49 protein-coding genes, 1 tRNA gene and 4 pseudogenes (1 of these 54 only partly in view) are annotated in these 56,460 nt (G+C 69.0%); 28 read left to right on the top strand and 26 right to left on the bottom strand.

The annotated features are described in order from the left end of the window. Positions 1-1,742, bottom strand: partial view of a golvesin C-terminal-like domain-containing protein gene (locus ACZ7M2_RS49290; protein WP_471600857.1) — the 5' portion only. The gene continues 1,129 nt to the left of window position 1, outside the view; 1,742 of the gene's 2,871 nt are visible here — the first part of the coding sequence; it begins with the start codon at positions 1,740-1,742; its stop codon lies off the left edge, out of view. Positions 1,743-2,571: 829 nt separating this feature from the next. Here ACZ7M2_RS49290 and ACZ7M2_RS49285 point away from each other — a divergent pair. The 3 genes from ACZ7M2_RS49285 (at position 2,572) to ACZ7M2_RS49275 (ending at position 3,898) form a co-directional block, all read left to right on the top strand. Next, positions 2,572-2,949 (top strand): hypothetical protein, encoded by a 378-nt coding sequence (locus ACZ7M2_RS49285; RefSeq protein WP_471600856.1) that lies wholly within the window; start codon positions 2,572-2,574, stop codon positions 2,947-2,949. Beyond that, positions 2,939-3,349, top strand: a complete 411-nt coding sequence (locus ACZ7M2_RS49280; RefSeq protein ID WP_471600855.1) for a hypothetical protein — start codon at positions 2,939-2,941, stop codon at positions 3,347-3,349. Before ACZ7M2_RS49285 ends, ACZ7M2_RS49280 begins: the two co-directional genes overlap by 11 nt. Before the next feature lie 276 nt (positions 3,350-3,625). Continuing rightward, positions 3,626-3,898: a NucA/NucB deoxyribonuclease domain-containing protein gene (locus tag ACZ7M2_RS49275; RefSeq protein WP_471600874.1), complete on the top strand. Its 273-nt coding sequence runs from the start codon at positions 3,626-3,628 to the stop codon at positions 3,896-3,898. A gap of 45 nt (positions 3,899-3,943) precedes the next feature. Here ACZ7M2_RS49275 and ACZ7M2_RS49270 read toward each other — a convergent pair whose 3' ends face one another. Continuing rightward, positions 3,944-4,096 (bottom strand): hypothetical protein, encoded by a 153-nt coding sequence (locus tag ACZ7M2_RS49270; protein WP_471600854.1) that lies wholly within the window; start codon positions 4,094-4,096, stop codon positions 3,944-3,946. A 178-nt stretch (positions 4,097-4,274) separates the two neighbouring features. Continuing rightward, positions 4,275-5,297, bottom strand: coding sequence for an LLM class flavin-dependent oxidoreductase (locus ACZ7M2_RS49265; protein WP_471600853.1), 1,023 nt, complete (start codon positions 5,295-5,297; stop codon positions 4,275-4,277). A gap of 447 nt (positions 5,298-5,744) precedes the next feature. Here ACZ7M2_RS49265 and ACZ7M2_RS49260 point away from each other — a divergent pair, with 447 nt between their 5' ends. Genes ACZ7M2_RS49260 through ACZ7M2_RS49250 form a run of 3 tightly spaced genes read left to right on the top strand, consistent with a single transcriptional unit; the run spans position 5,745 to position 7,292 of the window. Next, positions 5,745-6,107: an ArsR/SmtB family transcription factor gene (locus tag ACZ7M2_RS49260; protein WP_471600852.1), complete on the top strand. Its 363-nt coding sequence runs from the start codon at positions 5,745-5,747 to the stop codon at positions 6,105-6,107. After that, complete coding sequence (locus ACZ7M2_RS49255) at positions 6,091-6,627, top strand: SRPBCC family protein (protein ID WP_471600851.1); 537 nt, start codon at positions 6,091-6,093, stop codon at positions 6,625-6,627. Before ACZ7M2_RS49260 ends, ACZ7M2_RS49255 begins: the two co-directional genes overlap by 17 nt. Next, positions 6,627-7,292: a dihydrofolate reductase family protein gene (locus tag ACZ7M2_RS49250; protein WP_471600850.1), complete on the top strand. Its 666-nt coding sequence runs from the start codon at positions 6,627-6,629 to the stop codon at positions 7,290-7,292. Before ACZ7M2_RS49255 ends, ACZ7M2_RS49250 begins: the two co-directional genes overlap by 1 nt. 294 nt (positions 7,293-7,586) lie before the next feature. Here ACZ7M2_RS49250 and ACZ7M2_RS49245 read toward each other — a convergent pair whose 3' ends face one another. Together ACZ7M2_RS49245 and ACZ7M2_RS49240 are read right to left on the bottom strand one after the other, a co-directional pair. Then, complete coding sequence (locus tag ACZ7M2_RS49245; RefSeq protein ID WP_471600849.1) at positions 7,587-9,356, bottom strand: S8 family serine peptidase; 1,770 nt, start codon at positions 9,354-9,356, stop codon at positions 7,587-7,589. A 111-nt stretch (positions 9,357-9,467) separates the two neighbouring features. Continuing rightward, entirely contained in the window at positions 9,468-9,944 is a 477-nt protein-coding gene (locus ACZ7M2_RS49240) for a hypothetical protein (RefSeq protein WP_471600848.1), read from the bottom strand. Between the two features lie 407 nt (positions 9,945-10,351). Here ACZ7M2_RS49240 and ACZ7M2_RS49235 point away from each other — a divergent pair. Further along, positions 10,352-10,426: transfer RNA gene (locus ACZ7M2_RS49235), tRNA-Gln, on the top strand. Between the two features lie 36 nt (positions 10,427-10,462). Here the strand turns inward: ACZ7M2_RS49235 and ACZ7M2_RS49230 are convergent. The 9 genes from ACZ7M2_RS49230 to ACZ7M2_RS49190 all read right to left on the bottom strand — a co-directional run bounded on the left by ACZ7M2_RS49230 (position 10,463) and on the right by ACZ7M2_RS49190 (position 20,964). Next, positions 10,463-10,612 (bottom strand): hypothetical protein, encoded by a 150-nt coding sequence (locus ACZ7M2_RS49230; protein WP_471600847.1) that lies wholly within the window; start codon positions 10,610-10,612, stop codon positions 10,463-10,465. Positions 10,613-10,729: 117 nt separating this feature from the next. Further along, positions 10,730-10,867, bottom strand: coding sequence for a proline racemase family protein (locus ACZ7M2_RS49225; RefSeq protein WP_471600846.1), 138 nt, complete (start codon positions 10,865-10,867; stop codon positions 10,730-10,732). 39 nt (positions 10,868-10,906) lie between these two features. Next, positions 10,907-12,244, bottom strand: a complete 1,338-nt coding sequence (locus tag ACZ7M2_RS49220; protein ID WP_471600845.1) for a flavin monoamine oxidase family protein — start codon at positions 12,242-12,244, stop codon at positions 10,907-10,909. A gap of 14 nt (positions 12,245-12,258) precedes the next feature. Continuing rightward, on the bottom strand, positions 12,259-13,119 hold the full coding sequence (locus tag ACZ7M2_RS49215) for an Ldh family oxidoreductase (RefSeq protein WP_471600844.1): 861 nt from the start codon (positions 13,117-13,119) through the stop codon (positions 12,259-12,261). Between the two features lie 140 nt (positions 13,120-13,259). Then, a complete protein-coding gene (locus tag ACZ7M2_RS49210) occupies positions 13,260-15,293 on the bottom strand; it encodes an oxidoreductase (protein ID WP_471600843.1) in 2,034 nt (677 codons plus the stop codon). Positions 15,294-15,327: 34 nt separating this feature from the next. Then, positions 15,328-16,845 carry an aldehyde dehydrogenase family protein gene (locus ACZ7M2_RS49205; RefSeq protein WP_471600842.1) on the bottom strand — a complete coding sequence of 506 codons (1,518 nt, stop codon included), beginning with the start codon at positions 16,843-16,845 and terminating at the stop codon, positions 15,328-15,330. A gap of 254 nt (positions 16,846-17,099) precedes the next feature. Then, a complete protein-coding gene (dapA, locus tag ACZ7M2_RS49200) occupies positions 17,100-17,999 on the bottom strand; it encodes a 4-hydroxy-tetrahydrodipicolinate synthase (protein ID WP_471600841.1) in 900 nt (299 codons plus the stop codon). Between the two features lie 49 nt (positions 18,000-18,048). Next, entirely contained in the window at positions 18,049-19,431 is a 1,383-nt protein-coding gene (locus ACZ7M2_RS49195; protein ID WP_471600840.1) for an NAD(P)/FAD-dependent oxidoreductase, read from the bottom strand. Positions 19,432-19,587: 156 nt separating this feature from the next. Further along, the gene (locus ACZ7M2_RS49190; protein WP_471600839.1) at positions 19,588-20,964 is read right to left on the bottom strand and encodes an MFS transporter; all 1,377 of its coding nucleotides are present in this window, start codon (positions 20,962-20,964) and stop codon (positions 19,588-19,590) included. A 278-nt stretch (positions 20,965-21,242) separates the two neighbouring features. Here ACZ7M2_RS49190 and ACZ7M2_RS49185 point away from each other — a divergent pair, with 278 nt between their 5' ends. Beyond that, the gene (locus tag ACZ7M2_RS49185; protein WP_471600838.1) at positions 21,243-23,096 is read left to right on the top strand and encodes a helix-turn-helix domain-containing protein; all 1,854 of its coding nucleotides are present in this window, start codon (positions 21,243-21,245) and stop codon (positions 23,094-23,096) included. Between the two features lie 36 nt (positions 23,097-23,132). Here the strand turns inward: ACZ7M2_RS49185 and ACZ7M2_RS49180 are convergent, their stop codons facing one another. Further along, entirely contained in the window at positions 23,133-23,804 is a 672-nt protein-coding gene (locus tag ACZ7M2_RS49180; protein WP_470060132.1) for a GntR family transcriptional regulator, read from the bottom strand. Positions 23,805-23,911: 107 nt separating this feature from the next. Here ACZ7M2_RS49180 and glyA point away from each other — a divergent pair, with 107 nt between their 5' ends. The 7 genes from glyA to purU all read left to right on the top strand — a co-directional run bounded on the left by glyA (position 23,912) and on the right by purU (position 32,401). Continuing rightward, entirely contained in the window at positions 23,912-25,246 is a 1,335-nt protein-coding gene (gene glyA / locus ACZ7M2_RS49175) for a serine hydroxymethyltransferase (protein ID WP_471600837.1), read from the top strand. Further along, positions 25,243-26,463 carry a sarcosine oxidase subunit beta family protein gene (locus tag ACZ7M2_RS49170; protein WP_471600836.1) on the top strand — a complete coding sequence of 407 codons (1,221 nt, stop codon included), beginning with the start codon at positions 25,243-25,245 and terminating at the stop codon, positions 26,461-26,463. Before glyA ends, ACZ7M2_RS49170 begins: the two co-directional genes overlap by 4 nt. A gap of 10 nt (positions 26,464-26,473) precedes the next feature. Beyond that, positions 26,474-26,773: a sarcosine oxidase subunit delta gene (locus ACZ7M2_RS49165; protein ID WP_352052631.1), complete on the top strand. Its 300-nt coding sequence runs from the start codon at positions 26,474-26,476 to the stop codon at positions 26,771-26,773. After that, positions 26,770-29,637, top strand: a complete 2,868-nt coding sequence (locus tag ACZ7M2_RS49160; protein WP_471600835.1) for a sarcosine oxidase subunit alpha family protein — start codon at positions 26,770-26,772, stop codon at positions 29,635-29,637. The genes ACZ7M2_RS49165 and ACZ7M2_RS49160 overlap by 4 nt, the downstream gene beginning before the upstream one ends. Positions 29,638-29,719: 82 nt before the next feature. After that, complete coding sequence (locus ACZ7M2_RS49155; protein WP_471600873.1) at positions 29,720-30,271, top strand: sarcosine oxidase subunit gamma; 552 nt, start codon at positions 29,720-29,722, stop codon at positions 30,269-30,271. Next, positions 30,271-31,482, top strand: coding sequence for an L-serine ammonia-lyase, iron-sulfur-dependent, subunit alpha (locus ACZ7M2_RS49150; RefSeq protein ID WP_471600834.1), 1,212 nt, complete (start codon positions 30,271-30,273; stop codon positions 31,480-31,482). Before ACZ7M2_RS49155 ends, ACZ7M2_RS49150 begins: the two co-directional genes overlap by 1 nt. Before the next feature lie 4 nt (positions 31,483-31,486). After that, positions 31,487-32,401 carry a formyltetrahydrofolate deformylase gene (purU, locus tag ACZ7M2_RS49145; RefSeq protein WP_471600833.1) on the top strand — a complete coding sequence of 305 codons (915 nt, stop codon included), beginning with the start codon at positions 31,487-31,489 and terminating at the stop codon, positions 32,399-32,401. A gap of 181 nt (positions 32,402-32,582) precedes the next feature. Here the strand turns inward: purU and ACZ7M2_RS49140 are convergent, their stop codons facing one another. The 4 genes from ACZ7M2_RS49140 to ACZ7M2_RS49125 all read right to left on the bottom strand — a co-directional run bounded on the left by ACZ7M2_RS49140 (position 32,583) and on the right by ACZ7M2_RS49125 (position 35,557). Continuing rightward, positions 32,583-33,518, bottom strand: coding sequence for a GNAT family N-acetyltransferase (locus ACZ7M2_RS49140; RefSeq protein ID WP_471600832.1), 936 nt, complete (start codon positions 33,516-33,518; stop codon positions 32,583-32,585). A 115-nt stretch (positions 33,519-33,633) separates the two neighbouring features. After that, the gene (locus ACZ7M2_RS49135; RefSeq protein ID WP_471600831.1) at positions 33,634-33,981 is read right to left on the bottom strand and encodes a YciI family protein; all 348 of its coding nucleotides are present in this window, start codon (positions 33,979-33,981) and stop codon (positions 33,634-33,636) included. After that, complete coding sequence (locus tag ACZ7M2_RS49130) at positions 33,978-34,904, bottom strand: Vgb family protein (RefSeq protein ID WP_471600830.1); 927 nt, start codon at positions 34,902-34,904, stop codon at positions 33,978-33,980. The genes ACZ7M2_RS49135 and ACZ7M2_RS49130 overlap by 4 nt, the downstream gene beginning before the upstream one ends. Then, positions 34,901-35,557 (bottom strand): CatB-related O-acetyltransferase, encoded by a 657-nt coding sequence (locus tag ACZ7M2_RS49125; RefSeq protein WP_471600829.1) that lies wholly within the window; start codon positions 35,555-35,557, stop codon positions 34,901-34,903. The genes ACZ7M2_RS49130 and ACZ7M2_RS49125 overlap by 4 nt, the downstream gene beginning before the upstream one ends. Positions 35,558-35,753: 196 nt before the next feature. On the opposite strand from ACZ7M2_RS49125, the gene ACZ7M2_RS49120 reads away from it, so the two are divergent. Next, positions 35,754-36,647, top strand: a complete 894-nt coding sequence (locus ACZ7M2_RS49120; protein WP_471600828.1) for a LysR family transcriptional regulator — start codon at positions 35,754-35,756, stop codon at positions 36,645-36,647. On the opposite strand, the gene ACZ7M2_RS49115 is transcribed toward ACZ7M2_RS49120, so the two are convergent. After that, positions 36,644-37,684, bottom strand: coding sequence for an alkylmercury lyase family protein (locus ACZ7M2_RS49115; protein ID WP_471600827.1), 1,041 nt, complete (start codon positions 37,682-37,684; stop codon positions 36,644-36,646). The genes ACZ7M2_RS49120 and ACZ7M2_RS49115 overlap by 4 nt on opposite strands. A 75-nt stretch (positions 37,685-37,759) precedes the next feature. Between ACZ7M2_RS49115 and ACZ7M2_RS49110 the strand changes: the two genes are divergently transcribed. The 3 genes from ACZ7M2_RS49110 (at position 37,760) to ACZ7M2_RS49100 (ending at position 39,409) form a co-directional block, all read left to right on the top strand. Then, a complete protein-coding gene (locus tag ACZ7M2_RS49110; RefSeq protein ID WP_403698564.1) occupies positions 37,760-38,158 on the top strand; it encodes a MerR family DNA-binding protein in 399 nt (132 codons plus the stop codon). Positions 38,159-38,256: 98 nt separating this feature from the next. Then, positions 38,257-39,120, top strand: a complete 864-nt coding sequence (locus tag ACZ7M2_RS49105; protein WP_471600826.1) for an LLM class flavin-dependent oxidoreductase — start codon at positions 38,257-38,259, stop codon at positions 39,118-39,120. A 118-nt stretch (positions 39,121-39,238) separates the two neighbouring features. Then, positions 39,239-39,409 (top strand): hypothetical protein, encoded by a 171-nt coding sequence (locus ACZ7M2_RS49100; protein ID WP_471600825.1) that lies wholly within the window; start codon positions 39,239-39,241, stop codon positions 39,407-39,409. 407 nt (positions 39,410-39,816) lie between these two features. Here ACZ7M2_RS49100 and ACZ7M2_RS49095 read toward each other — a convergent pair whose 3' ends face one another. The 3 genes from ACZ7M2_RS49095 to ACZ7M2_RS49085 are packed head-to-tail and all read right to left on the bottom strand — an operon-like array spanning position 39,817 to position 43,082. Continuing rightward, complete coding sequence (locus ACZ7M2_RS49095; protein WP_471600824.1) at positions 39,817-41,517, bottom strand: FAD-binding oxidoreductase; 1,701 nt, start codon at positions 41,515-41,517, stop codon at positions 39,817-39,819. Continuing rightward, a complete protein-coding gene (locus tag ACZ7M2_RS49090; RefSeq protein ID WP_352052639.1) occupies positions 41,514-42,236 on the bottom strand; it encodes a lysophospholipid acyltransferase family protein in 723 nt (240 codons plus the stop codon). The genes ACZ7M2_RS49095 and ACZ7M2_RS49090 overlap by 4 nt, the downstream gene beginning before the upstream one ends. A gap of 39 nt (positions 42,237-42,275) precedes the next feature. After that, entirely contained in the window at positions 42,276-43,082 is an 807-nt protein-coding gene (locus tag ACZ7M2_RS49085) for an SDR family NAD(P)-dependent oxidoreductase (protein WP_471600823.1), read from the bottom strand. Positions 43,083-43,622: 540 nt separating this feature from the next. Between ACZ7M2_RS49085 and ACZ7M2_RS49080 the strand changes: the two genes are divergently transcribed. The 4 genes and pseudogenes from ACZ7M2_RS49080 to ACZ7M2_RS49065 form a co-directional block, all read left to right on the top strand. Next, positions 43,623-44,450 carry a hypothetical protein gene (locus ACZ7M2_RS49080; protein ID WP_471600822.1) on the top strand — a complete coding sequence of 276 codons (828 nt, stop codon included), beginning with the start codon at positions 43,623-43,625 and terminating at the stop codon, positions 44,448-44,450. After that, complete coding sequence (locus ACZ7M2_RS49075; protein ID WP_471600821.1) at positions 44,447-46,762, top strand: HAD-IB family phosphatase; 2,316 nt, start codon at positions 44,447-44,449, stop codon at positions 46,760-46,762. Before ACZ7M2_RS49080 ends, ACZ7M2_RS49075 begins: the two co-directional genes overlap by 4 nt. Further along, positions 46,762-47,556, top strand: a complete 795-nt coding sequence (locus ACZ7M2_RS49070) for a ferritin-like domain-containing protein (RefSeq protein ID WP_471600820.1) — start codon at positions 46,762-46,764, stop codon at positions 47,554-47,556. The genes ACZ7M2_RS49075 and ACZ7M2_RS49070 overlap by 1 nt, the downstream gene beginning before the upstream one ends. Before the next feature lie 158 nt (positions 47,557-47,714). After that, a pseudogene (locus tag ACZ7M2_RS49065) lies at positions 47,715-47,960 on the top strand (transposase); the annotation flags it as partial. A gap of 1 nt (position 47,961) precedes the next feature. Here ACZ7M2_RS49065 and ACZ7M2_RS49060 read toward each other — a convergent pair. Next, a pseudogene (locus tag ACZ7M2_RS49060) lies at positions 47,962-48,768 on the bottom strand (IS5 family transposase); the annotation flags it as partial. Between the two features lie 271 nt (positions 48,769-49,039). Between ACZ7M2_RS49060 and ACZ7M2_RS49055 the strand changes: the two are divergent. The 5 genes and pseudogenes from ACZ7M2_RS49055 (at position 49,040) to ACZ7M2_RS49035 (ending at position 54,831) form a co-directional block, all read left to right on the top strand. Further along, positions 49,040-49,543: an SsgA family sporulation/cell division regulator gene (locus tag ACZ7M2_RS49055; protein ID WP_471600819.1), complete on the top strand. Its 504-nt coding sequence runs from the start codon at positions 49,040-49,042 to the stop codon at positions 49,541-49,543. Between the two features lie 644 nt (positions 49,544-50,187). Continuing rightward, positions 50,188-50,828, top strand: a pseudogene (locus ACZ7M2_RS49050) (transposase family protein); the annotation flags it as partial. Positions 50,829-51,259: 431 nt separating this feature from the next. Then, positions 51,260-53,992, top strand: coding sequence for an ATP-binding protein (locus tag ACZ7M2_RS49045; protein WP_471600818.1), 2,733 nt, complete (start codon positions 51,260-51,262; stop codon positions 53,990-53,992). Between the two features lie 115 nt (positions 53,993-54,107). Continuing rightward, a complete protein-coding gene (locus ACZ7M2_RS49040; protein ID WP_471600817.1) occupies positions 54,108-54,347 on the top strand; it encodes a transposase in 240 nt (79 codons plus the stop codon). A gap of 220 nt (positions 54,348-54,567) precedes the next feature. Then, positions 54,568-54,831, top strand: a complete 264-nt coding sequence (locus ACZ7M2_RS49035; protein WP_471600816.1) for a hypothetical protein — start codon at positions 54,568-54,570, stop codon at positions 54,829-54,831. A 399-nt stretch (positions 54,832-55,230) separates the two neighbouring features. On the opposite strand, the gene ACZ7M2_RS49030 is transcribed toward ACZ7M2_RS49035, so the two are convergent. Together ACZ7M2_RS49030 and ACZ7M2_RS49025 are read right to left on the bottom strand one after the other, a co-directional pair. Continuing rightward, a complete protein-coding gene (locus tag ACZ7M2_RS49030; RefSeq protein ID WP_471600815.1) occupies positions 55,231-55,974 on the bottom strand; it encodes an SDR family oxidoreductase in 744 nt (247 codons plus the stop codon). 291 nt (positions 55,975-56,265) lie between these two features. After that, positions 56,266-56,460 (bottom strand): annotated as a pseudogene (locus tag ACZ7M2_RS49025) (succinate dehydrogenase); the annotation flags it as partial.

The raw sequence follows: 56,460 nt of genomic DNA, 5'->3' as shown, positions 1-56,460 counted from the left end.
TTCACGTCGGTCCAGGTGCCGGAGAGGGTGTCGAAGCCCGGTATGAAGTCGTTGTCCGCCACGGTCTTCGGCACATCCGCGGGCTGTCCGCCCGAAGTGAGGGTCAACTGGTCAGGGGCGATGGCTTTGCCGCCGGCACGCCCGACGGCGGCCAGGGTGAACCGGACGGTGTGCTGCCCGGCGGCCAGTGTCATCGATCCCAGCTGGTAGACCTGATAGCCGTCGATGTCATAGCTGTCGGAGCCGGATGTCAGCGTCGGGTCGAACAGCCCCTGGCTCAGTGCCGTGCCGTCGATGCTCGCGCGTATCTGCCCCTGGCCGAAGCTGCGATGGAAGCGCGCGGAGACTTCGTAGTCGCCCGCCTGCGTGACATCGAACGGGACGTCGATGTAGTCGCCCACATCGGAAGCCCCGTAGCGCAGGGCCTTGCCGCCTCCGGCGTTGGCATCCGTCAGGATCGGCACAGCGGCACCGGTGTCGGTACGGGCGTCCGAGGTGGCCATTTCGTATGTGTGCTGGGTGAACCCGGGGCCGGAGGCAAGACTGTCCCTGCCCTTGGTCAGCCACGCGAGGTCGAACCGGGCGACGCTGATGCGCTCGGGGTAGTTGGCCACGGTGCCGTCACGGCCGTAGACCAGCAGGATCGTCCCGTCGGACAGCCGTGCGAGGTCGGAGTAGTAGGACGGGCCCGGGTTGACCACTCGGCTGTACCGGAAACTCGCTCCCTCGTCGTAGGAGATCGAGACGGTCATGTTCTCCCGGGCGGACGAGTCCGGTCGGCTGAACAGCAGCCGGTCGACCGAGCCGCTGCTGTACTGGAGCATGCCCGCGTCGACCGAGCTGAACGTTCCGGTCGAGCCGTCGATCGCCGGTGCGGACCAGGTCTCCCCGCCGTCTGTGCTGGTCGAGGTGATGCGGTAGCGGGTACCGCCCGAGCCCCAGCGGCCGTTGATGACGACCGATCCGTCGGAGCGTTCGTAGATGCGGCTCTCGTTGATCGGATAGTTGGCATCCATGAACGGGGAGCCTCGATGCCACGAACCGCCGTGGTCGTCGCTGTACAACATGTCGATGCCGTAGTTGGCGTCCGTGGCGTCACTGGCGGCGCGGTGCATGACGGGCATCAGCAGCCGACCGCTGGTCAGCTGTATTCCATGGCCCGGAATCGGGGCGTCGCGCGTCCAGCCGTGGGGATTCGAGGCGAACAACGGGGTCAGATCCTCGGTGGCCGACCAGGTGGCGCCGGCGTCGTCGCTCCGCTTGACGTAGATGTTCGAGCCGTCCCCCTTCCAGAACAGGGACACCCGGCCGGTCTGCTGATCCACCACCGGCGTCGGGTCGCCCCAGCTCTGGGTCGCGTCCTGCGGGACCACGATGGTGCTGGCGGACCAGGTGAGCCCCGCGTCCACGCTGCGGCGAAGGAGCAGGTCCTTCGGTCCCCCGTCCTGCACGCTGAACCGGCCCTCGGTGAACGTGAGCACCACGTCGGCGGGCAGCGCCTCGCCTCCGGCGGGCGGCACGATGCCCGCGGGGACCACCCCGAGGCCCTGCACGTGGAAGCTTGCGTACGCGTCGTTGTCGGTCGAATCCCACAACTCGGATTCGGAGAACGAACCGGAATCGGTGGCACTCGCTGCCTGGGCTCGGCCCGTCGCTGTCGCCAGGCCCATCAGCGTCAGCAAGGCGAACAGGGCTGTCCCCAACGCCTGGAGCGGCGTTCTTCGGAACGTCCGACGTGGCATCACATCTCCACCTCTATGAGAAATTCTCGTGATCGCCGGCCAACACTATGGGCTGCGCATCTGTGCTGTCAGTGCAGTGTCAGAGCCTCGTCCGGCTGGCGACCGGACAAGTGTCTGTCCCGAGGTGAACGACAGGATGACGGGACGACTCCGACGACACAGCCCCGGGATGACAACACGAAACCGCACTTCAACGCGCTTCAGGACGACATGGCTCACGGGAACCTACGGTCCTTGCGGGTTCTCGTTGCCCGTGTCCCTGTCTCACGAGCGAAGTCCCCTGTGACGCGGAAGCGAGACGACCGCAGCCGCCCAGACCGCTGCCGGTGAACCGTGCGCGCGGCCGGCCCCGGTCGTGCTGCCCGCCCGCCCCGTGCCCGGTGTCCGCCGCACCTGCGTCGGGGCCGGAGGGCGAGGATGTCGGCCAGGAGCAGGTCCCACTGGACCTTGTCCACAAGTCGGTAGACGTGGACAAGTAGCGTTCTCGCGCGGCGCGCTGCGCGCGACCGAGCCCGGGCGGTGGCCCGTGGCCTGGCCCAACACGAGGCCCGGCGTGCGAACGCGCAGGCCCGGCAGCTGCTTTGCTGTTTGCTGGTGTGCGCCGTCTTCGGTGTCGGCTTCATCCTGCTTGTCACTCATCATGCGGTCCCTTGGGGCGCCTGCGACGCAACGTCATGGTGATCTCGGCCGGTGCGGGGGTGCGATCGCGCCAGTACCGGTGTGTCGCCGCCTCGAGTGATCATTTGTTCGGTGAGGATGGCGGTGCTGTTGACGGTGGAGCGTTGGCTGGGGTGGCCGCGCCGGGGGCCGCGACCCGCCGGAGGGCGGGGTGCGGGCGCAGACGTTCATGCTGCCGCTCGGGGAGCCGGTCCCGGGTCTGAAGGAGCTCGGCGAGGGCGAGGTGCGCGGTCGCCTGGCAGCCGAGTCCAGTCAGTTGGTGGCTGAGGGGACGGCGCTGGAGACGGTTGGGCCCGCGGCCGGTAACGGCCGGCGAGCGGTGACGTCCGCTGCGGTGCCTGCGCCCGTTGTCGCGCGAGGGGTGAAGGCGGCAGCATCTGCGACGGTGTCGTATGCGGACCCGGCTCGCATGATGTCGCTGGCCGAGTGCAAGACGCACATGACCGGGGACGAAGTGATCTCTATCGAGTCGCGGTTCGCGGTGTGCACCGGCATTCAGGTCACGACGATCTGGATGGATGCGCGGTAACGGCAACCCGATCGGCACCAGTTCGTTCGCCCTCTACATCCGGGACACGGTGAAGGAGAACGACCGCATGGTCCGCTTCAACTACGACGCAACCGATTTCAAGAAGATCAACACCACGGCCGCCAGCGGTCAGAAGACCAAGATCGAGGGGACCGTTCCGCAGGACTGGCCTTCGCGTGCCAACCCTGAGCTGGGCGGTGACCGGCCGGTGACGAAGACCTTCGACCAGCTGCGGCAGATGCCCTCGGCGCACTTCACGCACACCGTGTGCTACGCGCCTGGCCAGGGCAGCGGTGCGGGTCCGCAGACGTGGTCCTCGCCGTCCACCAGCCCGTCGTCATCGCTACCCTGCAGCCCGGCTGGGTCGGCGACAGTCCCGGGGTGGGCAAGCCCGCGATGATCGCGCCTCGCTGGGACGCGGGGACGCATCTGGGTAACCCCACCGGGGGCGGCAACCCGGCGAACAAGGGCGCCAAATCCTTCGGTTACCTGGCCACTCTCTCGTCTACAGCACGAAGGCGACCGCGCCGGAGCGCGGAGTGGCCGCGCACATCAAAAGGGCCTCCACCACACCGGGCGCGACGAAGCCGACCAACGCCAACAAGAGGATCATCGGGCAGACACCGTCCGACCCGCTGCACCGCCTGCTCTCGGACGCCCAGCGCCGTAAGGGCAACTGTGCGCGGGCGGTGAGCAACTGCCGCCGCTACTTCGGCCCCGGCTGCAGCAGCAACACCACCAAGGCGGCGACGAGTTCCCCTTCGCCACGACCTATGAGGGCTGCGCACAGCGCGAGTACGACGTGCACGCCAAGAAGAACAGCTTCTCCGTCCTGCCCGTGAACAAGAAGCAGAACGGGGACGCCGGAACCCTGCTCGGCCAGTTCTACAAAAAGAACCGCATCATCGACGGCATGGACGACGGCTTCCTCGTCACGATCACTTCATAGCCGCCCGGCCGACCGGGACTTCGATGCAGCGACATGGCCGCCCTCTCACGCGGCGGCGCGCCAGAACCGGACGAGGTACCGCTCGACGCCCTCCGGCACGCCCTGCTGCGCCAGGTGTGCCACCTCACGGCAGCCCTCGCAGTACACCCGCACCTGCCACGTGCCGTCCGTGTCGGACAGGTGCGCATAGGTGTCCATCGGCCCGGCCGCCACACCCCACAGCGCCAGTTCACCTGACGGAGTGCCTGATCTTCCTTGTCCAGAGCCCTTTCGCACAGGGTGAATTGCAGGCGGCCTCGGACGACCAGCCCGCCCCCATCGGGGTGGCCCGACCACCACGGTGCCGAGCCGGCGGCCACGCAGGGCGGCAGAACACTCAGCGCCAGCCGAGCTCCGGTGCTACGTGGGTGAGGATGCTCTCCAGTACATGGGTGTTGTAGTCGACACCGAGCTGGTTCGGGATGGTCAGCAACAGGGTGTCCGCGGCTTGGATGGCCTCGTCTTCCTGGAGTTGCTTCACCAGTACGTCCGGCTCGGCGGCGTACGAGCGTCCGAAGATCGCCCTGGTCGTGTCGTCGATCATGCCGAGCTGGTCCCGCGAGTTTCGGTCCTGGCCGAAGTAGGCCCGGTCCAGGTCGTTGGTCAGGGCGAAGACGCTGCGGCTGACCGACACACGTGGTTCTCGCGTGTGGCCTGCCTCCTTGTACGCCTCGCGGTACGCCTCGATCTGCTTGCGCTGCTGGACGTGCAACGGCTCGCCCGTCTCGTCGTCCTTCAGCGTGGAACTTTGCAGGTTCGTCCCCAGCTTCGCGGCCCAGACGGCGGTCGCGTTCGAACCGGAGCCCCACCAGATCCGCTCGCGCAGCCCCTCGGAGTACGGCTCGATGCGCAACAGCCCCGGCGGGTTGGGGAACATCGGCCGCGGGCTCGGCTTCGCGAAGCCCTCGCCCTCGATCACCTTGAGGAAGGCCTCGGTGTGTCGGCGGGCCATGTCCGTGCCGCTCTCACCCTCCGCGGGGGCGTACCCGAAGTAGCGCCAGCCGTCGATCACCTGTTCCGGTGATCCGCGGCTGATGCCGAGTTGCAGCCGGCCGCCGGAGATGAGGTCGGCAGCGCCGGCATCCTCGGCCATGTACAGCGGGTTCTCATAGCGCATGTCGATCACGCCGGTGCCGATCTCGATCTTCGAGGTCCGTGCACCGATGGCTGAGAGCAGCGGGAACGGGCTGGCCGCCTGCCGCGCAAAGTGGTGCACCCGGAAGTACGCACCGTCCACGCCGAGCTCCTCCGCAGCGACCGCCAGGTCAATGGACTGGTGGAGGAAGTCGGCCGCGGACCGGGTCTTGGAGTGCGCACTCGGTGACCAGTGGCCGAACGAGAGGAAACCTATCTTCTTCACTTGAGGTCAAAGCATCCGGCGGCCGCGTTTGATTCCCGTACGGTTCGCCGGAGGTTCTCAGGACGTGGGCTCAACAGCCCGGCTTCCGGCTGCTCACATGGCCGGAACTCGGTCGGTCGGCTCAGGCGAGGAGCGTCCGCCCTCCCGTCGGCCGGCGTAACCCGCACGGGAGATGACACCCAGCACGGCGGGTTCACCGTGCCTATCGGTGTCGACGTTGCCGGCGAACCGAACCGAACCGAACCGAACCGAGGCGGTGGCGGCCGCGTCGACGTCCCTTGAACTGCTCCGTTGTGTCTGTGTGCCGTCCGTTCCGGCTGCTCACGCAGTATGGGCGACGGACCTTCTCGCGGTCTTCCCCGTGGGTCTTCCGCGTGCCGCAAAGTTCGAGCCAGTCGTTGGTCCCACAGCCGTTGACGCATGCCGTTATAGGCATATGATGGCGCCATGGCACGAGCGGCGACGACCTCGGACGCGTTCAACGCGATTGCCGAGCCGCAGCGGCGGGCGATCCTGGCGCTGCTGCGGGGCGGCGAGCGGCCCGTGACCGAACTGGCGCGGGACCTGGGGATGAGCCAGCCGCAGGCGTCCAAGCACCTGCGGGTGCTCCGCGAGGTCGGGCTGGTGCAGGTCCGCGGGGCGGGCAAGCAGCGGCTGTACGGCCTGGACGCCAGCGGGCTGCGGCCGGTCCACGAGTGGGTGGGCGGCTTCGAACAGTTCTGGAACGAGACCTTCGACCGGCTGGACGAGTACGTGCGAGATCTGAAACAGGCAAGTCAGGAGGAACCACCGGATGACGACGACCAGTAGCGGCGGCGGGCCCGACCACACGACCGCGGCCCGCGAGATCGTGGTCTCCCGGGTCATCGGCGCCCCACGGGAGCTGGTGTTCGAGGCGTTCACGCAGGTCCGGCACCTGTCGCGGTGGTGGGGACCGGAAGGGTTCACGACCACGACGCGGTCCTTCGAGTTCCGCGTCGGCGGGGCCTGGGACTTCGTGATGCACGGGCCGGACGGGACCGACTACCAGGAGTGGATCACCTGGACCGAGATCGTCCCGCTGGAGCGGATCGCGCTGGTGCACGGCGAGTCCCGCGACGACCCCAACTCCTTCGAGTCGGTCATGACCTTCGAGCCCACCGGCGAGGGGACCCAGATCGTGATGCGCGCGGTGTTCCAAACCAAGGAACTCCGTGACGAGGCGGTGGAGAAGTACCACGCGATCGAGGGCGGCGAGCAGACCCTGCGCAGCCTGGCGGCCTACGTCGCCGAACTCACCTGGAACGAGACCGCCCAGAACGAAACCACACCGAAGGAAGCGGAGGGCTGATGGCCGGGAAGGTGTTCTTCAGCGTGACGATGTCGCTCGACGGCTTCATGGCGCCGGAGGCCGTGCCCGTCGAGGACGTCTTCTCGCCCGAAGGTCAGAACGACCCGAGGGTCCAGCGCTGGATGACGAAGTGGTCGGAGCTGCAGGCGTGGCTGTTCCCGCAGCGGTGGTTCCGCGAGAACCTCAAGCTCGGCGAGGGCGGCGAGGAAGGACTCGACAACGACATCGCTCGGGCGACGTACGAGCGCACCGGCGTGAGCGTCATGGGTAAGCGGATGTTCGACGCCGGCGAGCTGGCATGGCCGGAGGAGGCGCCGTTCCACACCCCGGTGTTCGTCGTCACCCACACCCGGCGCGAGCCGTGGGAGCGGCCGGGCGGCACGACCTTCCACTTCGTCAACGACGGCATCTCCAGCGCCCTCGACCAGGCCCGCGAGGCCGCCGGCGACCGCGACGTCCGCATCGCCGGCGGCGCCGAGACGATCCAGGAGTACCTGGACAGCGGCCTGATCGACGAGTTCTCGATCACCCTCGCGCCCGTGCTGTTCGGCACCGGCATCCGCCTGTTCGACCGCGTGGACCCGGCCCGCCTCGCCCTCGACCAGGTCCGCACGGACGCGTCATCCCGGGTGACTCACCTGACCTACACCGTCGGGAAGCGGTAGCCCGCGTTCCCGCAGGGTTGAGGTGCCGGCGTGCCGCTCGATGTCTCGCGGGTGCGGCCACGCTGCTCGGCGGTGAGGATCGCGCGGGCGCCTCCTCGGTCTGCAGCAGCCCGCGACACCCCAGGCCTCGCAGATGCCGATCTGCGCGTAGACCCGGGCCTGGGCGGCGTCGTGGCCTGGCGCCCGGACCTGGGCCCAACCATCCTCCCCTGGCCCGGGCGGCTCCACCTCCGACTGGGCCTCGGTCCACGACCCCGACCCCGACGACCACAAGATCAGGCCGCGGGTAGAGACCTACCCGGCCATGGAGGCGGCGTAGGGCAACAGGGCCGGAGCCAGTTGCATGCCGGGGGCCAGGCCGAGGGCGACGAGGGCGTCGGGCAGGCCGCGCCCGGTGCGGGCGGCCTCCGCTGTTCCCGGGGTGGCCAGTTGGCGGCAGCTGGCGGCAATGATGTCGAAGAGGTGCTGTACCCGGCCGGGACCGCGGGGCAGCAGCTGGCCGTGGAAGTCCTCGTGGTGGGCGAGAACGAGGGCGGCCAGGCCCGCGACGTGGGCCGAGGCCGTGCCGGTGCCGTCGAGGGCCGTGTAGCCGCCTTCCGGGGCGCACGACAGGACGGCCACACCGGGGGCGGCTGCGTCGATGCCAGGGCCGTAGCTGCTGAACGGGGCGGCGAACAGTCCTTCCGGTGTCAACTGCGGCCCTGTGTGGGTGGCTTGGGAGGTGTCGGGCGGATAGGTGCCGAAGGCTCCCAGGGCGCCTACGGCGAAGACGGTGGGCAGCGAGGCGGGGAAGGCGATCGGCCCGCCGGTGTCGCCTGCCGGGGCGATGCAGGCGATGCCTGCCGCGCTGGCGTCGGCAAGTTTGCGCGAGACCAGCGCCGACGGGTAGGGGGTGGCCACGGCGATGTGGGCGAGGTCGGCCTCGCGCTCGATGCAGTGGTCGAGGGCTGCGATCAGGTCGCTGAAGTGGCCGTCGGGCAGCACCTGGCAGACGTCGAGCTCGGCGTCGACGGCGATGCCGATGATGCCCGTGCCGGTGTCCGTGCCGGCGATGATGCCGGCCGCGTGGGTACCGCTGCCGACCAGGTCGTGCGTCCAGCCCTCCTCCGTGCCGTGCACGAGATCGGCGCCCGAGCGCACTCGTTGCTTCAGGTCGGGGTGCTCGGTGCTGACGCCCGAACCGATGACAGCGATCTTGATGCCGAAGGCGCGGAATGTGGGGGGCAGCCGGTCCAGCCGCATGGCCTGCTGGCCCCAGCCGTACTGCTGGCGTTCGTCCAGTTCCGGGTACACCTTGGACAGCGGGGTGAGGGTGACGACGTTCTCCCGGGCCGCCGACAGGTCGGGACGGTGGATCCAGCGGTCCGTGTAGTTGGCCCTGGGGCGGACGTACAGGCACTGGACGGACTGTTCGGTCTCGGTGGCCAGGGTGACGGTGACCGTCCCGTCGGCGGCGGTGATGCCCTGGCTCGGCCAGGTCGTCCCGATCAGGAACACCCCTGCGCCGGCCAGCGGTTCGCCGTCCGGGCCGCAGACGCGCAGCGAGATCTCCACGGGCTTCTCCAGCGGCAGGACCAGCCCCGGGTCGTACAGCGGTAGCACCCCTGGGGCCTGCGCGGCGGCAGGCCCGGCGCCGGACAGCGGCAGGTCCGGCTCGATGTGCACGTGCAGTGTCCGCATCGCCGGCAGCTGGGTCTCGGCTGCCTCGACGACCGCGATCTCCGGGCAGGAGGGAAAGACCCCGGCCGACTGCAGCTTCTCCGACGGCTGGAGTCTGCGGATCACCGTGATGTCGGGCATGTCCTCCAGCCGGTCGCACACCGCGTCCATGCCGAGTTCGAGCACTCCTGGTGGGAGCAGTTGCTGGGGCAGCGGTGTCACCATGTACCGCTGCCGGCGCGGCTGGACCGCGACCGGTGACGGTGCGCTCTTCTTGCGTGGCGCCGCTTCTTTGTCCTCGGGGCCCAGCTTGCCGCCGGAACCCGCGCCCTCGGATTCGCTCTGGCGGTTGTTTCGGGGCTTGTTTCCGGGCCTGTCCTTGACCATCACGTCCACCTTCACCATGCCTACGTCGGTCTTTGTGCTTCTGATCCCGATCACGGGCGGTTCGCGTCCATGGTGATGCGGTGTGCCCGGGAACGACTCCCGGGCACACCGCATCGCGCGCTGCCAGGATCAGCCGATACCGAAGGGCTGAGTCATCTGGCCGTAACCGAAGCCGGGCTGCTGGAACTGCGGGAACTGCTGGCCGAACTGCTGCTGTCCGTACCCGCCGCCCCACTGCTGCTGGCCGTGCTGGCCGTGCTGGCCGTGCTGACCCTGCTGGCTCTGCTGCAGCAGCGTCAGGATCGCGGTCGGCAGCGCCTGCTGCACGGACTGCTCCACCGCGCCGCGCACACCCTGGAGCAGCGTCGTGTGCAGCGCGACAGCCAGGTACGGGTGCGCGTGCTGCTGGGGAATGCCCTGCTGCTCCAGCTGCTGCTGGACCTGCTGGATCTGCTGCAGCGTCTGCTGCATGCGCTGCGCGATCTGCTGACTCGCCTGCTGGCAGGCCTGCTGGATGGACTGCTGGACCACCTGCGCGAGCTGCTGCGGTCCGGCGGTGTGCTGGCCGAACTGCTGCATGGGCGGGGCACCGGTCATCACCGACATGAATGCTCCATTCAACGCCACGGGAAACGCTACATAAGAGGTTATGTAGGTTTTCGGAATGATTCCGACGCGCTGAAGCTAAGATGGCGTCGCCCTGATCGCAATCGGGCGAGCCGCTCGGAGGGAAGAATCCCCCCGATCGGATCCGTCGAGTGGCGAGCCGTCCGCGGCGCGGCAGAATGGGCTGCTCCTGGGCTGCAACAAGGTCGGCTGGAGCCGTGCGGTCGCTCTGGGGTCATCGACAAGCCCCACCCGCAACAAACCCCAAAATCCTGATCGACACTCCCCGGCACATCACCGAGCATCACGGAGAGAATGCATAGATTAGGCACACGGCCGTACCGCGTTGTGATCACGCGAGTAGGACGCGCCCTGGCTGGCCGAGCTCCCGCGGCCTTCGGGGCATATGGGATATGGGGTAATTGGCAGCCCGACGGTTTCTGGTTCCGTTAGTTCAGGTTCGAGTCCTGGTATCCCAGCCACGGCGGACGCCGCCATCACGGGAGGCACCGACGAAGTCAGAAGGTGCCCGGACGCGGCGGGTTGGCGCTCGGCTCCGTACTGCGGACCGCCGACCGGGTATGGCCGTTCAGGACGGCGACGGCGTACGACGCGCTGGGCCGGCAGACCACGCAGGTCGAACCGGTCTCCGCGACGGCCTCGATCACGACGACGTTCGGCTACGACGTGGCGGGCAACCGGTCGCAGCAGAGGTACGTCGCGGTTGACGAAGTCGACGCCGGTGATCCACTCGCCGTCGGCGTGCACGCGCAGGGTGCCTTGTGTCAGAACAACACCCCGAAGTGGGCGCCCTCGGCGTCGGGCGGGGCGATGAAGTCGCCGTACATGTCGGCGTGTCCGCGGGGTTCGAGGCACAGCAGCTCTCGGAGGTTGTCCACTGCGGGGTTGCCGATGGCGAACATGCGGCGCTCGGTGACGGTGGCTCCCTCGTAGGGGGTGGTTCACATCATGTCGGCTCCGGAGCCGGTGCGCTGCAGGCGCTCGGCGACGCGGTACGCCTCGGCGTAGCAGCCGTGTGTGCCGGCGGTGGCCGAGGTGTAGTCGCCGGCGAAGTCGATCCCGTGCACCGGCCGGCGCAGTGCGTCGAGGACGGACAGCCGGGTCGGGGAGAGCAGGGAGAAGCAGTGCGGCCAGGTCTGACCGTGCACGCCGACGATGTGCCCACGCAGTTCGGGGGCGACGGTGAGGAAATCCTCGACCCAGGTGTTCAGGGCCGACTCGTCGGTGCCGAAGCCCTCCAGGTGGCCTGCGCCGTTCCCGTAGCAGACGTACTGGATCAGGGCGGCGCCCGTGTGTGGATCGTGTCGGGGCCGTCCGGGGGTGGGATTGATGATGGCGTCGAACCGGGTGCCGACGGTGGTGACGAACGCCCAGTCGGCCAGGTGTGGGGATTCCCGGACATCGGCGACGACGGCGAGCGTACGGCTGCCCGGCGTCAGGGCCTTGTCCAGGGCGTCCCGCTTCCAGCCGGGCAGGTCCGGCACGACATCCGGCACCTGGGGCGCCGGCACCGCGACGACCACGTGGCGAGCAGCCACACTCGTGGAGCGGTCCCTGTCGCGGATGCGGACTCGGTAGGTCCCGTCGTCGAGCGGTGCGACCGATTCGACGGTTGTCCCGAGGTGGACGGTGCCTTTCGGCAGTCGTTCGGCCATGCGCAGCGGCAACTGCTGCATGCCGTCCACCGGGAACAGCCGGTTGCGTTTCTCGTGGGCGAGGTAGGAGGCGAAGTAGCGCAGGCCGTACTGGGCGGTGGTCTGCGAGGCCTTGCCGACTGCGCCGCCCTGGACCGCGGTCCGGATGATCCGTGCGACGTCCGGATGCAGACCGGCGAGCCGGTCCTCGACCGAGAGGTCGCCGAGTTCGCCGGAGCGGGACCCGAGCGTCCCCCTGCTGGTGTAGCGCCGGTACTCGTCCATCGCTTCCTCGACGAAGGCGCTGAGTTGTTTCTTTGCTTCGTCGTCCAGCGGAAGGCGGGCGATGAGTTCGGTGTTGTCGGCATCGATCACGGTCCGGCCGTTCACGTGGATGCCGTACGTGTCGGGCTCGAAGGGTTCGGTCCGGATGCCGAGTTCCGCTGCCAGCTTCTCGGCAGGGGTGTCACGGTAGATGAACATGGCGCCGGTGTTGACGGTGAGGCCGCCCACCTCGACGCTGCGGGTGTGTCCACCGACCTCGTCCGCGGCGTCGAAGACACCGACGTCGAGGCCGGATTCCCGGAGCCGATAGGCGGTGGCGATGCCGGCGGCTCCGGCACCGACGATGAGTACGTCGTACATGGTGTGGGCGCCTCTCACTGGGCTTCGGCCGCGGCACGGAGCCGGCCGGCCAGCTCGGGGTCGATGGCGATCCCGTCGCCCGGGGCGGGCCGTTCGAGTGCGGGCAGGTCCACCCCGTAGTCCGCACGCAGCCTGTGCAGATGTGAGGTGATGCGGTCGAGTGAGCCGGGGAAGGCCCGGGGGCTCAGGCACAGCACGAAGAGCCCGATGCCCGGTGGTCGCGAGCCACGATCGAACGGCGGGGCGTTCACTGAGAAGGACCCACCGGCCAGCGTCGCGAGCAGCTCCACCAGCAGGGCGATGTTCCCGCCTCGGTACCCGCCGAAGGGGAGCAGCGCCCCCTTCAGAGCGGCTGATGCGTCGGTGGTCTCGGCTCCGTCGGGCCCTACGGCCCAGCCGGCGGGGATCGATGCGCCGGTGGTGGCGGCCTGCCGCACGTTGACGTAGGCGGTCTGCGACGAGGCCTGGTCGATGACCATCGGGAGATCGTCGGGTCGCGGGAAGGCGTAGGCCATCGGGTTCGTTCCGAGCACCGCTGTGCTGGAGCCACCGAGAGACATGAGAGCCGGGGTGTTCGCGCAGGTCACGGCGATCAGTTCCCGCTCGGCGGCCCGGCGGGCGTAGTAGCCGAGTTCGCCGCACGTGTAGGACCCTCGGATCCAAAGGGCGGCGAGGCCGGCTTGCTCGGTGGCGGCGAACAGTGCCGGGGCGGCCTCCTCGAATGCGACTTGGGCGAGCCCGTCGCACGCGTCGGCGACCACGCAGGACGGCGTCGCGTGGAGGACCTCCGGGGCTGCTCCGGCCGTTGCGGTAGGCGTCGAGGTAATCGAAGAGATGCGCGATGCCGACAGCTCGGATTCCCGCTCGCTCGGCATCCACGATGGCACGGGCCAGGATCTGGGCGGCCCGGAGCTCTTCCCCTGCCCTCTGCAACGCCCGGGTGCACAGCCTGCTGAGCTCGTCCTGGGGGATGGTGATGGTCATGTGGCCTCCGGTGCGTTCTCCACAGCCAGTTTCAGATCGCGCGGCAGATGCGGGCCGCATCAAGCATCGCGGCATGGACATTCCTGCTTGCCACGGCGTCCCCTATGCGGAACAGCTGGAACGTGCCTTCTTCGTTGCGCACCATCGACTGGGGCTTACGGGCCAGCAGTTCGGCCAGGTCGACGGCCCCCAGGTTGGTCGAGGAGTCGAGCAACTCGTCGTAGAGCTCCTGTACGGGATCGGTGCCCATCTCGGCCACGACGGCATGGAAAGTGCGGTGCTCACGGAACTCGCAGCCGTCCACGCCGAGTTCCGCCGCCAGACCCGCCGGAGTCCTGGTGACTCCGTGCAGCCGTCGAAGAACCGTGACCGCGACGCCGTTCTCCGCAAAGGAGTTGAAGTACCCGGACGCTGTGAGCGAGCCGACGTCGGGTGAGAGCGTGCGCTCCGGCGTGACGATCTCGACGGTGGCGCCGCCCCGGACGAGGGCTTCCACCGCGTCGAGTGCCTGGTTGCCGCCGTGGTCGTCGTAGACCATCACATGCCCGTGCAGCCGTCGTGCCCCGGCCAGTACGTCCCAGGTGTCATGGACCAGGCCGGCTCCGGGGACGCGGGGCGCCGCGGGTGTGCCGCCGGTCGCGACGATCACGACATCCCATGGCTGCTCACGCAATGTCCGGGCGTCGACGTAGGTGTTCAACGAGACCGGAACGCCCAGGCGGGTGAGCTCGTCGGTCCGCCAGTCGATGATCCCGCGCAGGTCGCGACGGCGCGGGGCCTTCGAGGCCAGCAGCAGTTGTCCGCCCACCTTGTCGGCGGCCTCGAAGAGGTGCACGTCGTGACCGCGCTCGGCGAGCACGCGGGAGGCTTCGAGACCGGCGGGCCCGGCTCCCACCACCGCCACGCGTCGCGGCGTGCCGACGCGGTCGATGCGCTGGGGAACGTCGAGCTCTCGGCCGGTGGACGGATTGTGCATGCAGAACGCCGCGCCGGAGGCGTAGATGCCGTCGATGCACATGTTGGCTCCGACGCACGGGCGGATCCGGTCCGTGTGCCCGTCGCGGACCTTGTTGGGCAGTTCGGGGTCGGCCATCAGCGCTCGGGTCATGCCGACCAGGTCGAGCAGGCCTTCGGCGACGGCGTACCGCGCGGTGGCGACGTCGCTGATGCGGGCGGCGTGCATGACCGGGACGGAGAGCTTCTGCTTGATGCGCCCCGCGAACTCAAGGTGCGGAGAGGCGGGCGTGGACATCGGCGGGATGGTGCGGGCCAGGGCGGCGTCGGTGCCGATCGAGCCCTTGATCAGGCTGATGAAGTCGATACCGGCCTCGGTGATGTCCTGGGCGATGCGCAGTGCCTCGTCCGTCTCGAGGCCGCCCGCACGCTCTTCGTCGAAGGTCATGCGCGCGCCGATGACGAACTCCGGGCCGACCGCCTCGCGGATGGCGCGGATGACCTGGAGCGGGTAGCGCATGCGGTTTTCGTAGGAGCCGCCGTACTCGTCGTCGCGGTGGTTCCAGAACGGGGTCCAGAACGAGTCCAGGAAGTGGCCCCAGGCCATGAGTTCGATGCCGTCGAGACCCGCGGCCTGACAACGCTGTGCGACGTCGACGAAGTCCTGCCGCACCCGGTCGAGGTCCCACTGCTCAGCGGCCTTGGTGAAGGCGCGGTGTGCGGGCTCGCGGACACTGCTCGCCGAGATCGCCGGGAGCCAGTTGTCGGTGTAGCTGCTGGTGCGGTGACCGAGATGCGTGAGCTGAGTCATCACGGCTGCGCCCTGCTCGTGCACCTCGTCGGCGAGCCGGCGCAGCCACGGCTCCGCCTCGTCCTTCCACAGCTGCAGGTTGCCGAAGGCCGGTGCGCTGTCACGGCTGACGAGAGCGCTGCCGCCGATCATGGTCAACCCGACGCCGCCACGGGCCTTTTCGACATGGTAGGCGCGGTAGCGATCCTTGGGCAGGCCGTCCTCGCTGTAGGCAGGTTCGTGAGACGTGCTGACGATGCGGTTGCGCAGAGTCAGGTTCTTCAGGACGAACGGACTCATCAGGGGGTCGTCGACGGTCACCCCGCACCTCCAAGGATTCGGACGGAAGGACGGGTCAGCGCCCGTGGTGGTGCATGACGTGCTTGGTGCGCGAGTAGTCGTCCAGCGCGTAGATCGACAGATCCCGTCCGTAGCCGGATCCCTTGAACCCGCCCCAGGGGACTTCGCCGGCCAGCACGAGATGGGAGTTGACCCAGACGGTGCCGAAGTCGAGGCGGGCGGCGATGTCGTGGCTGCGGCGGGCGTTCTCGGTCCACACGGACGCCGACAGGCCCAGGGGGACGTCGTTGGCTCGCCTCACCGCCTCCTCCTCGTCGGCGAAGGTCTCGACCGTGACCACGGGGCCGAAGATCTCCTCGCGGGCGACTTCGGCTCCTTCGGGTACGTCGACCAATACGGTCGGGGCCACGAAGTAGCCGGGTCCGTCGAGGGCCCCGCCGCCCGTCGCCACACGCACGCCTTCCTTCGTCGCACGCTCCAAGTACCCGATGACGCGGTCGAAGTGAGCCTTCGAGACCATGGGCCCCACTTCGACTTCCTCGCCGGACGTCGGCTCACCGACGACCAGGGCCCGGACCTCGCCGACGAGTTGCTCGACGAACTGCTCGGCCACCGATTCGTGGACGAGGACGCGGCAGGCGGCCCCGCATTCCTGGCCCGAGTTCCAGAAGCTCGCGACGCGCAGCGACGAGGCGGTGGCCGCGAGGTCGGCGTCCTCGAAGATCACCACTGGGGCCTTGCCGCCGAGTTCGAGGTGGACGCGCTTGAGGGTGTCGGCGGCGGCCCTCGCGACGGCTCGGCCGCTGGCGACCGAACCGGTCAGGGCGATCATGTTCACGTCCGGGTGCTCGGCGAGCCGGGCGCCGGCGTCCGCGCCGTAGCCGTTGACCACGTTCAGCACGCCGGGCGGCAGGAGGTCGGCGACGAGTTCGGCGAACTTCAGGGTGGTCAGCGGGGTCTGCTCGGACGGCTTGATGACCAGGGTGTTGCCTGCGGCGAGGATCGGTGCGATCTTCCAGGCCGCCATGAGCAGCGGGTAGTTCCACGGCGTGATCACGCCGATCACGCCGAGCGGTTCGCGCAGGATGACCGACAGGTGGTTCTCGGCGTAGTCGCCGGCGGCCATGGAGGTGGTCGCGCGCAGCGCACCGGCCATGAATCGGAAGGTGTCGACGGTCATGCCGACGTCGTCCCGGGACACAGCGAGCGGCTTCCCGGTGTTGGCGGACTCCAGCCTGCTCAGGAGGTTGGTGTGCTCGGCCGAGGCCAGCCGGTCGGCGATGGCGTGCAGCACCTCCGAGCGGTCCTTGGGGACCAGCCGTGCCCACTGATCCTTGGCCGCTACGGCGGCGGCGACCGCTCGGTCGATGTCCTCGGCGGTTCCCTCGGGAATCCGGGCGATGACGCTCTCGGTGCTCGGATCGACCACATCGATGACGCGCTCGGTCGATGCCTCGACGAAGGTCCCGTCGACGAAGTGCCGGGCCTGAGGAAGGTCGGCCTCGGTGATCAGGGGCGGCGCGTCGGCCGCGCGGCGGACGGTGGAGGCCGTGAGGTCGGCGGTGCTGGTCATGATCAGTGACTCCTTGAGGGTGGTCGGATGAGATGGCCGGCCAGGGAGCAGCGGAGTTCGAGCGGTTCCGGCGGGGTCGGCGCATTGGTCCGCGCCTCGGCCACGGCGATCGGCCCGCAGCGGTGCCGCTGGGCCGATCGCACTCCCGCGTTCAGAACCGATCGCACTTCCGCGTTCGGATCCGATCGCACTTCCGCGTTCGGAACAGACGCCGTGATAGCCGCAGAACCTCACGGCTGCCGCCGCCCCCTTCGTCAGCGTGCGGCCGACAGTTGGGGAAGGGCCTGGACCAGGGAGGAGATCCGGGCGGTCGTGTCGGCGTCGAGGCCGAGCAGCGGCTCACGGGGGCCGCCGACGGGGAATCCGGCCGCGTCCAGGGCGGCCTTGATGGCCGGGATGAACGGAGCGGACATGATCGCGTCCATCAGCGGGTAGATCCGTGCCCATTCGACCCGCGCGCGTTCGAGGTCGCCGGCGCGCAACGCGCGGTGGATCGAGACGAGTTCGGCCGGCATCACGTTCGCGGTCCCCGCCATGACACCGGCGGCGCCTTCGGTGATCGCCTGCAGCAGAAGGCTGTCCCAGCCGATGAAGGTGGAGATGACGTCACCGTGGCGGTGGATCAGCTGCCCGGCCTGGGCCATGTCGGCGCTGGTGTCCTTGATGTACTGGATGTTGTCGACCTCGCGGGCGAGCCGGCCGACGATGTCGGGCGAGAGGTTGACGCCGGTGGCTCCAGGCAGGTTGTAGAGCATGATCGGAATGTCCACGGCGTCGGCGACGGTGCGCAGGTAGTGCAGCGTCTCGTCGAGTGTGAGCGGCTCGTAGTACGGGGTGACCACCATCAGAACCGAGGCTCCGGCGGCCTGCGCGTGGCGGGACAGTTCGACCGCTTCCTTGGTGCTCAGCGCACCGGTCTGAGCGACGACCGGCACACGTCCGGCCGCCTGGTCGATGACGGTCTCGACCAGGCGGCGTCGTTCCGCCGCGCTCATCGCCGCGAACTCGCCGGTGGATCCACAGGCGACGACGCCGTCGACCCCGCCGTCGATGCTGCGGTCGACCAGGCGGCGCAGTGCCTTCTCGTCGATCTCCCCGTCCGATGCGAACGGTGTGGCCAGTGCGGTCAGGACACCGCTCAACTGTGACGACATTCTTGATTCTCCTCAGGTGAAGCTGCGAAGTACGAGTAGGGAGGCGGACTTACGGGGCTACCGGGGTCAAGTCGCGCCGTGCGGTCTGCCGTTCGGTGGCCAGCAGGCTCTGGGCTTCCTGCGCTGCGGACAGGCCGGTCTGGATCGCGGTCTCGGTGTAGAGGGTGCCGAGGTAGTCACCGGCCAGGAGGACACGGCCGGTGCGGCGGGTCAGCGTCTGCTGGAGCTTCCCGCGGCCGGGGAAGCAGTACGGTGCGCCGGTGGGCCAGCGTTGGACCTCGGCCTCGACGACGTTGCCGGCGAAGCCGGGCAGCACCTGGTCCAGGTCGTCGAGGTAGATCTGCCGGATCTTGTCGTCGTCGTGCTGCAGCAGTTCGCGCGCCAGGCTGCCCGGCGAGAAGGTCATGACGCTGCTGCCGGGCCGGCGCTCCTGCTCGTACCCGTGCACGACGTTCGACATGTTCAGCGCGACGGCGAAGGACCGCTTCGGCGTCGCGATGCCGTAGGCGTCGTCCCACACCTGGCGCTCGGTCTCGTTGCTGAGGAACGCCGCGCTTACGTAGGGGCCGTAGACGATCTTCGACAGGGCCTCGCGGACGTAGGGGTCGAGATCGACCGCGATGCGGTGGCTGACGGTCGCGGGGGTGGCCAGGACCACGCAGCGCGCCTCGACCTCCTGCTCGATGCCGTCCTGCCGGTAACGGACGACGACGGAGCCGTTCTTCTGGACGATCTCGTCGACGGTCGCGTTCAGCCGCACCCGGGCCGACAGGGCCGCGGCGATGCCTTCGGTGAGCGTGGACGGGCCGCCGAGGATGCTCTGCGAGAGACCGCCGCCGATGTTCCAGACCAGGCTGAAGTAGCCGACGCCGGCGCCGGCCGCGAGCTGGTCGATGTCGGCGGCGGAGCGGGTCACGGTGGGCTTGAACAGGGCTTCGGCGTCCTCGGGCAGGTCACCGATGAAGTCCTTGAAGGAACGGTCGTTCATGAAGTCGTAGATCCGCTGCTGGTGTTGGGCAGTGGTCTCGCCCTTGCGCCGTTGCACGATCCGGGCGTAGCGAGCGACCTGCACGGCGACCTTGGCGCCGGTCTTGATCATGCCGACCCGCGCCGACATAGGCATCGGGATGCGGAACGGGTAGCTCTCCACGCGGCCCTTGAGCAGCAGCTTGCCGTTCATCGACAGTCCGGCCAGTGAGCCCGGGACCGGTACCGCGTCGACGCCGGTGCTGTTCAGCAGCCACGACGTCGCGGAGTTTCCGCCGGCGTAGACGTGCCCGCCCCAGTTGAGCCAGTACGGACCGCGGCGCTCCGACCGGATGCGGCCGCCGATCCGTCCCTCCGACTCGAGCAGGAGCGTGTCCCAGTGCCGAAGTCGCCAGCCCGCAGCCAGTCCTGCGATGCCGCCTCCCACGATCACTACGTCTTTCATCAGTACCCTCCTGCAAGTTCTACGGGTGAAGATTTCGGCTGCTGGAAAAGGTCGCCGCGCGTTGCTCCGTGGACATGCCGGCCGATACGGCAGCCAGGACCGCGCTGCCGGCGCCGCCCCCGGGCCCCCACGGGTGGTGGGGGCCCGGCCGCACGGTCAGACGCCCGCGGGGCGGCCCGTTGCTTCGATCCGGGCGGTCCGCGGTGTCAGAGCGGCGGACTCGTGCAGAGCCATGCCGCGTGTCTCCGGTGCCCAGAAGACGGAGACGACGGCGCCGACGCCGTTGATGACGGCGGCCGCGATCATGGTGCCGCCGACGCCCCAATCGGTCAGGGCCATGGGGACGAGGTAGGTGCCGACGGCGGCGCCGATACGGCTGGCCGAGGAGGCCAGGCCGACGGCGGAGCCGCGTACCTCCGTCGGGAACAACTCGTTCGGGTAGATCCACTGCAGGATCTGGGTGCCGCCGATGATGACCGCGTACAGGGCGAACAGGGTCATGATCACGCCCGAGGGGGCGTCGGGGAAGATGCCCAGCAACAGCAGGGCCAGACCCGACCACACGAAGCTGTGGATGACCAGCGGACGCCGGCCCATACGGTTCACGCCGAACAGGGCGATCACACAGCCGATGAGGAACATGACGGTGATCATGGCCTCGCCGATGTTGGCGAGCCCGCCCTTCAGTTGGAGCGCGTCCAGGATCTTCGGGCCGAAGGCGTAGATGGCGAAGAGCGGGACGATGGAACAGGTCCAGAAGACGGTGATGTAGAGCATCCGTCCGCCGTAGCCGGACCGCAGGATCGCCTTGATGTCGACGTTCTCACGCTCCTCCGCCTCGTCCGGCAGGTCGGCGATCGTCACGTCGGGGCCGTAGACCCGCTCCAGGACGGCGTTGGCCTCGTCGGTGCGGCCCTTGTTGGCCAGCCAGCGCGGGGACTCGGGCGTGCCGTGGCGCAGCAGCACGATGACCGTGGCGGGCAGCGCGGCGCTGGCGAGCATCCACCGCCAGCCGTCGGCGCCGGTCTGCAGCAGTATCTCGCCGACGATGTACGCCACGGCGGCGCCGACGAACCACATGACGACCAGGCCGCCGAGGAGCGGACCTCGGTAGCGGCGCGGTGTGAACTCGGCCAGCAGCGAGGTGGCGATGGGGTAGTCCGCACCGACCGCCATGCCGATGAGCAGCCGCAGGATGAACAGCCACACCGGGTCGGCGGCCCAGAACTGCGCGACCGAGCAGACGATGATGGCGATCAGGTCGATGGTGTAGAGCAGCTGCCGTCCGAACTTGTCGGTCAGCCAGCCGCCCACGAACGCGCCGAGGAAGATGCCGATGAGCGCGGACGCGCCGATGAGGCCCTCGGCGGAGTCGGACAGGTGCAGTTGCGGCGAGATCTGCACCATGGCGACGCCGATGATGCTCAGGACATAGCCGTCGAGGAACGGGCCACCGGAGGAGTACAGGGCCAGTTTCTTGTGGAAGCGCGACAGTGGCGCGTCATCCAGTTTATTTCCTGCGGGATCGGTCATCTCAGCCTCCGGGAGCGGTGACCGGACCTGCCCGTACAAGGGTAGGTCCGGGCCAGATCGGGGTTGATGTGCGGTTCGATATCGCGAGTACTGCCCGGCGAACGGGGTCGGCGGGGGCCGGCTGATCGAGGCGAACTCGCGGTTTCTCGGGGACGCCGGTGGCGTGGCCACCAGATGGCAACGAAGTATGTGAAGGCCGGGAGCGGCCAACAATGCCCGCGCCGCGCTCAGGAGACCGGGGGTATCTCTGAGTCATAAGTTCGACTACGGTTGTCGGCATGGCCGGCCGTCCCCGCAATTCCGTGGTCCTCACCGAGGACGAACGGGCCACCCTGCTGATGTGGACCCGCAGCCGCACCTGCTCCCAGGCCCGGGCCCAGCGTGCGCAGATCGTGCTGGCCTGCGAGGACGAGCCCACCAACACAGCTGTGGCCGGGCGCCTCGGTATCTCCCGCGACATGGTCGGCAAGTGGCGGGCCCGCTTCCTCGCCGACCGGCTGGACGGCCTGGACGAACAGTCCCGTCCCGGGAGGCCTCCCACGGCCGACGACGACACGGTGGCGCATGTCCTGGTCCGCACGCTCACCCCACCGCCGCCCGGTGCCAGGCAGGCCTGGTCGACCCGTTCGATGGCGGCCGAGACCGGCCTGAGCCAGAGCACGGTGAACCGCATCTGGCGCACCTACGGCATCCGGCCGGGGATGCGCGCGACGGCCGGGCCGCGCCGGGCGTGGTCCCTGCCCGACCACGCCGAGGAGGTGGTCGGCCTTTTCCTGGCCCCACCGATGTGCGTGCTTGCGGTGACGGTGCGGGCAGGAGGGCCGAGGCGCGTCCGCGACTCCGCGGCGACCGACATCAGTCGGCTGTTCGGCCAGGACCGGGAGGCACCCCACGTCCTCGCCGTGGCCGGCGCCTTCGCGGCGCTTCGGGGCAACCACCGCACGGAGGCCGCGCCTTGGGCGGACCACCCGGCCCTGCGCGCGTTTCTGCAGCAGGTCAGCTCGGCGGCGGGCACCGGAGCGACCGTGCACCTGCTCGAGCACGGCGTACCGGCGGACGGCTGCACCGCCCTCGAGCGGCACGAACCGGTCCTGCCCGCCCGCGTGCGCCGGCATCGCGCCCCGAACTCTGAGGCTTGGACCGACGAGGCCCGGCGTCTCCTCGCCGCCGATGCGCCAGTTCCCCGTGACGCGGGACCCGACCCGCACCGGCTTCGGGACGCGCTGCTGACCTGGTCGACCACATGGACGCCGTCCGCGACGGCCTTCACACGGGTCGCCGCGCCGCGTCCGTCGTACGACCGCCCGGCCATCTGCGGCCCTGAAAATGACTCGAAGGTCCTGGACGGGAGCGCAGTCGGCGATACGGCCATGCCGACGGCGACCCAGATCACCTCTCCCGACGCTGCGCCCGGCGCTCCCCTCACCACCGATCCGGTCGTGGGTCTGCTGCGCGAAGCCGTCCTCGCCGGTGGCCACCGGCCCGGCGACCGCGTGCGGGAGGCACCGCTCGCGGTCCGTCTGGGCCTCTCCCGGCGGGTCGTTCGCGCGGGGCTGCGCGCGCTGGCTGAGGAGGGCATGCTCGAGCTGCTCCCCGGGGGGGCGACCGCGGTCCCCGCCGTCACGGCGAAGGACGTGCTCGATCTCTACGCTCTGCGCGCCAGCCTCGGTGCCCTGCTCATGCGCCGTATCGCGATGCTCGGCCCCCACCGCCTCGGCCCGGCCTCAGCGGCCCTGGCGGAGGTCCGGGCCGCCGCCCGGGACAACGATCATCTCCGCATACGGGAAGACGACTTGAGGTACCAGGACGCTCTCGCCCGTATCGCGGACCTTCCGCAGGCCGCCCAGACCTTCGAGCGCCTGACGGCCCGCCTGCGCATGTTCGTCGCGGTCCTGGACATGGACTACAGCCAGGCCTGTGACACCATCAGGGACGAGGACGCCGCGGTCCACGACGCGCTGTGCAACGCGGACGGGAACGAGGCGGCGCGGCTTTGGCGGGTCAAGATCGAACGCTGTGTCCGCTACATGATCGCCCAGCTCCCCGAGGACGACGTCGCCCCGTACCTGTGGACCACCTTGGCGGGCAGGCCCCGCATGCGCCCCGGGGAACCACGGGGCGTCGCGCACTGACCTCTCGACGAGCCGGAGACCGGCTCCGCCGGCGTCTCAGATGGCCTCGCGAATGGCCCGTTCGAAGCCTTCGACGTGGCTGCGGGCGAGCTGTGCCGCCCGGTCGGGGTCACCGCCGACGATCGCCTCGATCAGCGGTCCGTGCTCTCCGACGTGGCCGGCCATGTCGGACAGCCGGTCGACGAACAGGCACCAGATGCGGGTGGCCAGGTTGTCGTGGCGGACGAGGGTGTCCTCCAGGTATGGGTTGTGCGTGGCGGCGTAGATGGCGCGGTGGACCTGAAGGTCCAGGCGCATGAGCCCGGCGGCGTCCTGCCCGGAGGAACCGGCACCCTCCAGTTCCCGCCCCAGAGCCGTCAGGCTCGCGCGGTCCGTGGCCGTGGCGCGCCGCGCGGCCTGCGCTGCGGCCAGGGGCTCCAGCTCCTGGCGGACCTCGGAGATGTGGGCGAGGTCGGTGATGTTGACGTCGGTGGCGAAGGTGCCGCGGCGGGGGTAGGTCGTGATCAGGCGCTCGTACTGGAGGCGCTTGAGCGCCTCGCGCACCGGCGTCCGTCCGACGCCGAGGGACTGCCCCAGCTGCTCTTCGTTGATCGGCGCGCCGGGGCGGATCTCGAGCATGACGAGCCGGTCGCGGATGGCGCGGTAAGCACGCTCGGCGAGGGACAGTTCCTCGACCTCGCCCATGGGGTCGGTCGCCACCTGTTGCATGAAAAGCCCCCTTGACCTGTCCGGCGAGCTTCTATACCGTACCGCACAGGCTGATATATCAGTTGCTCATTAGTCGCTCATTAGCTGGCTCTCAGGATGGTGCACAGATGGCAACGAACCCGTCGATCACCACGGTCGCCTCTCCTCTCTCCCTCCCGCTCAGCAGGCTCGACCCGGACGTCGCCGCCGCCGTCGACGCCGAGCTGCACCGCCAGCAGTCCACCCTCGAGATGATCGCCTCGGAGAACTTCGCCCCGGCCGCCGTCATGGAGGCCCAGGGCTCGGTCCTGACCAACAAGTACGCCGAGGGCTACCCGGGCCGCCGCTACTACGGCGGCTGCGAACACGTCGACGTCATCGAGCAGTTGGCCATCACCCGGGTGAAGGAACTGTTCGGTGCCGAGGCCGCGAACGTGCAGCCGCACTCGGGCGCGCAGGCCAACGCCGCCGCGATGTTCGCGCTGCTGGAGCCCGGCGACACGATCCTCGGCCTCGACCTGGCGCACGGTGGGCACCTGACCCACGGCATGCGCCTCAACTACTCCGGCAAGCTGTACAACGTCGTGCCGTACCACGTGCGCGAGTCGGACATGCGTATCGACGTGGACGAGGTCGAGCAGCTCGCTCTCGCCCACCGGCCCAAGATGATCGTCGCCGGCTGGTCGGCCTACCCCCGCCGGCTGGACTTCGCCGCCTTCCGCCGCATCGCCGACGAGGTGGGCGCGTATCTGATGGTGGACATGGCGCACTTCGCCGGTCTGGTGGCCGCAGGCCTGCACCCGAGCCCGGTGCCGTACGCCGATGTCGTGACCACCACTACGCACAAGACCCTCGGCGGCCCGCGCGGCGGTGTGATCCTCAGCCGTGCCGACCTGGCCAAGAAGATCAACTCCGCGGTCTTCCCGGGCCAGCAGGGCGGCCCGCTGGAGCACGTGATCGCTGCGAAGGCCGTCTCCTTCAAGGTCGCCGCCTCCGACGACTTCAAGGAGCGCCAGCAGCGCACCCTGGACGGCGCCCGCATCCTCGCCGGACGGCTGCTGGCCGACGACGTGGCCGAGGCCGGGATCACCGTGCTGACCGGCGGCACCGAAGTCCACCTGGTCCTCGTCGACCTGCGGGGCTCCGCGCTCGACGGGCGGCAGGCCGAGGACCGGCTGCACCGCATCGGAATCACCGTCAACCGCAACGCGGTGCCGTTCGACCCCCGCCCGCCGATGGTCTCCTCGGGGCTGCGGATCGGCACCCCCGCCCTGGCCACCCGCGGCTTCGGCGAGACGGAGTTCCGGGAGGTCGCCGACATCATTGCCCAGGCCCTGAAGGACGAGCGGCTCGGCGACGAGCGGGCGGGCCTGCTGCGTGACCGGGTCGAGAAGCTCGCCGACGCGTTCCCCCTCTATCCCCACTTGCCCCACCTGCCCCACGCGAACGGAGACGCGGCATGACCACCGAGCCGCTGCCGGAGCATCCGGACTTCCTCTGGCGCAACCCCGAGCCGCGCTCCTCGTACGACGTCGTCATCGTCGGCGCGGGAGGCCACGGCCTGGCCACCGCCTACTACCTCGCCAAGAACCACGGCATCACCAACGTCGCCGTCCTGGAGAAGGGCTGGCTGGCGGGTGGCAACATGGCCCGCAACACCACGATCATCCGCTCCAACTACCTCTGGGACGAGAGCGCGGCGATCTACGAATACGCACTCAAGCTGTGGGAGCGGCTCCCCGAGGAACTGGACTACGATTTCCTGTTCAGCCAGCGCGGCGTCCTCAACCTCGCACACACCCTCCAGGACGTCCGCGAGGGCGTGCGCCGCGTCAACGCCAACCGCCTCAACGGAGTCGACGCCGAGTGGCTGGAGCCGGACGAGGTCGCCGAGGTCTGCCCCATCCTCAACGTCTCGCCCCGCACCCGCTATCCGGTCCTCGGCGGCACCTTCCAACCGCGGGCCGGCATCGCCAAGCACGACCACGTCGCCTGGGCGCTGGCCCGCCGGGCCGACGAGATGGGCGTGGACCTGATCCAGGGCTGCGAGGTCACCGGCTTCCTCAAGGACGGCGACCGGGTCGTGGGCGTCGAGACCAGCCGCGGCCGCATCCACGCCGGCCGGGTCGGCCTCGCGTCCGCCGGGCACAGCAGTGTGCTGGCCGAGCGGGCGGGCGTACGGCTGCCGGTACAGTCACACCCACTCCAGGCGCTGGTCTCCGAGCTGCACGAGCCGGTGCATCCGACGGTCGTCATGTCGAATCACGTGCACGTGTACGTCTCCCAGGCCCACAAGGGCGAGCTGGTGATGGGGGCGGGCGTCGACGCGTACAACGGTTATGGGCAGCGTGGCTCCTTCCACGTGATCGAGCAGCAGATGGCCGCCGCCGTCGAGCTGTTCCCGATCTTCGCCCGCGCGCATGTGCTGCGGACCTGGGGCGGCATCGTCGACGTCAGCCCGGACGCCTCCCCGATCGTCGGCAGCACGCCCGTGGAGAACCTCTACGTCAACTGCGGCTGGGGCACCGGCGGATTCAAGGCCACCCCGGCCGCCGGCTGGACCTTCGCGCACACCATCGCCACGGGCGAACCACATCCGCTGAACGCCCCCTTCGCCCTCGAACGCTTCGCGACGGGCGCCTTGATCGACGAACACGGCGCGGCAGCCGTGGCCCACTGAGGAGGACACCGTGCTGCTGATCACCTGCCCTTGGTGCGGTCCGCGGAATGAGACCGAGTACCACTACGGGGGACAGGCTCACGTCCCCTATCCCGAGAACCCCGCCGACCTCACCGACGAGCAGTGGGCCGAGTACGTCTTCTACCGCGACAACCCCAAGGGCCCCTTCGCCGAGCGGTGGATGCACAGCACCGGCTGCCGCCGCTGGTTCAACGTCCTGCGCGACACCGTCACCTACGAGGTGCTCGCCGCCTATCGGCTCGACGAGCCCCGCCCCGAACTGCCCCAGGCCGGAGGTAACAACCGATGACCGACCAGCGATTCCGGCTGCGGCAGGGGGGCCGTATCGACCGTGACCGCGTGCTGCGGTTCACCGTCGACGGCCGGGAGTTGACCGGGCACCCCGGAGACACCGTCGCCTCCGCGATGCTGGCGAACGGGTGCGTCGAGGTCGCCCCATCGCTCTACCGCAACCGTCCGCGCGGCATCGTCGCTGCGGGCGTCGAGGAGCCCAACGCCCTGGTGCGGCTTGACGGTTCGTGCGCGGAGGGCATGCTCCCGGCGACGACCGTGGAGCTGTACGACGGTCTGTCCGCCACGACCCTGTCCGGGATGGGCCGGCTCGACCCGACCCCCGACCCCGCCGTCTACGACAAGAAGTACGTCCACACCGACGTCCTGGTCGTCGGCGCCGGACCGGCCGGCCTCGCGGCCGCCGCCGCTGCCGCCGGCTCCGGCGCCCGCGTGATTCTCCTCGACGACCAGCCCGAGCCAGGCGGTTCGCTGCTCTCCGGTGCGCGGAGCGACCTCCAGTGGGTCGCAGAGGTCCACGCGACACTCGACGCCGTGCCCGAGGTCGTGGTCCTCCAGCGCACCACGGCGTTCGGCTCGTACGACGACAACTACGTGCTGGCCCTCCAGCGGCGCACCGACCATCTCGGAGCCGACGCCCCCGACCCGTCCGAAGGCATCTCGCGCCAGCGGCTGTGGCACATACGGGCCCGCCAGGTGGTCCTGGCGACCGGCGCTCACGAACGTCCGCTGGTCTTCGCCGGCAACGACCGCCCCGGGGTGATGCTCGCGGCGGCGATGCGCTCGTACCTCAACCGGTACGCCGTGGCTCCGGGCTCGCGGGCCGTGGTGAGCACGACCAACGACAGCGCCTATGACACGGTCGCCGACCTCCACTCCGCCGGCATCGACATCGCCGCCGTCGTGGACGCACGCGCCGAGCTGTCCCACCGGGCCGCCGAGGTCGCCGCGGCGACCGGGGTGCGGGTGCTGACGGGCAGCGCGGTGATCGACACCGCGGGCGACCGCCGGCTCACCGGCGTCACCGTCCAGGCCCTCGACGAGAGCGGCCAACTCGCCGGCATCTCCGAGTCGTTCGACTGCGACCTGCTCGCCGTGTCGGGCGGTTGGAGCCCGGTGGTGCACCTGCACAGCCAGCGCCAGGGTCGGCTGCGCTGGGACGAGGACCTGGTGGCCTTCGTTCCCGACGGCGCCGTACGGGACCAGCAGGTCGTGGGTGCGGCCCGGGGGACGTACGACCTCGACGGCTGCCGGGAGCGGGGGGCGCGGGCCGGAGCGCGGGCCGCGACGGAAGCCGGGTTCCCGGTTTCCGTACCGTCGTCCAGCGATGACCAGGGCTCCGGCCCGGTGCGCGCGCTGTGGCTGGTACCCGCCCCCGACGGCGAACCCGGCACCTGGGACACCCACTTCGTCGACCTCCAGCGCGATGTCACCGTCGCCGACGTCTGGCGCTCCACCGGCGCCGGCATGCGCGGTGTCGAGCACGTCAAGCGCTACACCTCGCTCGGCACCGCCAACGACCAGGGCAAGACGTCCGGTGTCAACGCGATCGGCGTGATCGCCGAGGCGCTCGGCGCGGGTGCGTCACCGGGGGAGATCGGTACGACGGCCTACCGGGCGCCGTACACGCCGGTGGCGTTCGCCGCCCTGGCCGGGCGTGAGCGCGGCGAGTTGTTCGATCCGGAGCGTACGACGTCCATCCACGGCTGGCATGTCGCTCAGGGGGCTGTGTTCGAGGATGTCGGGCAGTGGAAGCGCCCCTGGTACTTCCCCCTGCCCGGTGAGGACATGGACACGGCCGTGGCCCGTGAGTGCCGCGCGGCCCGTGAGGGCGTGGGAGTCATGGACGCCTCCACCCTCGGCAAGATCGAGATCTGGGGTGCGGACGCGGGGGAGTTCCTCAACCGCGTCTACACCAACGCCTTCAAGAAGCTCAAGCCCGGCCTCGCCCGCTACGGCGTGATGTGCAAGCCCGACGGCATGATCTTCGACGACGGCGTGACCCTACGCCTCGACGACAACCGCTACTTCATGACCACCACGACCGGCGGCGCCGCCGGGGTCTTGGACTGGCTGGAGGAGTGGCTCCAGACCGAGTGGCCCGAACTCGACGTCCACTGCACCTCGGTGACCGAACAATGGGCGACGATCGCCGTCGTAGGCCCGAAGTCGCGCGAGGTCGTCGGGGGGCTCGCGCCCGACATCGACCTGTCCGCCGAGGCGTTCCCCTTCATGGCCTTCCGCGAGACCACCCTGGCCTCCGGCATCCCCGCCCGCATCTGCCGGATCTCCTTCTCCGGCGAACTCGCCTACGAGATCAACGTCTCCGCCTGGTACGGCCGCGCCGTCTGGGAGCAGGTGTACGAGGCCGGGCAGCCGTACGGCATCACGCCGTACGGCACCGAGACCATGCACGTCCTGCGGGCCGAGAAGGGCTACATCATCGTCGGCCAGGACACCGACGGCACCGTCACCCCGCAGGACGCGGGCATGCCCTGGGTGGTCTCGAAGCAGAAGGACTTCGTCGGAAAGCGGTCCTACTCCCGCGCCGACACCGCCCGCACCGACCGCAAGCAGCTGGTCGGCCTGCTGCCGACCGACCGCACGACCCGGCTGCCCGAGGGAACCCAGCTCGTCGCGCCGGACGTCGCCTTGGAGACGGTGCCCGTGCCGATGCTCGGCCACGTCACCTCCAGCTACCACAGCCCGGCCCTCGGCCGCCCCTTCGCCCTCGCCCTCGTCTCCGGCGGGCGGGCAAGGATCGGCGAAACCCTGCTCGCCCCGGTGGGCGAGGACCTGGTGCCCGTCGAGGTGACCGACTTCGTCCTCTACGACCCCGAAGGGACCAAGCGAGATGGCTGACGAGACGACTGAGCCGACGTTCGGCGCGGGCGCGGCCCCGGTGGCCCAGCGCACCAGCCCCCTGGCACATCTGGCGGAGCGGATGCGCGCCGCCACCGTCACCGGCCCCCGGGGCGTGACGCTCGCCGAGCGGCCGTTCATCAGCATGGTGAACGTGCGTGTCGACCCCGCGTCCGAAGCGGCCGACCGCATCGAGAAGACCTTGGGGGCGCCGCTTCCGCTCCAGTGTGGCCACACCACCGCGTCCGGCCCCCACACAGTCCTCTGGCTCGGCCCCGACGAGTGGCTCGTGCTGTCCCGGTCCGACGGGACCGCCGTGACCGCAGAGCTGCGGGAGGCACTCGGCGGCGACCCGGGCTCGGTCGTGGACGTCTCGGCGAACCGCACCACCCTGGAGCTGAGCGGCCCCAATGCCCGGCAGGTACTGGAGAAGGGCTGCCCTCTGGACCTGCACCCCCGGTCCTTCGCACCCGGCCAGGCGGTGTCGACCACGGTGGGCCCCGTCGCGGTACTGCTCCGGCAGGTCGACGACGCACCCACGTACCAGCTCTTGCCGCGCTCCTCGTTCGCCGACTACCTGGCCCGCTGGCTCATCGACGCGATGAGTGAGTACATCGGCCCGGAGACGCCCTGATGGCGCTGAGCGCGTTCGACCTGTACTCGGTCGGCATCGGCCCCTCCTCATCCCACACGGTGGGGCCGATGCGCGCGGCGCGGCGCTTCGTCCAGCGCCTGGACGACGAGGGTTTGCTGACCTTCGTCAGCCGAGTGCGGGCCGAACTGTTCGGGTCGCTCGGTGCGACGGGCCACGGGCACGGCTCGGACAAGGCGGTGGTGCTCGGTCTGGAGGACGAGGATCCGGCAACCGTGGACACCGAGCGGGCCGACGGCCGGGTGGCGGAGGTGCGCGCCGGCGGCACCCTGCTGCTGGCGGGCAAGCACCGCATCGGTTTCGACAGCGATGCCGACCTCGTGCTGCACCGGCGCAAGTCCCTGCCCGCGCACCCCAACGGCATGGTGTTCCATGCCTTCGCGGACGACGGCCGGCTGCTGGACGAGCGGACGTACCACTCCGTGGGCGGAGGCTTCGTCGTCGACGAGGCCGCCACCGGCGCCGCACGCGTCGTCGCGGACACGACACGGGTGCGCTTCCCCTTCGACTCGGCGGTCGAACTGCTCGCGCACTGCGCCCGGGAAGACCTCGCCGTCAGCGACATCATGCTCGCCAACGAGCAGGCCTGGCGTCCCGAGGCAGAGGTGCGGTCGGGACTGCTGCACCTGTGGTCGGTCATGCGAGCATCCGTGGAGCGCGGATGCCGCCGCGAAGGGGTGCTGCCCGGCGGCCTGCGCGTGCCACCCCGCGCACCGGGCCTGTTCCGGGGGCTGAACACGAGGACCGACGGCGGGGATCCCCTCCAGGTCATGGACTGGGTGAATCTGTTCGCCCTGGCCGTCAACGAGGAGAACGCCTCCATCTCCGGCGCGGAGGTCGGTTGTCAGGGCGAGGTCGGCTCGGCCTGTGCCATGGCGGCCGGAGCACTGTGCGAGGTCCTCGGTGGCACTCCCGCACAGGTCGAGAACGCTGCCGAGGTCGACATCGAGCACAACCTGGGGCTGACCTGCGTTCCGGTGGGCGGCCTGGTCCAGATCCCCTGCATCGAGCGCAACGCTGTCGCCAGTGTCAAGGCGATCAACGCGGCACGGCTCGCCCTGGCCGGTGACGGCACGCACAAGGTCAGCCTGGACCAGGCCGTCAAGACCATGCGCGACACCGGCCGGGACATGAAGGTCACGTACAAGGAGACCGCCCGCGGCGGTCTCGCCGTCAACGTAATCGAGTGCTGAGACCATGACTGACTTCCCGGCTTCCGCCACGTCCCGCGCCCACGCGCCGATCGACCCCGCCGCGGCGCCCGTCGAGCACGTGCTCACGGTCGACTGCCCCGAGGCTCCCGGCATCGTCCATGCCGTCTCACGGTTCCTCCTTGAGCATGGCAGCGACATCATCGACAACCAGCAGTTCGGTGACCGCCGCGACGGCCACTTCTTCATGCGGGTGCACTTCGCCACCTCGGGCGGCGAGAACACCACCGACGTCCTGCGCCGCGGGTTCGCCGCGGTGGCCGCACCGTTCGCCATGCGGTGGCACCTCGAACCGGTCGGCACCCGGCGCCGCGTGCTGGTCATGGTGTCCCGCTACGGCCACTGCCTCAACGACCTGCTCTTCCGTACCCGCAGTGGGGACCTGCCCATCGAGGTGGTCGCCGTGGTCTCCAACCACCGCGACCACGAGGCACTCGTCGCGTGGCACGAGATCCCGTTCTTCCATGTGCCGGTCACCGCCGCGACCAAGCCCGAGGCCGAAGCCCGGCTCCTGGAGTTGGTCGACGAGTTCGCCGTCGAACTCGTCGTGCTGGCCCGCTACATGCAGGTGCTCTCTGACGACCTGTGCACCGGACTCGCCGGCCGGACCATCAACATTCACCATTCGTTTCTGCCGAGCTTCAAGGGCGCCAAGCCCTACCACCAGGCACACGACCGGGGCGTCAAGCTCGTCGGCGCGACGGCCCACTACGTCACCGCCGACCTCGACGAAGGCCCGATCATCGCCCAGGAGGTCATCGGCGTCGACCACAGCCACACCCCCGACGACCTGGCCGCCATCGGCCGCGACGCGGAATCGGCGACGCTGGCCCGAGCGGTCCGGTGGCACTGCGAAGGCCGAGTGTTCGTCCAGGGCAGGCGCACGGTGATCCTCCGCTGACGATCGGCTACCTCGATTCGGCCGGTCAGGTCGCAAAGGACTGCGACCTGACCGAGACCGCGGTGCCCGACCAAAGGGGCAGGACCGGCGGGGTTGGCTCTCCTTTTCGCTGCCCCGCACGGTCGCCTTGTCCTTGATGTCAGGGGGCTGATCCGCCTCGCGTGCCTGACGTGCGGCGGGGTCAGTCCCAGACCAGGTTGAGGGAGCGTTCGAAGTTGACGTATCCGGCGCGGGCGAAGGCCTTCGCCATGGGGACGTTGCCGAGGTCCGTCGATGCCCTTATCCGGTCGACACCCTCGGCGGCCAGGATGCGCGTACCCTCGGCGAGGATCTCGTCGATGTAGCCATTGCCGCGGTGTGCGGGCAGGACACCGATGTACGCGATGATCGGGTGGTAGCTGTTGCGGGCGGGGACCACGAAGCCCACCGGAGCGCCCCCGCCGGGGAGTTCGGCGATGCGCCACCACTCGTGTGGGCTCTTGAACCCGGCGAACTCTCCGTCGTAGTGCCGTTCCGCCGCTTCGCGCGGGCTCAGTCCGGATGACAGGTCCGCCTGGCCGTGGGCGTCGAGGGTGCCCTCCATGACCGGGGTCATCAGGGCGAGGAGGTCCTCACGGTCGGCCACCGGGCGGAACACGAGACGCCCCCTGGGCTCCGGGAGCAGGGACGACGGGGTCCACTGCAGCCGCAGCCGCTCGACCAGCAGCCGTGCGCCGGTGCTCTCCAGCACGCGCGTACGGGAGTCGACCACCTCGCGCGCCGCGGGGTCCTCGTGCCAGTCGGGTGGGACGAAGCGGCAGTACTCCGGCAGCTTCGCGCCCGCCGGGAAGACGGTCGCCGTCGCCGTCTCGAACAGCCGCAGGCCGATCTCGTCGCGGTCGGCCCGGGGCAGCGTGTCGTCGATGTCGAAGAAGTCGAACTGCAACGGGACGTCACCGCCCGGGGTCGTCCACCAGGCGAGCCGTGCGAGGAGACGGTCGCCGTCCAGGGCCACCCATGACCACTCGGGGCGGCGGCAGCCGCCGGTGAAATCCTCGGTCAGTTCGTGGTCGAGGAGGTAGGAGAGCCGGCAGAAGAGATCGATCTCCTCGGGGCCGGTCAGAGGTCGGTAGCTCACCGATGTCAGTTTCAAGTCAACTCCTGTGCAGGGATACAGCGCTCCGGGCCCGGGATGTCGTGCTGGTCAGGCACGCCGGGTGTCCGGGCAGAAGGCGTCGCGGGCCGCATGACGCTCAGGCCGATTCGAGTATCGGGCGGATTTCGAGCGCCTCCGGGGTGGGGAAGCCGCGCGCCAGCTCGATGGCCTCGGCGTGGTCGGCAACTTCCAGTACGAACCAGCCGCCGAGGGTCTCCTCGCCGCTGTGCACGGGCCCCTCGGTCACCACAGCGGACCCGTCCACCGTCTTGCGCACAGTGACGGGGCCCCGGTGCTCGGTGTCGAGGGCGTCTCCGCCCACCAGTTTGCCCGCTGCCGCGAGTTCGCCGATCCAGGTCTGGTAAGCCTTCCGATAGCCGTCGCGGTCGGCCTGGATCCGGGCGCGTGACGCATGCGTCTCGAAGATCACGAGGGCGTATTTCATGAGGCGTTCCTCTGTTCGGTGTTCTGGGTGGTTCTGGTGGTGTCCGGTTCGATGCGGGCCAGTGCACCCGTCTCCAAGGCCGTCCACAGGGCGCCGTCCGGGCCCACTGTGATCCCGTGCGGCTCGGAGGCCGGGGTGGGCAGGTCATGGACGGCGACCGTGCCGTCCGAGGTGACCGAGCCGACGCGGTTGCCGCCCCACTCGGTGAACCACGCCGTGCCGTCGGCGTCGGTGGTGACGGCGTGCGGCCGGGCGGAACGGTCGGGCAGCGGGTACTCGGTGATCCGGCCGCCGGGTGCCATCCGGCCGATCTGACCGGCCGCGATCTCGGTGAACCAAATACTTCCGTCCGGGCCCACGGTGATCCCCACCGGCGCGGCCGCCTCGGTGGGCAGCTCGTACACCGTGATGCGGCCGTTCATGCCGATCCGGCCGATGGCGTTGGCCTGGTTCATCGTGAACCACATCGCGTCCCCGGCCGCGGCGATCGCGGAGGGTAACGCTCCGGTGCGTGGCAGCGGATATTCCGTGGCCGTTCCGTCGGTGGTGAGGCGGCCGATGCGGTCGGCGGCGGTCTCGGTGAACCACAGCGCGCCGTCCGGCCCTGCGGCGATGCCGAAAGGCCCGCACTGCGCGGTGGGCAGCGTGAACCCGGTCACCCGGCCGGCCGGCGTGATCCGCCCGATCCGGTGCGCCCGGTACTCCGTGAACCACAGTGCGCCGTCCGGCCCGTTGCAGATGACCGTCGGGCCGCTGTCCGGGGCGAGTTGATGACTCGTCGGCTCCTGTCCCGGGTTCAGCCGGCCGATCCTGCCGCTGTGCACCATGGTGAACCACAGCGCGCCGTCCGGGCCGGTGGTGATCGCGTACGGGCCGCTGTCGCGACCGGACACCGCGTACTCCTCGACGGCCGGGGGCGTCACTGCTGCTGCCCCAGACCTTCGGCGGCGGCGATGCGCTCGATGTCCTGCGGGGATCCGGCCATGATGGTCCTGGCGTGCGCGGTCACCAGTTCAACGGGCCAATCCCACCAGGCGCTGCGCGCGAGCCGTTCGATGTCGCTGTCGTCGAAGCGCTGTCTGATCGTCCGGGCCGGGTTTCCGCCCACGATGGTGTACGCCGGCACGTCGGCGGTGACCACCGCTCCGGCCGCGATCACTGCGCCGTCGCCGATCCGAATCCCCGGCATCACGGTGACTCCGTATCCGAACCACACGTCGTTGCCGACCACCGTGTCCCCGCGGCTGGGCATGCCGGTGACGAGGTCGAGGGTCTGCTCGGCCCACTCCCCGCCGAACATGGCGAAGGGGAAGGTGGACACCCCCATCGACGGGTGGTCCGCGCCCGCCATCAGGAACCGGGTGCCCGTCGCGATGGCGCAGTACTTGCCGATGATCAGCCGTTCCTGACCGTAGGCGTACAGCACATTTCGCTGCGCGAAGTCGGTCGCCCCGTCGGGGTCGTCGTAGTAGGTGAAGTCACCCACCACGACGTTTGTCCCGGCAACCAGTGGCTTGAGGAAGACGACTCGCTCGTGGGCGGGCAAGGGGTGGATGGTGCTCGGGTCAGGTGTCACGCGGCAATCTCTCTGTGGGGGTTCGTACTCGGCGGGCGGAGCGCGCGGCGATGAGGTCTCACTCACCCGCGGGAAGCCTCCCGGCCTGGTCCCCAGCATGCATACCGGGGCAGCCCAGGAACAACGGCCGATCTTGTTATGGTCGTTAACCCAGAGGTTCACGACTCCGGGAACCAGAACGGAATCGGGGGACAGGATGGAACTGCGGGACATAGAGATCTTCCTGACGCTCGCTGAGGAGCTCCACTTCGGCCGCAGCGCCGAACGCCTGCATGTCTCCCCGGCCCGTGTCAGCCAGGCGATCAAGAAACAGGAACGCGCCATCGGCGCCCAACTCTTCGAGCGCACCAGCCACCACGTGCGGATCACCCCCGTCGGAGAGGTGTTGCTCCAGCGGCTGAAGCCGGCATATGAGGCCATCCAGGACGCCATAGCGGAGGTGACCACCGGCGACCGCCACGCGGCCGGCACGCTGACACTGGGGGTCATGGGCGCACAGATGCACGACATGGCCCCGCTCCTGACCCGCTTCCGGTCCCGGCACCCGTCCGTCGAACTCCGTTTCCGGGAAGTGTTCTTCAGCGATCCGTTCGGAGCCTTGCGGGCCGGCGAGGTCGACGCGGTGACCACGTGGCTGCCGGTTCGCGAGCCGGACCTGACCGTCGGTGTGGTGCTGCGCGAGGAACCTCTCAACCTGATGGTGTGCGCGGATCATCCGCTCGCCCGGCAAGAGTCGGTGAGCATGGAGGTGCTCGGCGATCACATCGTGCCGCGCCTGAATGGCCCCATACCCGCCTACTGGGAGGCCGCCGTCCTGCCGGCCCGCACTCCGGCCGGACGCCCCGTCCGCCGCGGCCCGGCCGTCACCACCTTCTACGAGATCCTTGCACTCGTCGCGGCAGGCGACGCAGTCTGCACCGTCCCCGACGAGGGACGGCGTTACAACGCGCAGACCGACGTCGTGTACCTCCCCCTCCACGATGCCCCGCCCGTCCAGTGGGCCCTGATCTGGCGCACGGACCGCGCGACCCCGCTGGTACGCGCACTCACCCGGGCGGCGACGGACTGCGGGGACTCAGCCACGCGTTAGAGATGTGCTGGCGTCGGTGCCTGTGTCCCTTGGTCTGGCTCCGGTCCCGTCCGCGAGGTCGCTCCGGCCGCCGGACAGACCGCCGGTTCCGTCAGCAGCCGGCCGAAGATGTCTGCGCCCAGGCGTTCGGCCTCGGCCTGGCCCAGGACGGCGCCGCTGAGGTCGGCCTGCTGCCTGATCCACTGCTCGGCGGTGGTCCCGGTGGTGAAGAAGCGAAGGTAGCCGCAGCACACGGCGGCGGCCGGGCCGGTGCCGGGGCGGGCGCCGTAGTAGACCACCGCGGTGGCCGGCTGCCACGTGGTCTTCCCGTCGGTGAACTCCACGCGGACGGGTTCACCGGTGACCGGGTCGGTGGAGGTGATGACGGTGTCGGTGTCGAGCATGACCGGGATGCCGAGCGCGTCGATCGCGCACATCGACCACACCGTCCGCCCGCCGGCGATCTGCACGACGTGCTCGGTGGGGGTGGCGGAGAACGGGTACGCGGCCTGGATGCGGCCGGTGTCGTCCAGGGTGAGGAAGTCCTCGGTGGCCAGCTCGGCGAGCACCCGGGCGGCCGGCACGCCGAAGGGCTCGGCTGCCGAGTCCAGCTCGCCCGCCCCGGGTGGGGTGCCGGCGGTGGCGAAGGAGCGCAGGACGGCCTGCTGCACCGCGCGTAGGCCGCCCTCGATGGGGGCGAGGCGGCCCTGCCCGGCGCGGCCTGCTGCCTGGTACGCGCCCGTAGTGGCGGTAGTGGCGGTCGTGCCGAGGGCTTGCCGCAGCTCCTCGACGGATGGTGCCCCGTCGATCCGGCCGTCCAGGCCACGGTAGAGACGGCAGGACACGCTGGCCGCAGTGCCCGGGGCGGCGAACGGGTCGCGACCGTCGACCAGCAACGTCGGCGAGCCGCGCATGCCGCGCCATTCGGCCTCCGCCTGGTCGTCGACCACGTGCACGGTCAGCTCCACGTCCGCTCGGCCGGCCAGGGCGAGTGCCAGCCGTTCCTTGAGTACCGGGCCATTGGGGCAATCCGCGACCGTCAACATTTCCACGCGCATGAGCGGCACCTCCAGGCCGGGCGGCCCACGCTAGACCTTCCACCACACTGGAAGGTCAAGGTCTACGGTGAAGGTATGCGCATCGGAACACTCGCCGCCGCCACCGGCACCACTACCAAGACCCTGCGTTTCTACGAGCAGGCCGGACTCCTGGAGGCGCCGCCCCGCACCCCGGGCGGCTACCGCGACTACCCGGCCCACGCCCCGGGCCGGGTCGGCTTCGTCCGTTCCGCCCAAGCGGCCGGCCTCAGCCTCGCCGAGATCCGTGACGTCCTCGCGATCCGCGACGGTGGCCAGGCACCGTGCGCGCACGTCACCGCACTGCTCGACCAGCACCTGGCCGACGTCGAGCGAAGGATCGCCGAACTGGACGCGACCCGCGCCATGCTGCGAGAACTGACCCGCACCGCCTCCGCCACCGACCCCGCCAGCTGCGCCGAGGGCGACATCTGCCGCATCCTCACAACCGGCTGACGATGGAGCGGCGTAGTCCTGCGCCCGTCGGTAGCCTGCCGTGACGCCTGGATCCGAATCCGATTGCATCGTCATGGCCGGCTGCGCATCCTGCTGGGATGCGCTTCTCCATCAACATCCCCAACTTCGGCGACTTCGCCAACCCGCGTAACGTCGCGACCGTGGCGGCTGCCGCCGAACAGGCCGGCTGGGACGGGCTCTTCGTCTGGGACCACGTACTGCACCGACAGCACCAGGGGCGTCCCTTCGGGGACCCCTGGATGCTGCTGACCGCGGCCGCGCTGGAGACCTCCCGGATTCGACTGGGCACCCTGCTGACGCCGGTCCCTCGTTACCGTCCGCAGCAACTCGCCCGGCAGGTGGCCACCTTGGACCACCTCAGCGGTGGCAGGGTGACCTTCGCCGCGGGCCTGGGCGGTCCCGTCGAGGATGAATACCGCAGCTTCGGCGACGCGGCCGAGCCGCGTCTCCTCGCCGAGCGGCTGGACGAGGGACTGGAGCTGTTGGGGCGCTTCTGGTCCGGCGAGCCGGTGAACCACTACGGCCGGCACTTCGAGGTCCGGGACGTGACGCTGGTGCCCGCCACCGTGCAGCGGCCCGGTCCGCCGGTGTGGATCGGCGGATTCTGGCCGCGTCGTGCACCCATGCGGCGGGCAGCGCGGTGGGACGGCGCCGTGCCGCTGTTCGAGACGGCCCGGCATGGTCACGCGCCGGATGCGGCGGAGGTACGGGAGCTGGTCGCCTACGTGCGCCAGCAGCGTACGGGCGGAGCCGAGCGCCCCTTCGAGTTCGTGCTCGGCGGTGCCACGCCCCCGGACGCGGCCAAGGCCAAGGACGTGATTGGTCCGCTGCACGACGCCGGCGCCACCTGGTGGGACGAACGGCAGGTCCAGACCGGCCCCGACCTTGATCGTCTGCTCCCGGTGCTACGCCGCATCGAGGCGGGGCCGCCGGTGGTCTGATGAGCCGTTCGAGGGTGCGCCGGGCTTGTCGGTGGATCCCTTCGGGCGCTTGTCGGGGCGGTAGCCGGGGCCGTTCATGATGACGCAGTCGAACGCAGTGCAGTCCGAGCAGGCGCTGATGAGGATCGCGGCTGACACTGAGCAGCAGCAGCTGCGCAGCATGAAGGCGCGGATGGCCTTGGCTCGACGGCGCGGGGCCGTGGCGGTGAGCGGCGCGGCCGTGGGCACTGTCGGTGCCGTCCTGGCCGCCGGGTACGGCCCCGTGATGGCATGCTTCAGACAGGACTAGTCAAGGGGTCATGCCCGCGACCCTCCCGTCCGCATCCGACTGGCACCCCGTGCCTCACCAATCCACCAACAAGATCGTGTGACGAGTTCTATGGGCCTGCGAGGACAAGCAGACGCGCCGACGGCCGCCCTCGACAAGGCGACGGGGCGATGCGGCAGGACGCACGCACAGCCGCCGCTTGCCGCGGCCGCGGCGGCGGGTGTCCGACACCCCGGCACACCGCCGTCGCTGCGTTCCTTCTCACCGCCCAGTGGCAGGAGCTCTCGCCGAATGTCCGACGACAGAGCACCCAGGCCAGAGCCGTGGAAACGGATCACGCGCCGTCGCATGTGATCCGTCCGGTTCGCGGCGCGGCCGCGCCCACGCCCGCGATCCGGCCACGCGCGCGGGCCCATGGACCGCCGCGCTCAGACCACGATCTTGCGCGGGTTGAAGTTACTGCCCGGGTCGGCGGCGTCGAACAGGCCGGACATGATCGCGACGCCATGCGTCGAGATGTCCTCCTCCAGCCACGGCGCGTGCTCCAAGCCCACCCCGTGGTGGTGCGAGATCGTGCCGCCGGCATCGATGAACGCCTGCTGGATCGCGCGCTTGACCGTGTCGTACTCGCCGAGCGGGTCGTCACCGAAGACGAAGGCGAAAGTGAAGTAGAGGCAGGCTCCGGAGTGGTAGGAGTGCGACAGGTGCGACATCGTCCAGCCCTTGCGGCCGATCCGTTCGTAGGCGCGGTCGGCTGCTTCGTAGACCGCCGCGTGGATGCCACGTAGCTTCGACCACGGACCGGCGGTCTCGCTCACGTCGCCGGCGGCACCGCAGTCGAGCAGGAAGTCGCGGATGTACGGCGTGTCGAACTTCTTCTGGTCGTAGAGCGCACCGGGTCCCTTGCCGACGCTGAGCCCGTGATGCTTGCGGACGATTCGGTCGACGAGTGACTTCTGCCGTTTCGCGTGCTCCTTGTCGCCCTCGAAGCCGATGAAGGAGAGGCACATCTCGTCGAGGTTCCAGCCACGCCTCTTGAGATACGCCATGAGGCCGGCCTGCGCCTTCTTCTGGATGCCCTTCGACTCCTTGCTCGTCGCCAGGGAGAAGCCCGTCTCGTGCGCGTCCGAGATACGGGTGACCGAGGGCGAGACGTCGCTCTCGGCGATCTCCTGCATCGCGGCGAGGCCGTGGTCGAGGTTCTTGAAGAAGTAGGCGTGGATGGCACGCTTCTCGGGGAGCCGGTGCACCTGCACCGTGACCTCGGTGATGACGCCGAGTCGCCCCTCCGAGCCGACCACCATCTCCCGCACGCTCGGCCCGGTCGACGCGCTCGGAACGGCACGGATCACGAGGACCCCGCCGGCCCGCACGACACGCAGCCCCTTGACCATGTCCGCGATGTCGCCGTACTTGTCCGACTGCATGCCGGACGAGCGCGTGGCGACCCATCCGCCGAGCGTCGAGTGGGTGAACGAGTCGGGGAAGTGCCCCATCGTCCAGCCGTCCCGGTTGAGTTGTGCCTCGAGATCAGGGCCCAGCGCTCCGGCCTGGATGCGTGCCAGGCCGGAGTCGGCGTCGATCTCCAGCACCTGGTTGAGGCGGCCGAGGTCGAGTGAGACGACCACCCGCGACTCGCTCGGGTGCGGCTCCAGGCTGCCCGCGATATTGCTGCCACCCCCGAAGGGAATGATCACGGCGTCCGCTTCGACGGCCGCGTCGACGACGCGTTGCACCTCCGCCTCGTCGGCCGGATAGACGATCACGTCGGGAGTGCGCGCGATCGCGCCGGATCGGATGCGGACCAGGTCACGCAGGCTCTTGCCGTACGTGTGGACGACCCGGGACAGGTCGTCGATGACGGTGTTCCCCGCTCCGACGATGCCGCTCAGGGCGGTGACGAACTCCTCCGGTGCCGTCGAGGCCGGCACCTTCAACTGCGAGAAGTCGGGCCGTTCGGTGCGCTCGTCCGCCCAGAGATCGAGACCTACGGCCTTCTGTACGAACGGTGCGAAACCGGGCTTGTCCTCGTGATGGAAGCCGACACCTTCCAGGCCCCAGCCCCACCACTTCATGTGTTTCACCTCACCAGCGAGCATCGCGTCGGTGCGGTAGGCGGGTTCGGTCACGAACGGTCTCCTTCAAGTACACGACGTGAGGTGGCATGCGCGCCGAGGATGCGGTCGGAGTGCTCCTCGGCCAGGGTGACGATCGCCAAGCGGATGCGTTCGGTGAACTCGCTCCTCAACTCTCCGGGATGGGCGATGAGCGGTTCGCCGAAGACGACTCCGACCGGCAGGCGGCCCGCTTTGGGCCAGTTGGATCCGCGAGGATGCGCCTGATGCGCGCCGATGACCGCGACGGGGAGCACCGGCACCTCGGCCGACGAGGCGAGCGCCGCCGCCCCCGGCTTGAACGCCCCGAGCGATCCGTCGCGCGAGCGGGTCCCCTCGGGAAAGATCAGGAGCGGCACTCCTCGGTTCAGCAGGGCCTTGGCGCTCACTCTGTGGGGGTTCACTCCGGTGCGGTCGACCGGGAAGGCGTTGAAGAAGAGAGCCGTGAGGCCGCGCCGCCGCCACACGTCGAAGAAGTAGTCGGCGGCGGCTCCCACCGCGAGGTAGCGCGCCAGTCTGCGGGGCAACGCGCCCATGATGAGTGGCGTGTCGAGGTGCGAGGTGTGATTGGCGACGACGACATATGCGTCCTTGATGTTCGCCAAGCGCTCGCGCCCAAGTACCGTGACGCTGGTGACGCTCCAGACGACGGGCTTCAGCAGCCCCCGCTGCGCGATGAAACGCGCCGCAGCGTGAGAGCGTGAGGTGAAACGGTCGCGTATCGTCGCAGGCATCCGCTTCCTTCCCGTGCGGGCTCGCCCGCACTACTTCTTTCAGTGAGTGAGACTGTCGTTGCGGCTGGACGAGATCCGTCGCGAGATCCACCGCACCGTGCGGCGCGGAAGATGACGCGTGAACCAGATGAGCAACCGGTACCGGAAGCTCGGCATGGAGATCACCCGTCCGCGGCGCACGTCGCGCAGACTCGTCTCGACGAGTCGCTCGGCGTCGAGCCAGAGGAAGTCCGGAATGCTCGACGACCGGATTCCGGCCCGCTCGTGGAATTCCGTGCGGACCCAGCCCGGACAAAGGGCTGTCACGGTGACGCCCGTTCCATGGAGCTCGTTCGCCAGTCCCTCCGTGAGTGAGGTCACGAAGGCCTTGACGGCCGAATAGCTCCCCATCGTGACGAACCCAGCCGTGCTCGACACATTGACGATCGCGCCGTGTCCGCGCTCGCGCATGGCCCGGCCGGCGGCGCCGGCGAGCACCAGCACCGCACGCCCCATGACCTCGATCGCACGGTCATGCGGAGCGGTGTCGGCCGAGGTCATCGGTGCGTGCACGCCGAAACCGGCGTTGTTCACGAGCATGTCCACCGGACGGGCCGGGTCCTCCAACCGGGCGACGACACGCTCGACGTCGGCGCGATCGGACAGGTCGGCGGGCAGTACCTCGACGGCACGGCCGCGGGATTCGAGCTCGACCGCCATCCGGCCGAGCCGCTCCCTGTCGCGCGCCACCAGGACAAGGTCCCATCCGCGGTCCGCCAGAGCGCGCGCGAACGATGCTCCGATACCCGACGTGGCACCGGTGACAAGTGCGACCCGTATACGGCTCAGCACAGTTTCATATGCCATCTACTCGACATCCGAGCTCTCCGCTCGTAGTGATCACGTGGGGGGATGAGCGGGTCCACGCCGTCGATCCCGACACCGGCCTTCCGAGGCACCTGGTCAACAACCCGCTTCTGTAGGGGAACTGAAGATCCAAAAAAACTTTCGTGTTCGATGTCCTTCGATGTCCGACGAGCTCCTTCCGTTAGACCGGGCATGCATCCGTCTTGTGACACGAGCTTCCGCACATGCTCATGCGGACTCAGGGATCGCCCTCTGACCACAGGCCTTCTGACCACAGGCCCTCGGACCGCGCGGCCGAGCGGTGCCCAGCAACATCGGGCACATGTCGCCCGCGCTGTATCCGGCGACGTCCCGGCCGTCGTGATCGGTCGGTCGGCTCCGGATGATCCCTTCAGCCGCACCGTCGGCCTCCACGCGGAACCAAGTCATGTGTCACACATCCACCGGTTGCCCGGTCACACGTGACGGCCCCCGACGGCTTCTCGCACGTTCCGGGGCCTCCGCAGAGTCACCCCCGCTCCCGCCCCAGAAAGTCCGTGCATGAACTCAAACAACGAGACGGCGACCGCGACGCCCGAGACAGCGGGTTTCGACGTGCGTGAGTTCGCCCGTACGGCACACGGCAGCCACCGCGGAACACTCGCACTAGGGGCGCTCGCCGAAGCGCCGCTCGACGCCGAATCCGTCCGGCTCGTTCGCGCGCTGCGCGACATGGAACGTTCGATGCTGCCCCGCATCAGCGACCTGCTCCTCACGGCGACTCACAGGGATGCCCGGGTCACCGCGTTCCTCACCACGTGGATGTTCGAGAAGTACTGGATCGCCGACGCCCTCGACGCGGTCCTGGATGCTTCTCCCGCCACCCGCGACCTCCCTTCGAGCGCCGGTCCGCCGCGGTGGGTACTGGCGGAGCGCCGCGAGCGCCGTGGCCCGATCCGGCACGCCCTCATCGCCAACATCACCGGTACGCAGATTGTCGCCGAACATGTGACGACGGGCCTCGTGGACGAATGGATCACGCAGGCCGCCTACCGGCGGCTGGCCGACGCGTCCTCCGCCATGACGTCGATCATCAACCCCGTGGTGGAGATCAAGCATCGCCACATCCACTTCCTCGCCGAGGAGGCGGACCGGCGACTTCGGTGTTCGGCCCGCGCCCGGCGCATCACCCGTCGCGCTCTGCGGCACTCCGCCTGGCCGCTCGGATCGGTCGATCGCTCCAAGCACGAGCGCGCCTTCTTCGAACGCCATGTCTTCGGCGACCAGAGCGGACGAGCCGAAGCGGGCCGTATCCGCGCGATGGTCGCCGCGCTCCCCGGCATCCGTCCCGGTGTCGCATCCACCGTGGAATCGAGGCTCCTCCCATGACAACGAACGACGCGAAGACCGAACTCGGCAACGCGCATGTCCTGCTGACCGGCGCGACCGGCTTCGTCGGGCAGGCCGTGCTTGAGCGGCTGCTCACCGATCACCCCGCCACTCGCATCTCACTCCTCGTGCGCGGGAAGGGCAGCCAGACCGGGCAGGACCGGCTCCGGCAGCTTCTGCGCAAACCCGTCTTCCAGCGCTGGCGGGACGCTGTGGGCGCCGAAGAGGCCGAGCGCATCGTCCGGGAGCGGATCACCGTGCTCGACGGCAGCATGACCAGCATTCCTGAGCTGCCGTCCCACCTTGACGTCGTCATCCATTCGGCGTCGACCGTCTCCTTCGACCCACCCATCCACGAGGCGTTCGACACCAACGTCAACGGCGCCGTAAGCCTCTACGAGGCCCTGCTCGCCTCCGGATCCGACCCGCATGTCGTCCACGTGTCGACCTGCTACGTCGGGGGACTCCGTCGCGGTGTGGTGCCCGAGGCCAAGCTCGAGCACGACGCCGACTGGCGCACCGAGTGGACCTTGGCGACACAGACCCATGAGCGCGCCGAACTGACTTCGCGGGAGCCCGCGACGCTCGAGCGGTTCATGTCCCACGCCCGCGGCAACCACGGGAAGGAGGGCCCGATCGCGGCGGCCCGCGCGAGCGAGAACGCGCGGCGCGAGTGGGTGCGTTCCCAGCTCGTCGCCGCCGGCCGGCGCCGCGCGCAGAGTCTGGGGTGGACGGACGTCTACACGCTGACGAAGGCGCTCGCCGAACGTGCCGCGGAAGACCTCTGGGGCGAGGCCGGACACCGGCTTTCGGTGGTCCGGCCCGCGATCATCGAGAGCGCCCTCCAGCATCCGTTCCCCGGCTGGATCGACGGCTTCAAGGTCGCCGATCCGCTGATCTTCGCCTACGGCCGCGGCCAGCTGCCGGACTTCCCTGGGCTGCCCGACTCGATCCTCGATGTCATCCCTGTCGACTTCGTCGTCAACGCCATCCTGGCCGTGGCGGCCAACCCGACCCCTGTCGACGAGCCGACGTACTTCCATATCGCCTCGGGCGCGTCGAATCCGCTGCCTTTCCATCGCATGTACGAGAACGTACGCGACTACTACACGCAGCACCCGGTACCCAAGGACGACGGATTCGTCAAAGTACCGACCTGGAAGTTCTCGGGCGAGCGCAGGTTCAACCGAGGCCTTCTGCTGGCGAAGAAGAAGGCCGACCTGCGGGACGTCGCGCTGCGGCTGATGCCGAACGACGAGCGTAAGCGCGCTCTCGCGACCGAGAACGCCAAGCTGCGCGCCGGCATCGCCACCCTCGGCAACTTCATCGACCTCTACCGCGCGTATGCGCAGACCGAGATCATCTTCGACGACCGCAACGCCCGCGCGCTGAACAATGCCCTCCCGGCCGAGATACGCGAGGACCGTGGCTTCGATGTGGAGCGGATCGACTGGGAGGAGTACCTGCAGAAGGTGCACCTCCCCGCCCTCAGCGAGCTGACAGCGGCGTACCGTCGCCGGAAGGCCGCGGCCGCCCGGCCGGCGACCACCCGAGCCAAACGCGAACTGCCGCAGCGTACCGACGCACTCGCTGTCTTCGACCTCGAGCGGACCGTCGTCGACTCCAACATCGTCGAGCAGTACCTCTGGGTGCGCACCGCGGGCTTCCGCAAGGCGGCCTGGCCGAAGGAGGTGGCGGACCTGCTCGCCTCGCTGCCCGGCTACCTCCGCGCCGAGCGGCGTGACCGCGGCGAGTTCATCCGTGCGTTCCTGCGCCGCTACCGCGGCATGCCCCTCGCCCGTCTTGAGGAGGTCGTGCGGCGCGGCTACGCGGACACGATGCTGCGGCACACCAGCGCGGACGCCCTGGCGCGCATCCGCGAGCACCGTGCGGCAGGTCACCGCACCGTCCTGGTCACCGGCTCCATCGGCCTTCTCGCCGCTCCGCTCGCCGACCTGTTCGATGAGGTCGTCGGGAGCTCCATGCACGTGAAGGACGGTGTGCTCACCGGGTATCTCGCGAAGCCGCCGCTCGTCGACGAGGCGAGGGCCGCGTGGCTTCAGCGGTACGCCGAGGAGGGCGGCTACGACCTGGCGGCCTCTTACGGCTACGGCGACAGCCACTCCGACCTGTCGTGGCTGTCGCTGCTGGGCAAGCCCTCGGCGATCAACCCCGACGCCGAACTGACACGCGAGTCCCACAAGAGGAACTGGAACATCTACCGCTGGAAGAGCGGCGGTTCGGGTGTGCGCCGCGACGTCATCGCGGCACGGGCGACGATTCCGACGCACACCGAGGAGAAGAGTGACTGATGGCTTTCGACATAGACAAGTACACGACGAACTCCACCGGCGTGCAGTGGGCCGACCTCGACTTCGACGAGTTCGAGCGCAACCCGCTGTCCGAGGAGACGTTGCGCACGCTGCGCTATATGTGCGACATCGAGTACCACACGGTCTGCTACATGCGGAACCTGCTGACGACCCCGTCTCACAACGAGCCGGCGGTGGGCGCTTTCATGACGATGTGGAACCGCGAGGAGTTCTGGCACGGCGAAGCGCTCGCGGCGGTGCTGGGGCGCCACGGCGTCCGAGTCGACTTCGACGAGCTCAAGGCGACCCGTCTGAAGCTCGGCTGGAGGGACCGCCTGGCGCCGGTGAAGCTGACGGCGATCGGTCGGCTGGTCGGAAACGACTTCGTCGCCGTGCACATGGCGTGGGGCGCGGCGAACGAGTGGTCGGCGACAGCGGCGTACCACCGGCTTGCGGCGCTGGAGAGCCACCCGGTGCTGGTACCGCTGCTGAGGCGGATCGCGCAGCAGGAGACGAAGCACGTCGCGTTCTACGCGTCGCAGGCGCGTGACCGGCTCGCGGCAAGCAAGAAGGCCCGCGTGATCGCCCGGCTGGCCCTCGAGAAGGCCTGGGGCCCGGTCGGATCGGGCGTCATGCCCGAGAACGAGGTCACGTACGTCATGACTCACCTCTTCGCGGGTCCCGAGGGCCGCAAACTCATCCGCGACATCGACTCGCACATCGCGAAGCTGCCGGGCATGGACGGGCTACGCATAGTCGAGGACGCCATGGACAAGCGCGGCATCGCTTCCTGATGCCTTTGTCAAAGTGGCCTGAGTACTCGAGTGGAATGTCACCATTCCAGTTCGTCACAGCGGTAGTTTCGAGCTTGGCGGGCTGACGGCGAGTCAGCGACCGGTTCAGGGACGCTGCGTCGTGCGGCCGGAGAAGCTGAGCATGGTCGGGGCAAGGCCGAATACGGGACTACGTCCGGGGCCTGCTGGGCCCGGTCGGACGTAACAACACCTGGCGGATCAGCCGGTGGGATCCCGGTCAATTCCGCGATGACGTCCAGGAGTACGTGGCCGAGCGGCTCGGCGCCCCAGGCGGCGTCCGGATCATGGATGACACCGGGTGCCATCAGGAAGGGCGTCGTCTCCGCCGGGTTGCAGCGGCAGTACTCCGGCAGCGACGGCAATCCGAGAATTGTCAGCTCGGGGGCGGATGAGCCGTTTGTAGCGGCGGAGGGCGGCTGCAAGTCCGAGGAGAGCCAGGTCAGTTGCGGGGACGGCGTTCGTAACGAGGGCAGTCTGCGATAGCCGGACAGCCACGACATCGTGCGCTCGACGACCCACCCGCGGCGCCCAATCGTTCGCTGGAGTCGGTGCCCTTGCCGGCGATGCGGACGCCGATGCGTTCGCCCCGTAGCCGTCGCCGCAGGTGAGGTACGTCGTAGGCCTTGTCGGCGGGGAGGCGCTGAGGCTGGGAACCGGCTGCGTGGGACTCGTGCCCCCTGTGGAAAGGGGACAGCATCGGCTTCGGGGCATGGCCGTCGTGGGTGTCGGCCGCGGAGAGCCCGACGCGCAGGGGCAGTCCGTTCGCGTCGGACAGGACGGGCCTCTTGGAACTGGGCTTACCCCGGTCCACGGGGCTCGGACCTGTGTGTTCGCCCCCCTTTGCCACGCGGATGTGGGCGGAGCCGAGGGTTGCACGGGGTAGGTCGATCAGATCCTCCTCGTCCAGGAGGCGGAGAACCCTCTGATGCAGCGGTCCCCAGACCCCAGCACGGAACCAGATGACAAACCGACGGTGCACGGTCGCCCTCGACGCTCCGAGGCGCAGTGGCCATGCCCGCCAGGCGCAGCCGCCGACCAGCACGTGGACGATCGCAGCGAAGACCGCCTCATCATCGACGTTCGCGACCCTGCAGCCTTGGGGACGTCCCCTGCGCCGCCCGGCGGCAGCAACGGCCTTGCCACGTCCCACAAACCGTCCGGAACGATCCATCCCCGAAGCGGCGACGCGATCGGGCTCCGTTCCCGAGCGGGTCATCCACCGGGACGCCGTGTAGCGACCCGGTGCTGTCGCTCGACTGATGCGCCACGTCAGAGTCGCCGACCTGGCCCGTCCGCTCATAGTCACTTGACTGATGCATCAGGCCTCAGCAGGTCCCAGGATCGTAGTAACCCGATCTACCGGAGCAGGTGAGGACCTTGCGGACCAGCCGTTGCCCAGTTCACGGCTCTGTAGACACCGATCAGTAGGTGTCGTTGGCGGGAAGACGCGAGAGGACGAATCATGAGTGGGAAGGTCTTCGACACCGATGATGACCCCGGGTGTGCTCACAAAGATCGTGGGCACCGGCAAAATGACCCCGCAGGGTGGGACATCCAGCCCGAGCCGGTGACATGTCGGACGGTCGTGGCTCTTCTCGAAGAGCAGACGCCTCGGTCGGTCATGACAGATCTCCGATACGAGAGCGCAGAGCCGTATTCAATATTCGTAGCATTTAATGCGGGCACCGGTATGGCCATTGAATGGGAACTTGGGCGCGAGCTCCTGATTTCCGGCCGGCGGCGGCTCGCTGGTCTCGGTGATGTTCAAATTTGGCCTGCCGAAATCCGCGGTCATGAGTTGGTGTACATGTCGTTCCGGTCTGGCTGGGAAAAGTTTGTCGTAGCCGCTGCGGCGGTGGTGATCGATGAATTCCTGGAATCCACCTTCGAGGTCGTGTCCCTTGGGGAAGAAACACGTTTTCTGGGTGTCGAAAGTTTCGTCAGTCAGTTGCCAGATGAAGCCTGAAGAGCCGAATCAGGCGTGTCTTCGAGCCTGATCGAGTAATTCCGGCGATTCCTGGGACGTGTACGGGTCGCAACCGGTGTTCCAGTGGCGTGCGGTGCCCGCGGGGAATGGGCATACCCACGCGGTTGAGGACGGCACGGGAGCGACGGTGGTTTCAGGCGCGAGTCGTCTCGAGAGCGGGGAAACCGGCGACGTGTGCTCAGACACTTCGTCGTCGCTCTCGCCTGTCCGAGATGACATACCGGCGCGCATGGGCCATCTGCATTCGTCCCCACGCCACGCGATGTCAACAACGCCACGACCTTCAGCACGGTGCCCCGCCCGCCCTTGGAGAGCCTCGCTTGAAGGTTCGAGACGGTCATCGACGGCGGAACCTCCCTTCATGCGCGCGCTCCGGGCCGGACCGTACCAGCTGGGCATCGAATGGCCATTCCGAACGGATCGACCGGATTGCCGGCCGACGGAGTTGCGAAATCGGCCGACGGACGGCCCGGCGTAGCGCTGCTCGCCGATGTCTTTTCGACCCGCAGGTCGACTGAGCTCTTTCAGCGTGGCCACTGATCGGGTGACGGCGTCGGTACCCGCAACGCACAAGGCTCCCGGGTCATTGTCCGAAGTCTCAACCCATCGGCGCAGGAGCCTTGTTGGTGTCCTGTCCTGCCGCACTCGACCCGCCTCACGCCCTGTTCGGGTGGGTCATGATGCTGATGGTCGCTCGCGAGGGTGACGGCGCTGCAAGCTCCCGCCGCACCAGTGTGCGTGCCCTGGTCGGTCTTGTGTACCTACGCCGCACGCCCCCGCCCATCTCGCGGGCGGCTTCGGTATCTCCGTCCGGCACCGCCTACACGACGGCTGTGGTCGACCTGCTCGCCGACCGCGCACCCCGTCTGCGGCGCGCCCTGCGCGAAGCCAAGCCGGACTACGTGCTGCTGGACGGCGCGGCCGCGAAGTGCGACCGGGTAGGTGACAGCCGGGCCTCTGTGGACCTCACCCGTGTTGCCCGGCCGTGCCCACGACTTGACCGTGGCCCGTACCCACCGGATGATCCGGATCCGCGAACGCCGGGGCGTCCCGGTCCTCGCCGACCGAGCCCACCTGGACTCCGGCCCCTGGATGACAACAACCAGTCGGACGCCCACCCCGCGGCGATCTGTCGCCAACCCAACGCACAGTCAACCGCGCTCTCCCGGCGGCCCGTGCACCCGTGGAGCGGGGCGCGACGCGGCTGCATCCCTGGCGCATCTTCCGCACGGCCCGCTGCAGCCCGAATCGTATGTCGTCAGTCAGAGGGCAGGGCCTGACCGCCTGGCGGTCGTTCATCTCGGGATCACGCCCGGCAGAGTCGCGGGTCCGCCCGGAATCAGGTGATACGCGCCGTTCGCTGCGTCGTAAGAGAGTCGTTTGACTGATGGTTAAGTCTCACCGATATGAGTCACCACACCTGACAGGTACCATGGTGGCCAGAACGACCCCATGAGGAGAGAAGCTTCACGTGCCGTGCCCGATGCCTGCTGTGCCGATGAGTGAACGTGCGGCCCCGCGTGAGCATTCTGTCGCCACGGTCAGCGGAAGCAGCGCGGGAGGGCGGCGCCGGACGTCAGAGGGCGTCGTTTTCGCATGGCCCGTTCCGGTGCGCATGCCCACGCTCACGGCGGCGGCAGGTGTGGGGACGGGGCTGTCGGGAGCTCCGCAGCAGGCGGGACCTGTACGCGTATCATGATCGGGCGGGACAAGGAGCTGCGCACCCTGCGTGGGCTGCTGGCGGACGCTGCGGCCGGGCACGGCAGTGCGCTGCTGGTCCACGGCGCCGCTGGTGTCGGCAAGTCGGCTCTGCTGCGTACGGTCGGGGCCGAGGCCACCGAGAGCGGGTTCAAGGTACTGCGCACGTCCGGGGTGGAGCCGGAGCAGTGGCTGCCATTCGCCGCGCTGCAGCTGCTACTGCAACCGGTCGCCCATGACATGGAAGACCTGTCGGCGCCGTACCGGTCGGCGCTGAGCGGTACGTTCGGCGTCAGGGACACCGAGTCCGAGATATATCGGGTCGGGATGGCAGTGCTTGAACTGCTCGCCGACGCGGCCAACCGGCAGCCGCTCCTACTGCTGATCGACGACGTGCAGTGGATCGATTCCTCCAGCAGGGACGTGCTCAAGTTCGTTGCCCGGCGCACCCGCGACCTCGCCGTACAGGTGATCGCAGCCGCCCGGATCCACTACTCCGAGTCGTACGTGCTCCTGGACCTCCCTTTGGAACCGCTCGACCGACCGGCCGCCGCCGAATTGCTCGATGTCGGCACGCCCGACCTGCCGGCGCCGTTGCGGGAGCTCATCCTGGAGCGTGCCGCGGGAAATCCGCTGGCCCTCGTGGAGCTGCCCAAGGCGGTGCAGGGCGTGACCGCGCAGATGGAAGACCTGCCGCTGACCCAGCGGCTGGAGGACGCGTTCTCCGCGCGTACCGATTCGGTGAGCCGGGAGTGTCGCACGTTGCTCCTGGTCCTTGCCGCCGAGCCGGCCGCGCCCCTGAATCTGCTGCTGGACGTGTCGAGTCGCCTCAATGACTCGGTGGTCTCCGTCGACGCAGTGCAGGAGGCGGTCGACGCGGATCTGGTCACCTTGGTCGGCTATACCCCCGAGTTCCGCCATCCGCTGATGCGCACGGCGATCTACACCCACGCTACGCTCGCCGATCGACTGGCCACTCACCGTGCCCTCGCATCGATGATGGGCGATACCCCCGCGCGTCAACTTGCCCACGAGGCAGCGGCCACCATCGGGCCGGACGAGGAACTGGCCGCCCGGCTCGAGCGTTTCGCCGATGCGTCGCAGGCCCGAGGGAAGGTGGCGGCTGCCGTCCCGGCACTGCGTCAGGCGGCTGACCTTGTCCTCGATGCGCAGCGCCGGACCGGCATCCTGGTCCGGGCGGCCGAGCTGTCCAGCGAGATCAATGACCGCGTCGGTGTCCAGATGCTGCTGGGCCGCACCGACATGAGCGAGCTGGGCCGGGTGGGGCGGGCTCGCCTCATGGTGGTGTCCGACAGCTCCGCTTTCGAAGCGGGCGAACCTCAGCGGCGGATCCAGGACATGGTCACCGCAGCGGCCGGAGCGTTCGACGCGGGAGCTCGAGACGTCGCGGAGAACCTGTTGTGGCGTGCCGCCGCACGATGCTACTTCCAGGACGGTGACGCGCAGGTCCGTGCTCAGGCCGCAGCAGAACTGGATCGATGGAACCCCGATCAGGATGCCCCCCACCGGCTGGCGGTGCGGGCGTACACCGAGCCGTACCGGCACGGGGCTGACGTGATCGCGCGGCTCGACGGAATCAGCGCAAACCGTCAAGACGGCCGGATCCTGCATTTTCTCGGTAGCGGTGCCATGGTCATCGGCGACATCAGCCGCGCCGCCCAGTACCTCACGCTGGCGGCTGCGGCGTGGCGGTCGGAGGGCCGACTCGGGCTGCTCGCCCGTTCGCTGGCCACCAGCTGGCCGCAGGTGTACCTCGGTCAGCTCGAGCGAGCTCGTGAGGAGTCCGCCGAGGGGCTCATTCTGGCCGAGGAGACCGAGGAATGGATCGTCTGGCTGGGACTGAAGGCTACGGCCGGCCTGGTGGCGGCGCTGCGCGGAGAAAACGATCAAGCAGTCCGGATGGTCCGCGAACTGCGCATGCACAGCCTGTTCCCGAGCATGCCGTTCGTCACCGTGATGGCGCAGCAGACCGACGGCCTGCTCGCGCTCTTCGACGGCCGCGCAATGGAGGCATACGACGTTCTCTCTCGCGCGTTCGATCCCGCTGACCCGCACTACCACTCGGTGAGTCGCTGGCTGCTCGCGCCGGACCTGGCGGACGCCGCAGTCGCCGCGGGCACCGTGAAGCAGGCTCGGGAACTGCTGGCCGACCTTCCGGAGCTGGCCGGACGGCTGCCTTCGGAAATGATGGTGGTGGCTCACTCGTACACCGACGCGGTGCTGGCTCCGGACGACACCGCGGAGGAGCGCTACGCCGCGGCCTTGACCGCACTGCCGGCCGACTGGACGCTGTCGCGTGCCCGGCTGCATCTGAACCAGGGCCGCTGGTTGCGCCGCCAACGCCGCAACGTGGACGCCCGGCACCCGCTTCGACTCGCTCGCGACGAGTTCGACCGGGTCGGCGCGCAGCCCTGGGCCGAGATGGCCCGCGAGCAGCTGCGTGCCACCGGCGAGTCGAGCGGCCGACGGCACACGAACACCAGCGAGCAACTGTCTGCCCAGGAAATGCAGATAGCCGTGCTGGCGTCACAGGGGCTGAGCAACCGGGAAATCGGCCAGCGCCTGTTCATCTCGCACCGCACCGTCGGAGCACACCTGTACCGCATCTATCCACGCCTTGGCATCACCGGCCGGGGCAAACTCGCTGCCGCACTGGCCGCACTTCACGAGGAACAGCCCATGTCCGACGTGTCCAGCGCCCCAGAGTGACATCTGAACTGTCCTGCCCTGTAGGGAGGGTGGGAAGGATGCCGCTCTGCCGAAGCCGTATCCGGATGAGTTCCGCGAAGGTGTCGTGCGGGTCGCAAGGAACCGCGGCCCGAGTGTGACGCTGGAGCAGGTGGCCGCCGGCTTCGGAGCCCACGTGATGACGCTGTCGAAGTGGATGCGCTGTGCGGACATCGACGACGGGGTGAAACTCGCAATGACCACGCAGGCCAAGGTGGAACTGCGGGAGGCGCGTCGGCCCATCAAGTTGCTGGAGCAGGAGGACGAGGTCCTGCGCCGGGCCGCGGGCTCCATGTCGCAGGCGAATCTGCCGGGAAAAGGGTCTACCCGCTCGTGAAGGAGCTGGCCGTGGACGGGGTTCCCGTCACGGTCACGTGCCGGGGACTCAAGCTCGCCAGACAGCCCTACTACCACTGGCTCAGATCAGGTTCGCACCTGGTGACCGGTACCGCGATCGAGGATGCCCATCGCGCGACGCATTCTTCGACGCCCACTGTGACGACCCGGAGTTCGGCCACCGCTTCCTGGCCGATGAGGCCCGCAGCGCCGGGGCTGCCATGGCCGACCGGACCGCGTGGCGGATCTGCCGGGACAACAGTTGGTGGAGCGTGTTCGGGAAGAAGCGCAGCACCAAGAAGGCCGGCCCACCGGTGCACGACGACCTCGTCCGCCGTGACTTCAGCGCCGACGGCCCGAACCGGCTGTGGCTCGCGGACAGCACCGAACACGCCACGGGCGAAGGGGAGTTGTTGTATCTGGGCGCGATCAAGGACGTCTTGAGTAAGAGGATCTCCGGCCACCCCATCGACACGCGGATGTAATCCCGCCTTGCCGTCGCGGCCCTGGACAACGCTGTTGCCCGGCGCGAGCACGCTGCCGGGTGCATTCTGCATACGGATCGCAAATCTGGTCACGGAGATTCGTCCGGGCACTCGACCGTCACTGGATCGCCGGATCCATGGGGAGCGTCGGAGTTGCAGGCGACAACGCAGCCATGGAGTCCGTCTTCGAGGGACGCATTCCGGATGCAGCGGCCTTGCGTGTGCACACCGAGCGCTCGGGCGAAGTGCTGTCAGTCGCGAACGTCGAATCCTGGACCTGTGAGAGACGTACGGAAACGACTCGTCCCGGAGAGGAAGGCCAACGCGTGCCGATTGAGTGGTGGGGTGAATCTGCGGCCGGGGTGGCCCCTGACTGCCGCCAGGGGCCACTCGCAGGGCCTACTGCTGCTGCAGCCAGTCGCTGAACCGGGTCTCGGCGATATGCGCGTCAGGTCCCGGTACGAGCGTGGTCTCCTCCAACTCGGCACCGGAGTACGGGGCGCTCGGGTCCGTGACGACCGTGCGGGCGTCGTCCTTGTCGGCGAGCACCTGACGGATGAGTTCGTCGAGTTGGAACACGTCGGGGCCGGCGACCTCCACCACGCCGTTGACCGGGGCACCGACCGCAGTGCGGCCGACGGCAGCGGCCACGTCGTCGGAGTAGATGGGCTGGAACCTGACGGGGGCCAGACGCACGGTGTCGCCCTCGGTCGAGATGTCAGCGATCCCGTTCACGAACTCGAAGAACTGAGTGGCGTGGACGATGGAGTACGGGTTGCCGGAGGCCTTGATCAGCTCTTCCTGGGCCTGCTTGGCACGGAAGTAACCGCTCTCCTGAAGGCGGTCGGTACCGACCACGGACAGTGCCACATGGTGCTGCACGCCGGCGTCTGCCTCGGCCTTCAGGAGATTGGTGGTCGAGGTACGGAAGAAGTTCATGACGTCTTCGTCGCCCCACGAGGGGGAGTTGGACACGTCGACGACGACCGTCGCGCCCTGCAGGACCTCGGCCAGACCCTCGCCCGTCAGGGTGTTGACACCGGTGTTGGGCGAGGCCGCGACCGCGTCGTGCCCGTACTCGTTGAGCTTGCCGACCAGCTTCGAGCCGATGAGCCCGGTTCCACCGATCACTACGACCTTCATAGCGGTGTCCCTTCGTAGGTTTTCATGGTGCGGCGCGCATGTGCGACGAGTTCCTCGTCGACGCCGAAAGAATGTGGATTTGCACTAGGAGAGACCGGACAGCAGCTCTCCTTGTGACAGGGGTTCGTAGGAATCAGTAAAATTCCCGGATGGGCTCTCGATGGCCTGGTGTGCGCGGGAGGGTGAGGCTGTTTCCCCAGGTCGCTTCGCGGTCCCGCGGGTGGTTGGCCGGTGTACTCGAAGGAGTGGCCTGGTGCGCCGCCGTTGCTTGCTTCGCAGCGTTGTCCGAGGTTATTCGGCGAGCTTTCCGTCGGTCGAGACTTCCTCCATCAGCGTGGAGATCTCGTCCGGGATGCCAGGAATGGTTTCGCGGGTGATGCCCGTTGTCGGGGACCACACGAGATTGACCCGCAGGGCGGGATCCTGTTCGGGGTAGTCGCTGCGGTTGTGGCAGCCACGTGTCTCACGACGTTCCAGAGCCGTTTC

This window comes from Streptomyces sp. NPDC111507 (assembly GCF_055638955.1).
Note: the sequence above shows the minus strand (reverse complement) of the source record. Positions and strands in the feature narration are given on the sequence as shown.

Excerpts from the sequence above, each read along its gene's own strand:
- ACZ7M2_RS49280 (WP_471600855.1), top strand. The coding sequence starts at position 2,939 with ATGCGCGGTAACGGCAACCCGATCGGCACCAGTTCGTTCGCCCTCTAC.
- ACZ7M2_RS49270 (WP_471600854.1), bottom strand. The coding sequence starts at position 4,096 with ATGGACACCTATGCGCACCTGTCCGACACGGACGGCACGTGGCAGGTG.
- ACZ7M2_RS49260 (WP_471600852.1), top strand. The coding sequence starts at position 5,745 with ATGGCACGAGCGGCGACGACCTCGGACGCGTTCAACGCGATTGCCGAG.
- ACZ7M2_RS49255 (WP_471600851.1), top strand. The coding sequence starts at position 6,091 with ATGACGACGACCAGTAGCGGCGGCGGGCCCGACCACACGACCGCGGCC.
- ACZ7M2_RS49250 (WP_471600850.1), top strand. The coding sequence starts at position 6,627 with ATGGCCGGGAAGGTGTTCTTCAGCGTGACGATGTCGCTCGACGGCTTC.
- ACZ7M2_RS49245 (WP_471600849.1), bottom strand. The coding sequence starts at position 9,356 with ATGGTGAAGGTGGACGTGATGGTCAAGGACAGGCCCGGAAACAAGCCC.
- ACZ7M2_RS49240 (WP_471600848.1), bottom strand. The coding sequence starts at position 9,944 with ATGTCGGTGATGACCGGTGCCCCGCCCATGCAGCAGTTCGGCCAGCAC.
- ACZ7M2_RS49225 (WP_471600846.1), bottom strand. The coding sequence starts at position 10,867 with ATGTTCGCCATCGGCAACCCCGCAGTGGACAACCTCCGAGAGCTGCTG.
- ACZ7M2_RS49220 (WP_471600845.1), bottom strand. The coding sequence starts at position 12,244 with ATGTACGACGTACTCATCGTCGGTGCCGGAGCCGCCGGCATCGCCACC.
- ACZ7M2_RS49215 (WP_471600844.1), bottom strand. The coding sequence starts at position 13,119 with ATGCCGAGCGAGCGGGAATCCGAGCTGTCGGCATCGCGCATCTCTTCG.
- ACZ7M2_RS49205 (WP_471600842.1), bottom strand. The coding sequence starts at position 16,845 with ATGACCAGCACCGCCGACCTCACGGCCTCCACCGTCCGCCGCGCGGCC.
- dapA (WP_471600841.1), bottom strand. The coding sequence starts at position 17,999 with ATGTCGTCACAGTTGAGCGGTGTCCTGACCGCACTGGCCACACCGTTC.
- ACZ7M2_RS49195 (WP_471600840.1), bottom strand. The coding sequence starts at position 19,431 with ATGAAAGACGTAGTGATCGTGGGAGGCGGCATCGCAGGACTGGCTGCG.
- ACZ7M2_RS49190 (WP_471600839.1), bottom strand. The coding sequence starts at position 20,964 with ATGACCGATCCCGCAGGAAATAAACTGGATGACGCGCCACTGTCGCGC.
- ACZ7M2_RS49185 (WP_471600838.1), top strand. The coding sequence starts at position 21,243 with ATGGCCGGCCGTCCCCGCAATTCCGTGGTCCTCACCGAGGACGAACGG.
- ACZ7M2_RS49180 (WP_470060132.1), bottom strand. The coding sequence starts at position 23,804 with ATGCAACAGGTGGCGACCGACCCCATGGGCGAGGTCGAGGAACTGTCC.
- glyA (WP_471600837.1), top strand. The coding sequence starts at position 23,912 with ATGGCAACGAACCCGTCGATCACCACGGTCGCCTCTCCTCTCTCCCTC.
- ACZ7M2_RS49170 (WP_471600836.1), top strand. The coding sequence starts at position 25,243 with ATGACCACCGAGCCGCTGCCGGAGCATCCGGACTTCCTCTGGCGCAAC.
- ACZ7M2_RS49160 (WP_471600835.1), top strand. The coding sequence starts at position 26,770 with ATGACCGACCAGCGATTCCGGCTGCGGCAGGGGGGCCGTATCGACCGT.
- ACZ7M2_RS49155 (WP_471600873.1), top strand. The coding sequence starts at position 29,720 with ATGCGCGCCGCCACCGTCACCGGCCCCCGGGGCGTGACGCTCGCCGAG.
- ACZ7M2_RS49150 (WP_471600834.1), top strand. The coding sequence starts at position 30,271 with ATGGCGCTGAGCGCGTTCGACCTGTACTCGGTCGGCATCGGCCCCTCC.
- purU (WP_471600833.1), top strand. The coding sequence starts at position 31,487 with ATGACTGACTTCCCGGCTTCCGCCACGTCCCGCGCCCACGCGCCGATC.
- ACZ7M2_RS49135 (WP_471600831.1), bottom strand. The coding sequence starts at position 33,981 with ATGAAATACGCCCTCGTGATCTTCGAGACGCATGCGTCACGCGCCCGG.
- ACZ7M2_RS49120 (WP_471600828.1), top strand. The coding sequence starts at position 35,754 with ATGGAACTGCGGGACATAGAGATCTTCCTGACGCTCGCTGAGGAGCTC.
- ACZ7M2_RS49115 (WP_471600827.1), bottom strand. The coding sequence starts at position 37,684 with ATGCGCGTGGAAATGTTGACGGTCGCGGATTGCCCCAATGGCCCGGTA.
- ACZ7M2_RS49110 (WP_403698564.1), top strand. The coding sequence starts at position 37,760 with ATGCGCATCGGAACACTCGCCGCCGCCACCGGCACCACTACCAAGACC.
- ACZ7M2_RS49105 (WP_471600826.1), top strand. The coding sequence starts at position 38,257 with ATGCGCTTCTCCATCAACATCCCCAACTTCGGCGACTTCGCCAACCCG.
- ACZ7M2_RS49100 (WP_471600825.1), top strand. The coding sequence starts at position 39,239 with ATGAGGATCGCGGCTGACACTGAGCAGCAGCAGCTGCGCAGCATGAAG.
- ACZ7M2_RS49090 (WP_352052639.1), bottom strand. The coding sequence starts at position 42,236 with ATGCCTGCGACGATACGCGACCGTTTCACCTCACGCTCTCACGCTGCG.
- ACZ7M2_RS49085 (WP_471600823.1), bottom strand. The coding sequence starts at position 43,082 with ATGGCATATGAAACTGTGCTGAGCCGTATACGGGTCGCACTTGTCACC.
- ACZ7M2_RS49080 (WP_471600822.1), top strand. The coding sequence starts at position 43,623 with ATGAACTCAAACAACGAGACGGCGACCGCGACGCCCGAGACAGCGGGT.
- ACZ7M2_RS49075 (WP_471600821.1), top strand. The coding sequence starts at position 44,447 with ATGACAACGAACGACGCGAAGACCGAACTCGGCAACGCGCATGTCCTG.
- ACZ7M2_RS49070 (WP_471600820.1), top strand. The coding sequence starts at position 46,762 with ATGGCTTTCGACATAGACAAGTACACGACGAACTCCACCGGCGTGCAG.
- ACZ7M2_RS49055 (WP_471600819.1), top strand. The coding sequence starts at position 49,040 with ATGAGTGGGAAGGTCTTCGACACCGATGATGACCCCGGGTGTGCTCAC.
- ACZ7M2_RS49045 (WP_471600818.1), top strand. The coding sequence starts at position 51,260 with ATGATCGGGCGGGACAAGGAGCTGCGCACCCTGCGTGGGCTGCTGGCG.
- ACZ7M2_RS49035 (WP_471600816.1), top strand. The coding sequence starts at position 54,568 with ATGGCCGACCGGACCGCGTGGCGGATCTGCCGGGACAACAGTTGGTGG.
- ACZ7M2_RS49030 (WP_471600815.1), bottom strand. The coding sequence starts at position 55,974 with ATGAAGGTCGTAGTGATCGGTGGAACCGGGCTCATCGGCTCGAAGCTG.